Origin of the sequence: Nostoc sp. FACHB-280 (genome assembly GCF_014697615.1) — a bacterium.
GTDB lineage: Bacteria > Cyanobacteriota > Cyanobacteriia > Cyanobacteriales > Nostocaceae > Nostoc_B.
This window is the reverse complement of sequence record NZ_JACJSD010000013.1, coordinates 1-57,671: the sequence shown is the minus strand read 5'-3', so window position 1 is coordinate 57,671 and position 57,671 is coordinate 1. Positions and strand designations below refer to the sequence as shown.

At 40.3% G+C, this 57,671-nt stretch carries 57 protein-coding genes and 3 pseudogenes (1 of these 60 running past the window's edge); 37 read left to right on the top strand and 23 right to left on the bottom strand.

Going from position 1 to position 57,671, the window contains the following annotated elements:
* Window positions 1–203: the beginning of an exodeoxyribonuclease III gene (gene xth, locus H6G75_RS11915; protein WP_190980148.1), read on the bottom strand. The gene continues 580 nt to the left of window position 1, outside the view; the window shows 203 of its 783 coding nt (coding positions 1–203); it begins with the start codon at window positions 201–203; its stop codon lies beyond the left edge, outside the window.
* 893 nt (window positions 204–1,096) lie between these two features.
* On the opposite strand from xth, the gene H6G75_RS11910 reads away from it, so the two are divergent.
* Window positions 1,097–1,282 (top strand): hypothetical protein, encoded by a 186-nt coding sequence (locus H6G75_RS11910; RefSeq protein ID WP_083468729.1) that lies wholly within the window; start codon window positions 1,097–1,099, stop codon window positions 1,280–1,282.
* Window positions 1,283–1,408: 126 nt separating this feature from the next.
* Here H6G75_RS11910 and H6G75_RS11905 read toward each other — a convergent pair whose 3' ends face one another.
* Window positions 1,409–1,573, bottom strand: coding sequence for a hypothetical protein (locus tag H6G75_RS11905; RefSeq protein ID WP_190980147.1), 165 nt, complete (start codon window positions 1,571–1,573; stop codon window positions 1,409–1,411).
* A gap of 374 nt (window positions 1,574–1,947) precedes the next feature.
* Here H6G75_RS11905 and H6G75_RS11900 point away from each other — a divergent pair, with 374 nt between their 5' ends.
* Window positions 1,948–3,900 carry a protein phosphatase 2C domain-containing protein gene (locus tag H6G75_RS11900; RefSeq protein WP_190980247.1) on the top strand — a complete coding sequence of 651 codons (1,953 nt, stop codon included), beginning with the start codon at window positions 1,948–1,950 and terminating at the stop codon, window positions 3,898–3,900.
* 458 nt (window positions 3,901–4,358) lie between these two features.
* On the top strand, window positions 4,359–4,631 hold the full coding sequence (locus H6G75_RS11895; protein WP_190980146.1) for a ferredoxin-thioredoxin reductase variable chain: 273 nt from the start codon (window positions 4,359–4,361) through the stop codon (window positions 4,629–4,631).
* A gap of 6 nt (window positions 4,632–4,637) precedes the next feature.
* On the opposite strand, the gene H6G75_RS11890 is transcribed toward H6G75_RS11895, so the two are convergent.
* The 4 genes from H6G75_RS11890 to H6G75_RS11875 form a co-directional block, all read right to left on the bottom strand.
* A complete protein-coding gene (locus tag H6G75_RS11890; protein ID WP_190980145.1) occupies window positions 4,638–4,862 on the bottom strand; it encodes a hypothetical protein in 225 nt (74 codons plus the stop codon).
* Between the two features lie 56 nt (window positions 4,863–4,918).
* Window positions 4,919–5,710, bottom strand: a complete 792-nt coding sequence (locus tag H6G75_RS11885) for a YdcF family protein (RefSeq protein WP_190980144.1) — start codon at window positions 5,708–5,710, stop codon at window positions 4,919–4,921.
* 330 nt (window positions 5,711–6,040) lie between these two features.
* On the bottom strand, window positions 6,041–6,580 hold the full coding sequence (locus H6G75_RS11880) for a DOMON-like domain-containing protein (RefSeq protein WP_190980143.1): 540 nt from the start codon (window positions 6,578–6,580) through the stop codon (window positions 6,041–6,043).
* Entirely contained in the window at window positions 6,577–7,695 is a 1,119-nt protein-coding gene (locus H6G75_RS11875; protein WP_190980142.1) for a phosphotransferase enzyme family protein, read from the bottom strand. Before H6G75_RS11875 ends, H6G75_RS11880 begins: the two co-directional genes overlap by 4 nt.
* A 394-nt stretch (window positions 7,696–8,089) precedes the next feature.
* On the opposite strand from H6G75_RS11875, the gene H6G75_RS11870 reads away from it, so the two are divergent.
* From H6G75_RS11870 to H6G75_RS11815, 12 genes and pseudogenes are all read left to right on the top strand, one after another.
* Window positions 8,090–8,269 carry a hypothetical protein gene (locus H6G75_RS11870; protein ID WP_190588699.1) on the top strand — a complete coding sequence of 60 codons (180 nt, stop codon included), beginning with the start codon at window positions 8,090–8,092 and terminating at the stop codon, window positions 8,267–8,269.
* A 354-nt stretch (window positions 8,270–8,623) separates the two neighbouring features.
* Window positions 8,624–10,012 (top strand): carotenoid oxygenase family protein, encoded by a 1,389-nt coding sequence (locus tag H6G75_RS11865; RefSeq protein WP_190980141.1) that lies wholly within the window; start codon window positions 8,624–8,626, stop codon window positions 10,010–10,012.
* Between the two features lie 248 nt (window positions 10,013–10,260).
* On the top strand, window positions 10,261–11,364 hold the full coding sequence (locus tag H6G75_RS11860) for a precorrin-8X methylmutase (RefSeq protein WP_190980140.1): 1,104 nt from the start codon (window positions 10,261–10,263) through the stop codon (window positions 11,362–11,364).
* A 436-nt stretch (window positions 11,365–11,800) separates the two neighbouring features.
* Complete coding sequence (locus H6G75_RS11855) at window positions 11,801–15,112, top strand: DUF4912 domain-containing protein (RefSeq protein WP_190980139.1); 3,312 nt, start codon at window positions 11,801–11,803, stop codon at window positions 15,110–15,112.
* Window positions 15,113–15,323: 211 nt separating this feature from the next.
* Entirely contained in the window at window positions 15,324–15,530 is a 207-nt protein-coding gene (locus H6G75_RS11850) for a hypothetical protein (protein WP_190980138.1), read from the top strand.
* 80 nt (window positions 15,531–15,610) lie between these two features.
* Window positions 15,611–16,015, top strand: a pseudogene (locus H6G75_RS11845) (transposase); the annotation flags it as partial.
* 117 nt (window positions 16,016–16,132) lie between these two features.
* Window positions 16,133–16,396: pseudogene (locus tag H6G75_RS11840) on the top strand (IS630 family transposase); the annotation flags it as partial.
* A gap of 209 nt (window positions 16,397–16,605) precedes the next feature.
* Window positions 16,606–16,962, top strand: a complete 357-nt coding sequence (locus H6G75_RS11835; protein WP_190980137.1) for a hypothetical protein — start codon at window positions 16,606–16,608, stop codon at window positions 16,960–16,962.
* 370 nt (window positions 16,963–17,332) lie between these two features.
* Window positions 17,333–18,856, top strand: coding sequence for a pyruvate kinase (locus H6G75_RS11830; protein ID WP_190980136.1), 1,524 nt, complete (start codon window positions 17,333–17,335; stop codon window positions 18,854–18,856).
* Window positions 18,857–19,153: 297 nt separating this feature from the next.
* Complete coding sequence (locus H6G75_RS11825) at window positions 19,154–19,807, top strand: single-stranded DNA-binding protein (protein ID WP_190980135.1); 654 nt, start codon at window positions 19,154–19,156, stop codon at window positions 19,805–19,807.
* Window positions 19,808–20,335: 528 nt separating this feature from the next.
* Window positions 20,336–22,060, top strand: coding sequence for a group II intron reverse transcriptase/maturase (gene ltrA / locus H6G75_RS11820; protein ID WP_190980134.1), 1,725 nt, complete (start codon window positions 20,336–20,338; stop codon window positions 22,058–22,060).
* Window positions 22,061–22,370: 310 nt separating this feature from the next.
* Window positions 22,371–24,257: an ABC transporter ATP-binding protein gene (locus tag H6G75_RS11815; protein ID WP_190980133.1), complete on the top strand. Its 1,887-nt coding sequence runs from the start codon at window positions 22,371–22,373 to the stop codon at window positions 24,255–24,257.
* Window positions 24,258–24,434: 177 nt separating this feature from the next.
* On the opposite strand, the gene H6G75_RS11810 is transcribed toward H6G75_RS11815, so the two are convergent.
* The 3 genes from H6G75_RS11810 to H6G75_RS11800 all read right to left on the bottom strand — a co-directional run bounded on the left by H6G75_RS11810 (window position 24,435) and on the right by H6G75_RS11800 (window position 26,609).
* On the bottom strand, window positions 24,435–25,169 hold the full coding sequence (locus tag H6G75_RS11810) for a HEAT repeat domain-containing protein (RefSeq protein WP_190980132.1): 735 nt from the start codon (window positions 25,167–25,169) through the stop codon (window positions 24,435–24,437).
* 54 nt (window positions 25,170–25,223) lie between these two features.
* A complete protein-coding gene (locus H6G75_RS11805) occupies window positions 25,224–25,850 on the bottom strand; it encodes a Uma2 family endonuclease (protein WP_190980131.1) in 627 nt (208 codons plus the stop codon).
* Between the two features lie 252 nt (window positions 25,851–26,102).
* Window positions 26,103–26,609 (bottom strand): DUF411 domain-containing protein, encoded by a 507-nt coding sequence (locus tag H6G75_RS11800; RefSeq protein WP_190980130.1) that lies wholly within the window; start codon window positions 26,607–26,609, stop codon window positions 26,103–26,105.
* Window positions 26,610–27,130: 521 nt separating this feature from the next.
* Between H6G75_RS11800 and H6G75_RS11795 the strand changes: the two genes are divergently transcribed.
* The 7 genes from H6G75_RS11795 to H6G75_RS11765 all read left to right on the top strand — a co-directional run bounded on the left by H6G75_RS11795 (window position 27,131) and on the right by H6G75_RS11765 (window position 35,980).
* The gene (locus H6G75_RS11795; protein ID WP_190980129.1) at window positions 27,131–28,333 is read left to right on the top strand and encodes an AAA family ATPase; all 1,203 of its coding nucleotides are present in this window, start codon (window positions 27,131–27,133) and stop codon (window positions 28,331–28,333) included.
* A 171-nt stretch (window positions 28,334–28,504) separates the two neighbouring features.
* Window positions 28,505–29,470: a threo-3-hydroxy-L-aspartate ammonia-lyase gene (locus tag H6G75_RS11790; RefSeq protein ID WP_190980128.1), complete on the top strand. Its 966-nt coding sequence runs from the start codon at window positions 28,505–28,507 to the stop codon at window positions 29,468–29,470.
* A gap of 85 nt (window positions 29,471–29,555) precedes the next feature.
* Window positions 29,556–31,046 (top strand): DUF1800 domain-containing protein, encoded by a 1,491-nt coding sequence (locus H6G75_RS11785; RefSeq protein WP_190980127.1) that lies wholly within the window; start codon window positions 29,556–29,558, stop codon window positions 31,044–31,046.
* A 59-nt stretch (window positions 31,047–31,105) separates the two neighbouring features.
* On the top strand, window positions 31,106–32,332 hold the full coding sequence (locus tag H6G75_RS11780) for a DUF1501 domain-containing protein (protein WP_190980126.1): 1,227 nt from the start codon (window positions 31,106–31,108) through the stop codon (window positions 32,330–32,332).
* A 218-nt stretch (window positions 32,333–32,550) separates the two neighbouring features.
* On the top strand, window positions 32,551–33,849 hold the full coding sequence (locus H6G75_RS11775; RefSeq protein ID WP_190980125.1) for an amino acid permease: 1,299 nt from the start codon (window positions 32,551–32,553) through the stop codon (window positions 33,847–33,849).
* Between the two features lie 222 nt (window positions 33,850–34,071).
* The gene (locus H6G75_RS11770; RefSeq protein ID WP_190980124.1) at window positions 34,072–34,557 is read left to right on the top strand and encodes an RNA 2'-phosphotransferase; all 486 of its coding nucleotides are present in this window, start codon (window positions 34,072–34,074) and stop codon (window positions 34,555–34,557) included.
* 16 nt (window positions 34,558–34,573) lie between these two features.
* Entirely contained in the window at window positions 34,574–35,980 is a 1,407-nt protein-coding gene (locus tag H6G75_RS11765; protein WP_190980123.1) for a tyrosine-type recombinase/integrase, read from the top strand.
* Between the two features lie 82 nt (window positions 35,981–36,062).
* Here H6G75_RS11765 and H6G75_RS11760 read toward each other — a convergent pair whose 3' ends face one another.
* The 8 genes from H6G75_RS11760 to H6G75_RS11725 all read right to left on the bottom strand — a co-directional run bounded on the left by H6G75_RS11760 (window position 36,063) and on the right by H6G75_RS11725 (window position 42,085).
* The gene (locus H6G75_RS11760) at window positions 36,063–36,323 is read right to left on the bottom strand and encodes a hypothetical protein (RefSeq protein WP_190980122.1); all 261 of its coding nucleotides are present in this window, start codon (window positions 36,321–36,323) and stop codon (window positions 36,063–36,065) included.
* 484 nt (window positions 36,324–36,807) lie between these two features.
* Window positions 36,808–37,224 carry a hypothetical protein gene (locus H6G75_RS11755; protein WP_190980121.1) on the bottom strand — a complete coding sequence of 139 codons (417 nt, stop codon included), beginning with the start codon at window positions 37,222–37,224 and terminating at the stop codon, window positions 36,808–36,810.
* 2 nt (window positions 37,225–37,226) lie between these two features.
* The gene (locus H6G75_RS11750) at window positions 37,227–39,509 is read right to left on the bottom strand and encodes a hypothetical protein (RefSeq protein WP_190980120.1); all 2,283 of its coding nucleotides are present in this window, start codon (window positions 39,507–39,509) and stop codon (window positions 37,227–37,229) included.
* Window positions 39,506–39,868: a hypothetical protein gene (locus H6G75_RS11745; protein WP_190980119.1), complete on the bottom strand. Its 363-nt coding sequence runs from the start codon at window positions 39,866–39,868 to the stop codon at window positions 39,506–39,508. Before H6G75_RS11745 ends, H6G75_RS11750 begins: the two co-directional genes overlap by 4 nt.
* Window positions 39,869–39,932: 64 nt before the next feature.
* Window positions 39,933–40,514, bottom strand: a complete 582-nt coding sequence (locus H6G75_RS11740) for a hypothetical protein (RefSeq protein ID WP_190980118.1) — start codon at window positions 40,512–40,514, stop codon at window positions 39,933–39,935.
* Complete coding sequence (locus H6G75_RS11735) at window positions 40,504–40,956, bottom strand: hypothetical protein (protein WP_190980117.1); 453 nt, start codon at window positions 40,954–40,956, stop codon at window positions 40,504–40,506. The genes H6G75_RS11740 and H6G75_RS11735 overlap by 11 nt, the downstream gene beginning before the upstream one ends.
* Window positions 40,956–41,732, bottom strand: a complete 777-nt coding sequence (locus H6G75_RS11730) for a hypothetical protein (protein ID WP_190980116.1) — start codon at window positions 41,730–41,732, stop codon at window positions 40,956–40,958. The genes H6G75_RS11735 and H6G75_RS11730 overlap by 1 nt, the downstream gene beginning before the upstream one ends.
* Window positions 41,733–41,752: 20 nt before the next feature.
* Complete coding sequence (locus H6G75_RS11725) at window positions 41,753–42,085, bottom strand: hypothetical protein (protein ID WP_190980115.1); 333 nt, start codon at window positions 42,083–42,085, stop codon at window positions 41,753–41,755.
* A 116-nt stretch (window positions 42,086–42,201) separates the two neighbouring features.
* Between H6G75_RS11725 and H6G75_RS11720 the strand changes: the two genes are divergently transcribed.
* The 9 genes from H6G75_RS11720 (at window position 42,202) to H6G75_RS11680 (ending at window position 46,701) form a co-directional block, all read left to right on the top strand.
* The gene (locus H6G75_RS11720; RefSeq protein ID WP_190980114.1) at window positions 42,202–42,954 is read left to right on the top strand and encodes a hypothetical protein; all 753 of its coding nucleotides are present in this window, start codon (window positions 42,202–42,204) and stop codon (window positions 42,952–42,954) included.
* Window positions 42,955–43,053: 99 nt separating this feature from the next.
* Window positions 43,054–43,644, top strand: coding sequence for a hypothetical protein (locus H6G75_RS11715; RefSeq protein WP_190980113.1), 591 nt, complete (start codon window positions 43,054–43,056; stop codon window positions 43,642–43,644).
* 2 nt (window positions 43,645–43,646) lie between these two features.
* The gene (locus tag H6G75_RS11710) at window positions 43,647–43,877 is read left to right on the top strand and encodes a hypothetical protein (RefSeq protein WP_190980112.1); all 231 of its coding nucleotides are present in this window, start codon (window positions 43,647–43,649) and stop codon (window positions 43,875–43,877) included.
* Window positions 43,862–44,029: a hypothetical protein gene (locus tag H6G75_RS11705; RefSeq protein WP_190980111.1), complete on the top strand. Its 168-nt coding sequence runs from the start codon at window positions 43,862–43,864 to the stop codon at window positions 44,027–44,029. The genes H6G75_RS11710 and H6G75_RS11705 overlap by 16 nt, the downstream gene beginning before the upstream one ends.
* A 501-nt stretch (window positions 44,030–44,530) precedes the next feature.
* On the top strand, window positions 44,531–44,797 hold the full coding sequence (locus H6G75_RS11700) for a hypothetical protein (protein ID WP_190980110.1): 267 nt from the start codon (window positions 44,531–44,533) through the stop codon (window positions 44,795–44,797).
* A 76-nt stretch (window positions 44,798–44,873) separates the two neighbouring features.
* Window positions 44,874–45,164, top strand: coding sequence for a hypothetical protein (locus tag H6G75_RS11695; RefSeq protein ID WP_190980109.1), 291 nt, complete (start codon window positions 44,874–44,876; stop codon window positions 45,162–45,164).
* A complete protein-coding gene (locus H6G75_RS11690) occupies window positions 45,127–45,603 on the top strand; it encodes a hypothetical protein (protein WP_190980108.1) in 477 nt (158 codons plus the stop codon). Before H6G75_RS11695 ends, H6G75_RS11690 begins: the two co-directional genes overlap by 38 nt.
* Entirely contained in the window at window positions 45,600–46,043 is a 444-nt protein-coding gene (locus H6G75_RS11685) for a DUF4326 domain-containing protein (protein WP_190980107.1), read from the top strand. Before H6G75_RS11690 ends, H6G75_RS11685 begins: the two co-directional genes overlap by 4 nt.
* Window positions 46,036–46,701, top strand: a complete 666-nt coding sequence (locus H6G75_RS11680; RefSeq protein WP_190980106.1) for a hypothetical protein — start codon at window positions 46,036–46,038, stop codon at window positions 46,699–46,701. Before H6G75_RS11685 ends, H6G75_RS11680 begins: the two co-directional genes overlap by 8 nt.
* On the opposite strand, the gene H6G75_RS11675 is transcribed toward H6G75_RS11680, so the two are convergent.
* Window positions 46,698–47,126: a hypothetical protein gene (locus tag H6G75_RS11675; RefSeq protein ID WP_190980105.1), complete on the bottom strand. Its 429-nt coding sequence runs from the start codon at window positions 47,124–47,126 to the stop codon at window positions 46,698–46,700. The genes H6G75_RS11680 and H6G75_RS11675 overlap by 4 nt on opposite strands.
* A gap of 503 nt (window positions 47,127–47,629) precedes the next feature.
* Here H6G75_RS11675 and crtA point away from each other — a divergent pair.
* Genes crtA through H6G75_RS11660 form a run of 3 tightly spaced genes read left to right on the top strand, consistent with a single transcriptional unit; the run spans window position 47,630 to window position 49,437 of the window.
* Window positions 47,630–48,508 (top strand): cyanoexosortase A, encoded by an 879-nt coding sequence (gene crtA, locus H6G75_RS11670; RefSeq protein WP_190980104.1) that lies wholly within the window; start codon window positions 47,630–47,632, stop codon window positions 48,506–48,508.
* The gene (locus tag H6G75_RS11665; RefSeq protein ID WP_190980103.1) at window positions 48,508–48,702 is read left to right on the top strand and encodes a hypothetical protein; all 195 of its coding nucleotides are present in this window, start codon (window positions 48,508–48,510) and stop codon (window positions 48,700–48,702) included. Before crtA ends, H6G75_RS11665 begins: the two co-directional genes overlap by 1 nt.
* Window positions 48,703–48,717: 15 nt before the next feature.
* On the top strand, window positions 48,718–49,437 hold the full coding sequence (locus tag H6G75_RS11660) for an HpsJ family protein (protein WP_190980102.1): 720 nt from the start codon (window positions 48,718–48,720) through the stop codon (window positions 49,435–49,437).
* A 121-nt stretch (window positions 49,438–49,558) separates the two neighbouring features.
* On the opposite strand, the gene rpe is transcribed toward H6G75_RS11660, so the two are convergent.
* Window positions 49,559–50,266: a ribulose-phosphate 3-epimerase gene (rpe, locus tag H6G75_RS11655; protein ID WP_062288635.1), complete on the bottom strand. Its 708-nt coding sequence runs from the start codon at window positions 50,264–50,266 to the stop codon at window positions 49,559–49,561.
* A 207-nt stretch (window positions 50,267–50,473) separates the two neighbouring features.
* Here rpe and H6G75_RS11650 point away from each other — a divergent pair, with 207 nt between their 5' ends.
* A complete protein-coding gene (locus H6G75_RS11650; RefSeq protein WP_190980101.1) occupies window positions 50,474–52,069 on the top strand; it encodes a S8 family serine peptidase in 1,596 nt (531 codons plus the stop codon).
* A gap of 92 nt (window positions 52,070–52,161) precedes the next feature.
* On the opposite strand, the gene H6G75_RS11645 is transcribed toward H6G75_RS11650, so the two are convergent.
* Window positions 52,162–53,097 carry an AraC family transcriptional regulator gene (locus tag H6G75_RS11645; protein ID WP_190980100.1) on the bottom strand — a complete coding sequence of 312 codons (936 nt, stop codon included), beginning with the start codon at window positions 53,095–53,097 and terminating at the stop codon, window positions 52,162–52,164.
* 214 nt (window positions 53,098–53,311) lie between these two features.
* Here H6G75_RS11645 and H6G75_RS11640 point away from each other — a divergent pair, with 214 nt between their 5' ends.
* Together H6G75_RS11640 and H6G75_RS11635 are read left to right on the top strand one after the other, a co-directional pair.
* Complete coding sequence (locus tag H6G75_RS11640) at window positions 53,312–54,046, top strand: SDR family oxidoreductase (protein WP_190980099.1); 735 nt, start codon at window positions 53,312–53,314, stop codon at window positions 54,044–54,046.
* Between the two features lie 331 nt (window positions 54,047–54,377).
* Window positions 54,378–55,358: an aldo/keto reductase gene (locus H6G75_RS11635; protein WP_190980098.1), complete on the top strand. Its 981-nt coding sequence runs from the start codon at window positions 54,378–54,380 to the stop codon at window positions 55,356–55,358.
* Between the two features lie 46 nt (window positions 55,359–55,404).
* On the opposite strand, the gene mnmE is transcribed toward H6G75_RS11635, so the two are convergent.
* The 3 genes and pseudogenes from mnmE to H6G75_RS11620 form a co-directional block, all read right to left on the bottom strand.
* Window positions 55,405–56,799 carry a tRNA uridine-5-carboxymethylaminomethyl(34) synthesis GTPase MnmE gene (gene mnmE / locus H6G75_RS11630; protein ID WP_190980097.1) on the bottom strand — a complete coding sequence of 465 codons (1,395 nt, stop codon included), beginning with the start codon at window positions 56,797–56,799 and terminating at the stop codon, window positions 55,405–55,407.
* A gap of 51 nt (window positions 56,800–56,850) precedes the next feature.
* Window positions 56,851–57,513 carry a class I SAM-dependent methyltransferase gene (locus tag H6G75_RS11625; RefSeq protein WP_190980096.1) on the bottom strand — a complete coding sequence of 221 codons (663 nt, stop codon included), beginning with the start codon at window positions 57,511–57,513 and terminating at the stop codon, window positions 56,851–56,853.
* Window positions 57,514–57,563: 50 nt separating this feature from the next.
* Window positions 57,564–57,671, bottom strand: a pseudogene (locus H6G75_RS11620) (IS630 family transposase); the annotation flags it as partial.

Genomic DNA, 57,671 nt, shown 5'->3' with positions numbered 1-57,671 from the left:
ATGAGAGCAACACCGTTATAAGCTTTTTGTCCTGAGATGTGGAGATGATAACCTAATTCGACAAAAGGCGATCGCGGGAAATCGGCATCTATGACTTTTGTTTCTTGCAAACAAAGCACATCCACAGGATTCTCACTTAACCAATGGATCACCTGTTCTAGCCGAGTGCGAATTGAATTAACATTCCAAGTTACAATTTTCATTTAGTTATTTATCGAAATTAATGCCTAATATTCGCAGTTAACAAAATTTTAGTATTATTTAATCTTTATGTTAATGATCCTCGTAACTGCCGATTTTTAAACAGATTGTTCCTCTGAGAAAATTGATCCCGTATGGGATTTTTAGTATTTATAGCTACAAAATCTAGGTTTTTGTAAGTTCCGCTACAAAATATTCTGCCTAATTCTGATTCTCAAGGTAGATGAAAATCAAGGAAGGTGAGCTATATTTTAAAGGTGTAGACACCTAGTGACTACAACCTGTAAATAGTCTTAAATTTAGCGGTAGACAGAGACGTTATTGTTAACTATTGTTGCACTCTTGCAAGCCAGTCAAGTTAATTGAAATCTTAAAAGAGTCAGTAAAAATGCTTTGTCTTCGAGAAAAGATTTTAATAATCTTTATAGTAAGACTTTCTGTCAGTCCGAACCAAAACAACTTATGAAAATCGCTCAGGTAGCCCCCTTATAGGAACGATTTCCGCCTCCAAATTATGGAGAATTGGGATATTATCTTTAGCGAGTTTGGTTACAACTTCCAGTGTGCATACTCTGCACGGCAATTTTACAAAGGATAACGTTAACGTCTAAAGTCACAACCACAAGCAAGCTTACATCATTAGTAACACTCAACGGCAATTTAACTTAAATTATCTTGCCACAGTTGATAACGGAATTTTGCTTGCAGATGATCCGTTGATGCCACAAAATTGAGCGTTACTTAAATGCTTGATAGCTACGAAACAGCCTACAAAAAAATTATAAAAAATCGCATCAACCTCAATGGTTACATCAATACCGCTCAAATGCGGCAATAATTTACAACCTTTTTACCTGCATTTAACATCAATCTTATTTTTAAGGAGGACATTGGAATGAGTATGCGAGCCAACACTTGCCCGTGTTGCGGTGGTTCCCTACTGCGTCATGTCCGTCATGGTGAACTATATTGGTTTTGCCTGTCGTGCCGACAAGAAGTACCACTGTTAACAATTAATCGCCTAAATAATGGAGAAACCCGGAATACAGGAGTGTTGACTCAGCCAAAGATCAACACTTAAGTCTTGTCCCTCAAGATAATTGTTTAAGGCTGGGTTTAGGGGTGTACTTAATTCAAAACCCTTACATCCCCATACCCCAATACGTTTCAGTTAAGGTAATGAGAGTTGATTTCTCAATTTTCTGCTCTACCTATCAGACAATGAGCAAGATTTGGGGATTCTCCACGCCACATGCTTCAAGTCGGCAAAGCCGACGACAGTCGCCTCAAGTCGGGAAACCCGCCCACGGCGCTGTCTCCCCAACGCAGTGGCTCCCCAAGCCCCCGATTGGGTGACGGTTGCGTCCCCCAAACCCCCTCCAAAATCATTTGTTCGTTTTTTGTTGAATTATCGTTTGCTGGTTTTTTGTAATTTAGTTTTCTTAACTGAAACGTATTGCCCCATACTCCTTATCAACAGATGATTGTTGTACGTCAGTTCTGTTTCAATTGGTATTGTTTTCAATTTATAGATATTGCCCACCCTACCGTTGTTGAGCATGGTATAAGCTAGGGTGGGCATTTGCTTATATCCTATTTTTACGTTATGGTATGGCTCACCCTACAGTTATTGAGCATGGTATAAGGTGGGGTGGGCAATGTCATTAATTTGCTCGTATCCTAATTTTTACGTTGTGGCATTACCCACCCTACGGTTATTGAGAATGGTGCAAAATATCATATATGATAATTTCTACTCAACGAGTAATTTATTGTCTAAATCCAACGTGCGATCGCCCAATTAACCCCCTTGAAGAACACATCTGTAATAATTGTCAAACTCCCTTAGTTCACCGTTACCTCTGGGCGACTGGGAATTTAGCGGCTAATATCTCACCAGGAACGCAAGTTGCAGAGCGATATGAGATTATTCAACCGCAAATCTGGCTAGATACACAACCAGGACTACCACCAGAAACATTACAAGATTTACCTCAAGCAGTTATTCCTTATTTAAAACTGTATCAACAGCACTTACATCTGCCCCAAGTTTATGGCTTTGTTGCTGCTGGGGAAGATGCAGAAGACATCCTGTTGTTAGAAAATGCGCCCATAGATGCAACAGGTAACTTATACCCCACCATCACCGATGCTTGGGAACAAGCCACAGCCGTGAGACAGGTTTATTGGTTATGGCAAATTCTCCAACTTTGGCAACCTTTAGTAGAACAAAAGGTTGAGCAAAGTTTACTCATTAGCGATAATTTGCGCGTTCAAGGCTGGTGTGTGCGTCTTGTAGAACTTTATCCAACCCCAGGCGAGGCAAAACTCAGCTTAGGTGATTTAGCTCAGTCTTGGCAACCTTGGATAGCATTGGCACAGCCACAAGTAGCTGAATCATTACAGAATATAGTTGAGCAGATGTGCGATCGCACAGTCAATTTAGAAAATATCACCAGTCAACTGAATACGCTCTTACTTTCAGCCGCCGGCGAACTACCACTCAGCCTGCAAGTAGCCGGTACAACCGATATCGGCACAGAACCCACCCAAAACGAAGACACTTGCTACCCCAACACCAATGAACCCTACGATTCCCTCATCCCGCGCTTATCAATGGTTTGTGATGGGATTGGTGGGCATCAAGGCGGTGAAGTTGCCAGCCAAATGGCAGTACAATCTTTAAAATTGCAAATCCGTGCCTTATTAACAGAAGTAAGTGAACAAATTGAACCTGTAGCACCCAAATTACTGCAAGAACAGCTAGAAGCCAGCTTGCGGGTAGTGAATAATTTAATTTGTTCCCGGAACGATGAACAAAAACGCCAAGGTAGAGAACGCATGGCGACAACCTTGGTGATGGCGCTGCAATTACCCCAACCAATAGTAACAACTTCAGGATGGCGATCGGACAATGCCCATGAACTTTATTTAGCCAACATTGGTGATAGCCGCGCTTACTGGATAACTCGTAATTACTGTCAATTACTCACAGTCGATGATGATGTGGCTTGGCGAGAAGTCCGCTACGGGCGGAGTTTGTATCGACAAGCACTCCAGAGATTAGATGCAACGGCTTTGACTCAAGCATTGGGTACAAAAGAAGCAGACTTTTTGCGAGTGACAATTCAAAGATTCATCATCGATGAAGAAGGTTTATTACTACTGTGTTCTGATGGTTTCAGTGATAACGATTGGGTAGAACATTCTTGGCAAGATTTTGCCATACCTGTGTTATCTGGTGAACTTTCCCTAACAGAAGCTGTAGAAAATTTAATTCATCTGGCCAATCAAAAAAATGGTCATGATAATACATCAGTGGTTCTTACTCTTTGTCGGCTTTCTAAAGAATACTTAGTACCAGTCACTTCATCAGCGCCACAAGTGGAAGTAGAGATTCTGGAAACAGAAATCCCAGAACTCGAAGAACCTGAACCAACTTTGACAGAAAGTTCCCAAGCCTTATTAGATTTAGACTTGACAGCAGAACCAGTACCTGAACCAATTCCCGCACCAGTCAAGAAACCTCGTCGGCGGAAAAAGTCTGTTGGAGTAAGGGGAAGATTCTTCGCTTTGCTGGTAGTTGGCGGTACAACTCTGGGATTATTAGCTTGGTGCTTACTCAGTCCCCAAACATTTCAGCAAGCTTGTCAAAAATTACCTCAACCAATACAGTCCATTTGTCCACAAAATAAGTAAGCAAAACCTTGACAGTGTTTATTGATGAAGATGCAACTTATCAGTAGTTGTAGAAACTTTGTATACAATGTCTCTACAACTAGGTATCAATGTCAACAACTCACTTTCGTGCCTAAATCTAATGACTGCCAAGCACAGCATATAGGAACGAAATAGCCATTTGATGTAGAATTGGAACTGTTGTTAAAGCGCACAGAAAAGGTAAAACGGGTCTTTCTTAGCCTGTTAGCTGAAAAATCCTCAAAAAGTGCTATTGAGACACCCATAAGCGTCGACAAGTGCAATGAGGAAAAAAGCAGTGAGACATTTGTCGCTGGTTAACTATGAGCCAAGCCTGCACTGTCAGGCTTTGTTTGTGTAAAAGTTCAAAACGCTCTATTTTAAGCGTTTATCTTGATGAGAAGCGAAAAATAACTGGTTTAGACGGTTGGTTTTTCACTCAGTAAGTTCGATGAGGGATGGCTGTGGAGATGATTGTGGAACCGCAAAAGCTAGGTGTAAATGCTCTTATGAAAGTTGGCGATCGCGTCCGTGTAGTTAAATCGGTATTAGTGTACCATCATCCTGAACATCGCTCTCAAGCTTTTGACCTTGAAGGCTCAGAAGGCGAAGTTGTGGATATTGTGACTCAATGGCAAGGTAGACCTGTTAGTGCTAACTTGCCTGTATTAGTTCAATTTAGTAAAAAATTTAAAGCCCACTTGCGCGAAAACGAGTTAGAAATTATCTAAAATTTTTCAAAAGCGGCGAAGGAACCACCGAAAAATGTTGAGTTCGCCGCGCATTTTTTTGAGTTCTTGGCGGTGACTTTCTGCTATAGCGTTATACCATTCACAATGACGCTGAAACTCTAAGCGTTGCTGAACTTCGTAATAAAATTCATGGGTGGTTTGGTAAGCACTAAAATCTTCCGCAACTCCAGGTTTTGGAGCAGGAATAATATGAGGTAGTTCTTGGCGCATGATTTGTGTAATAGGTGACAGGTAACAGGTGACAGGTGACAGGTGACAGGTGACAGCTAAATCCAACCACGTAAGCGATAGATAAAACTACCAATATATTCTTTCAAAGCACTAGTAAATTGATGTAAGTTATCTGTGTCGGGTAATAAATTTAGCAAGGCAGCTTTAGGTGTGCTAACAAGTTCTTGTAGTTCGCCTTGAGTTACGAGAAAGTCTGTTGGCGCGGGGATAGCATTAATACCTTGACGCTGGAAGATTTTGAGCGATCGCGGCATGTGCATAGCCGAAGTTACTAGTAATATTTTTTTAATACCACGAGATTGCAAAATTTGTTTGACATTTACAGCATTTTGATAGGTGTTAAGAGAACTTGGTTCCTCAATAATTGCTGATGCTGGGATGCCAATTGATGTCAAAATACTAGCCATATCTGTTGATTCTGCTTCACCGCTACCACGCCAATCAATGCGACCACCACTGAGAATAATGAAAGGCGCTTTGTTTTGCCGATATAACTGTGCTGCATAAATTACGCGATCTCCTTGTTCACTCAAATCAACTCCTGGTCTTGGGAAAAAAGCTGATTTAGTCGCGCCACCCAAAACAACGATTGCTTCTGCATTTGGCATTTCCTGAGACGGTATATTTTGCCATTCTAGCGATCGCACCAGTGCCTTAGCCACCCAAGCATTACTACAAAATAGCAATAAAATTAACGCTAAGGCGATCGCACCTGTGGCTATACGCGGTTTTTTCCTGATTGTAATCAAAGCTACTACCAAACTGATACTCGCCAATCCCAAGGGATAAAAAAATAGTGGTAGCAACTTGGAAAGGTATAAAAACATATAGGTTTTAAAGGTTATGGGTGATAGGTTACAGGTTACAGGTGATAGGTGATAGAAAATTTCTAGTTCTATTTTTCTTTTTACACCCCTAAACCCTTACTCTCTTACACCCATAAATAAAAAGCGATCGCAGTTCCGTGGTAGCGATCGCTTTAATATATAGCCTATAAAACCCTGAACAAAGTAATCGATTACTAAGATTGTATTTTTCCTGGTTGCATTACGTCTGCTGGGTTAACCCCCTGATGGGTTAGACCCCTCATAGCATCTTTAATATTGGGAATTCTTGCTGTGTCTAGGTTCTGTCTATCCATCTGTGGCAATTTTGATTTACAAGCGAATTAAAAAACTATCCCGCAAGTGAAAATCAGCTTCATCACCTTTATGCGCTAACGCCCAATAAGACACTTGATGATTTTTTTGTTTAACCACAGTCGTGATTGCTACATCAATGTCTTGGTTGGATGCCACAATTTTAACCAAGTCTACATCTAAATGCAGGGTAAAAATCTCTGCTTGATGGTCAATATGAAATGGCAAAGTTGTCAAAGCTGTTTCCGTTTCCATTCCTTGACGATAACCTGTAAAGCGATACAAATTCCAGTGTCCAGATGGGGAAAGGTTAAATTCCCAATAGCATTCTGAGTCTTGGATTCCTACAAAAAACTCAAAACAGGTATCTTCCCAGAGTCCATCTTTGCGGGTGGGCGTATCTGACGGTGGCGCAATCATAATATCTGTTAAATTACCGATTAAGCTGTAGGTAATCATTAGTTGATGATCATTGCGGGCAATATTACCAATAATTTGGACATTCGGTAGCAAATTGTCAGATTTAAAAGGTTGCAAAGTAAATTTTTGCGCGTTCATTTCATATCCTGAATAATCTGGCGAATTTGGGTTTCTTGGGATTCGATACTTTCGGTTAGCTTAAACTGCACGATCGCCCTTGCTAAGTTATGTTCTGGATGCTTGACTTTAAAATAAACATTCCCGGCTAAGTAATCGGTAAAAAACCGCAATCCCAATTCAAAAGTAATCAAGCGAATGCCATCGTACATATAGGCGTAATCATTTTCTGTCAAAAACGCCTTAGCTACCGCCAGATAACCTTGTAAAATTCCCGCGCATAAGTCAGTGTCAAAATAAACACTATCCCAATCGTCGGTTTCTTCGCCAACTGGATTGCAACCAGAGCGCAAACAGTCACCAATATCATAATGTATTAGCCCTGGCTTGACGGTATCCAAGTCAATTACACTGGCAGCTTTGTTGGTTGATGTATCAAACAAGACGTTGTTAATTTTAGGATCACCGTGCATCAAGCGTAATGGTAGTAGGCCTTGAACTTTAGCATCTTCTAGGATATGTGCAGAAGTGGTGCGATCGCTCACAAACTGCAAGCCATAATTTACTTCCGGCGATGATTTTGGGCTAATATTGGCTAAAACTTCTTGATAATGACGTAGATAAAGCGGTGTAATGTGGAAACCTGCCAGCGTATCAGCTAATTTTTCTGGTGGTAAATCGCTAATCAAATTATGAAACATCCCCAAGCCATAGCCAATTTCCTGGGCATATTCAATATTTGGCATCCTATCAAAAGACTGTGAGTTTTGAATAAAGCTAATCGCTCGCCAAAAATCACCCTCCGCATCAATGTAATAATCTTGAGCATCCTGAGTTGACAACACCCGTGGTACTTCCCAGCGACGGTTGAGGGGTGTACATTGCAAACGTTGATAAACATGATCGCTAAAAATCCGCATATTCTGCATAATCAGCTGCGGCTGGCGAAATACTTGGGTGTTGATACGCTGTAAAACAACATGTTCTGGGGTTGCACTATCGAGAGTCACTAAAAAAGTGTCATTAATATTTCCACTGCCAAATGCTGTGACACTCTTAACCTTACCTTGAAGTACAAACTGCTCGGCAATGCCAACTAACTTCTCGACGCTTTGCTGACTGATAACTGTTGCCATATTGATTTTTCACTACTCCCCACGCAAATGCACAAAAGCAATAGCAGACATGGTAACTCAAGTGTTGGTTTCAGGATATATAAATGTGTTGCGAGGATGGCAAACAGTCAGAATTTCTCTGATAAACAGACACCTATATCCGATACGAACTCAGTACAACCGCCAGTCACAGCAGTCAGAACCAAGCAGTATTAAGCTTTAGGAACTTTTAAAATTATCTTAAGTCTAACGAACTGGACAGAAAACTTTACGTAAAATTCCGCAATTGTCACCAGGACAATTGAAGACTTATCATGTCATCTTTAACTAGAAAATCAGTAAGTGGTAGTTTTTAGTAAAAATTTCCACTGCTGCTATAAAGCGATCGCTTATATATATTTCCTTTGTTCCTCTTATGGCAGAAAAACACACCAAGATTAAATTTCCTCTTTGGCAATATCTCAACCAGCCCTTATTTAGCCGTGATCATCAACTAGAATTAAATCCCCAACGCTTTGCCCATAGCTGGCGGATTGATTTGCTCAAAAGATGCTGGCATAGAGAATGCGATGCTAAAGGGCCTCAACAATCATAAGTTTAAATATTAAGTAAATATTTGAAGCGTAGATATTTACTACAACTATCAACGCTTGGCAAGTTATCAATATTGCATGAGGTTACATTTGTAGGTTTTATTTAGATATATCTACTTTTGTCAACAATCTATTAATTTTTGTAGGGTGCGTTAACACTGTTAGCGCACCCTATTCGCTGACTAGCCTCTTCTGGGAGTGTGGGAAGAGAGGGGAGTGTGGGGGGAAAGATTTCTTCACCATCCTCCCACCCCTCCCAAACCTCCCACACCTCACCTGTTCCCTACTAGGATTGCTATATTGTCATCATTAGATTAAGTACTATTGCAAATTCACAGAGTTTTGTAGACAACATCATGACCACAACAGCAGTAAATCCTTATCTTGATGGCAATTTTGCACCAATTTCAGCAGAAATTACGGCAGAAAACCTGCAAGTAATTGGTGAACTACCACCAGAACTATCAGGGATGTTTGTGCGAAATGGCCCTAACCCACAATATTCACCTCTTGGTCAATATCACTGGTTTGATGGAGATGGAATGCTGCACGGTGTCAGAATTAGTGGCGGTAAAGCGGTTTATCGCAACCGTTATGTGCAGACGCAAAAATGGCAAACAGAACATGAAGCGGGTAAAGCAATATTTACTGGGTTGCTAGAACCACCACAAACAGATGCGCCGACAATATCGAGAAATACCGCCAATACTGCTTTAGTGTGGCATAGTGGTCAGTTGTTAGCAGTGTGGGAAGCTGGTGCGCCTCATGCAATTCAAGTACCTGAGTTAAAGACAATTGGCGAACAAACATATAATGACAAACTTGTTTCACCGTTTACGGCACACCCAAAGGTAGATCCAATTACGGGTGAAATGGTGTTTTTTGGCTATTCATTTACGCCGCCATATTTGCAATACGGCATAGTTTCCGCCACCGGGGAGTTGTTATTCACTGTACCGATTGAAATTCCTGAACCTGTGATGATGCACGACTTTGCCATTACAGAAGACTATACAATTTTTATGGATTTACCCTTGACCTTCAATCCAGCAAGGATACAGCAGGGAAAACCCATGATCATGTTTGAGTGCGATCGCCCCAGTCGTTTTGGCATTCTCCCACGTCACGGTGATAACAGCAAGATTCAATGGTTTGAAAGTCCCGCTTGCTATGTGTTTCATACCCTCAACGCCTATCAGCAAGGTGATGAAGTCGTCTTAATCGCCTGTCGAATGAGTTCTACTTCTGTGTTGGGTGTTAATGGCGTTGATGATCCTGATGGGAATATTCCCCGACTCCATCAATGGCGGTTTAACCTCAAGACTGGCGCTGTGTCTGAGTCCAGATTAGATGACATAGCTGGGGAATTTCCCCGCGTCAACGAAAACTTGTTGGGGCGACAAACTCGCTATGGCTACGTGAATAAAAGCGCCCCTACACCTGTGCCTTTATTCGACGGTGTAATTAAATATGATTTTGATCATGGTACATCCCAAATTCATGAATTTGGGCAAGGGCGTTATGGTGGTGAGTCTGTATTTGCACCGCGTCCTCACGCCACGGCTGAAGATGATGGCTGGTTAATGACTTTTGTCCACGATGAGACAGCCAATACTTCAGAATTATTGGTGATGAATGCTCAAGATATTACTGGTGAACCTGTAGCACGAGTGCTAATTCCCCAACGTGTACCTTATGGGTTTCATGCTGCTTGGGTGACTGAGAAACAGTTACAAGGGTTTTAGTTAATTGCACGAGATCCCCGACTTCTCCAAAGAAGTCGGGGATCTGACTATTCTTACTTATGAAATTAAATTTATCTAGGACTTACGCAAAAACCTCTCAAACTCCTATTTCTCCGTGAACTCTGCGTCTCTGTGGTACCCTGCGGGAAGCCGCTTGCGCGTCTACGATTTCCCGTAGCCTGTGAGTAAGTCTTGTTATCTCGTCTACACCTCAAAATAATAGTATGTGGTTAGCTTGGCTGTGATGTATGAATAATTGTTCTTTAACAATCAAAGAACTAACGGAAGCGGTTGGTGGTGGCATTACGCCGCGTATGGTACGACATTACCATCAATTAGGTTTGTTGCCGCAACCAGTCAGATCGCCGAGTAACTATCGTCTTTACACAGAACAAGATGTCATCCGGCTGCAAAGAATTGTGGCGCTGAAGCAACAAGGGTTCCAACTCAACCACATCCGCCACATTTTGGAGATGGAACCAGAAACCGAAACTCTGACAGCACAATTACAACAACAGTATCGGGCGATTATGCAGCAAATTGCCCAATTGCGACAAACTGCCTCAGCCTTAGAAGGATTATTAGGACGCGATCGCCATTGTCAAATTATGCAGGCGGAAGTCCTAGCCCAACTAAAATTGTTAGAAGTCGAAACCCAAATAGGATTAGGCGGCTTAGAACAACTTTGGAGTGGTTTAGATGCCCAGGTACACACCCACTCAGAAGCATTTGCTGAATCTCTACAACGTTTGTTACCTGATTTATCTGACCGTTCTGAAATTGAACAACACCTAATTTCACAGTTGGTTTTAGCCTGTGGCGATGTGAGTTTAGCATCTTTTGTGAGAGTCAGTGCTGGAGCGATCGCCGCTAGTCGTCACGCCTTATCAGCCAATTGTGAGATTTTTGTTGATATTCCTACCGTTGCCGCCGCTTTAGATCAAACAAGATTAGCTCATTTGGGTTGTCGCATCACAACTTTAATTAATAACCCCCACATCACCACCGCCACAGAAGCCGAACAGGAATTTTGGCAACATCAAGAATGGCAAGAAAAATTATTACAAGTCTCTCAAGGTAGCATTGTAGTTATTGGTTATGCACCCTCTGTATTATTAGCAGCCTGCACAGCCATCAAAGCACAAAAAATTCTACCCGCCCTAATAATTGGAATGCCCATCGGCTTTAGCCATGCACCCGCCGCCAAACGCCAAATTATCCAACAAGCAATTCCCACAATCACCACAGAAGGCACTTTAGGCGGTGGTTTACTAGCAGCCACAGCCCTCAATGCCTTGGTTGAGTCACTCATTGAAAAGCCGAATTGTCACTGTTATTTATCAGGAGGCTAGAGACTTGGGTGTAAAAATACTATACCCACACTTAACACCTCAATTTCATACATCAATCTCAGGTGTGTATATTTTTATGAAAAAAACCTAGGCTAATTAGGCATAAATGTGTTAGTTACATCGACATCTCTCGTAGTATCCAAGTTGGTTAGGACATCGGTAAATTTAAACGACAGTAACAAACTTTTAACTCTGTCACCTATCACCTGTAACCTCTAACCTGTCACCTATTTGCTGCTGAATGGTTTAAAAAAGCTAAACAAAGCATGAAGAATAGTAAAAGTCAAGATAAAGTAAAACACAGTATAGATTCGGACACATAAGTCACACATTTTTCAAAGAAACTTGACACCAGATGTATAATTAGCGCGTCTCCTCTTGGATCAAAAAATCACATTGAGGACTGGCTGTTTTCTGTACCTGGGATTAGGAGCTTATGGGGCAACAACAAAAACAAGATAGTGCGATCGTCAACCTGGTATTATCGTTAGCTTTAGCTACATCTCCGATGGCAGCGACTTGGCTTGTGTCGGCACCAGTGTTGGCACAATCTGCCACTGACACTCCCTCATTTTCACTGCCCAAAACAGTGGAAAATGGATCTACAGTGCGTGTTGATGGCTCTAGTACCTTGGCACTGGTGAATCAAAACATGAAGGCAAGTTTTGAGAAACAGTTTGCTGGTACAAAGGTAGAAGTTGCTAACAACGGTACAGAAGCAGCGATTAAAGCTGTATTGGAAGGACAAGCGGATATTGCAGCTATTGGGCGTGGTTTAACTCCTGAAGAAAAAGCCCAAGGTTTAGAGCAAGTCCGGTTACACCGCGAAAAAATTGCCATTATTGTTGGTGAAGAAAATCCCTTTAAAGGCAGTTTGACTGATAGACAATTTGCCAGAATTTTCCGGGGTAAAAGTATTACTGATTGGTCACAGTTGGGCGGGCCAGCAGGCAAAATCAGAGTTATTGATCGTCCAGATAGTAGTGATACACGTCAATCACTCAACAATTACCCAGTCTTTAAAGCAGCAAAATTCTCTACAGGAGATACAGCTACCAAATTAACGGAAGATAATACCGCCGAAATTGTCAAACAACTGGGCAAAGATGGCATTAGTTACGCCAGAGTTAATCAAATCAGTAAGTTACCTGGAGTGCGGGTACTGCATTTACATCAAGCTTTACCCAATGATCCAAAATATCCTTTTTCTCAACCTTTAGTTTACGTTTATAAAAAGAATCCTAACCCTGCTGTCGCAGGTTTTCTCGGCTTTGCTTTAGCAAAACCAGGAAAACAAGCGATAGAGACAGCGAGAACAGAAGAAGCAGCAGCGATCGCTAAAGGTGAATCTCCTACCCTACTGTTGGCTGTCAATCCCCAATCGGCACCAGCCGCCACACCGCAAGCTAGTACTGCTCCGTTTACGACACCAGTACCAATCGCCACTACAGCCCCCACCGCAGCAGCCACAGGGGAACCGCAACCATTAGCTTCCACTGCCCCAGCTACTACAGGTGAACAACCACCACAGCCTGCTACTGCCCCAGCCGCTACAGCTGAACAGCAAACCCCTGCACCTGCCGCGAATAATCCTATCACCCAAGGACAAATACCACTGTGGTGGTTAGTGCTACCCATAGCGGTAATTGCAGGCTTGCTATTGTGGATGATTAGAACCAGTCCCTCAAGTCCCCCAGAAGCAGAAGACACACCACCCCCAACCCCGCAACCACCTGCACCAGAGATCGCCGCAGCCACTGAACCAACAGCAATTAGCGAACCGCCAGAAGTTGCCCCCACTAATTGGGCTAACGGTAATGGGTATCACAATGGTGCAAAAGTCCTGGAAGGCACGATCGCAGCTTCCGCCACAGATACTGCTTTAGCTGTAGGTACAGGGGCGGCGCTCGGTTCCATTATTGTTGGCAAAGACTCCAACAATCATCACAGCCCAGACAATAATGACGATCTCAGCATCTCACCTTGGGATATGGAAGCACCAGCCGCAGTTGTGAATACTGCCTATCCACCAATTTTAGATAGGTCAACCACAGTCAATTCCGAATCATCAACCATATCTGACGAGCCAGAGGCCACAGTCGAAACGACTCCAGAACCATTAGAAGTCAGTCCCACAGAAACAGAGATCAATGCAACTATTGACTTGCCAGAAATTACCGAAAACTCGACAGATGAAGATGATTGGGATTTTGACCTCACGGAAAATCTGCCCACAACAGACTCGCAAATAGACCCAGAAATCGAGAAATTGAATTTCGTCGCAGATGCCGCAGAACCTGAGCCAGAAGCAACAGAGGAGTTAATTGTGACTAATTCAGAAAGTTTTCCAGGTGCAGGGATAGGAGATTGGTCGGGGATAAATCCACCAGCAGCAACACCGCAAACACCAGCCATTAGCGCCACGGAAATTTTAGCGATCGCTGATCCCTATAGTAAAGTGGTTCTCATCCCCAAAACCCATGATTTAGCCGAGGTGACTTGGGACATTTCCCCCACTGCTCAACAAATGCTGCAAAATGCCGGACAATCCCAATTTATTTTGCGGCTGTATGATGTCACCAATATTGATATGAGCTATCAACAGCCCCACTTGGTGCAGCAATATGAATGTGATATCCACACCTCTGGCGGCTCGGTGGCGATTCCTGAAACTGAGCGCGATTATATAGCAGCTATTGGTTATGGCAATGTAGATGATCGCTGGGTGACATTGGCTCATTCTGATATTGCCCGTGTCTTTGACAGTCCCCATGTCACTAATAAAGCTGCCAATGTGGTGTTAGTTGATGAAACCAGCAGCGTGAGTTTGATACCACGCACACACCAATTAGCTGAGGTTTCTTGGCACATTTCCGACACCAGCAAACAAATGTTGCAAAATGGCGGCATTTTCCAATTAGCTGTGCGGCTGTATGATGTTACCAATATTGATATGAGCTATCAACAGCCACAATTAGTCCAGCAATCCGAATTTGACTTCGCCACCTCCAATACTTCTGTGGGTATCCCCACACCTGATCATGATTACATTGCAGAAATTGGCTATTCTATTGTTGGCGATCGTTGGGTAAGTATTGCACGTTCTTCAATTGTGCGCGTCTTCAGCCCTCTGTTTACCGAAGATGTACATCCCGCAATTAAAGAGCAAACATCCCCCTCACCCATCGACAGCAGTAGTATTAGTCTGACTCCACGCACTCCTAAATGGGCCTATGCGGCTTGGGAACTTTCCGAAACCCGCAAACAAATGCTGCAAAATGCTGGTATTTTACAATTAGCACTACGGCTTTATGATGCGACTGATATTGATATGAGTTATCAGCCGCCCCAATTAATTCAGCAGTATGAATGCGAAGAAATCACCCATGACCGTTATGTGGCAATTCCCACCAGCGATCGCGATTATCTCATCGAACTTGGCTATGCTACAGAAACCGAAGGTTGGGTAACAATTGCTCGTTCCCAAGCGGTTCGCATCTTCAGCCGTCCCCAACGCGATTTCTGGTTTGTCGCCGATGCCGAGTTAATTATTCACGGTGCAACAGAACCCAATGCAACTGTGAATATTGCGGGGAATCCCATCGCGCTCAAACCCGATGGTACATTTCACCTCCGCGTTCCCTTCTCAGAAAACTTGATTGACTACATCATGACTGCTGTGGCGGCTGATGGCGAAAAATCCAAGACAATTCACAAAAAGTTCTCCCAAGAACTACCAGAAGCATAGTTGTTGATGACAGAGAATCAGGAACAGTCAATTATGTCTGTTCCTGATTCCAAGAAATACACTCTCAGAATGAGTGGATTAATTGATTCTGATTTCAGAATTTTGAATTATTTAATACTTAATACGGAATTTTCATCTTGAGGTAGATACTTTGGTGAAAACTATTGTTTAAAATTCCCTGTTGAGAATTATTTGATTTCAGGAAATTGCTTTGATTAATAATCTTCACAACTGCTTTCGAGATTTCAAGAAAAGAAGAGTCGAACCAGGACAACTACAACAGCTTGTAGAAGAATTTTTTGCAGAATCTACTCCCAACACCACATATTTAATTTTAATTATTGGTTCTTGTGCGATCGCTACATTTGGTTTACTCTCTAACAGCACGGCTGTAATTATTGGGGCAATGAGGGTTTAACTACTCAACCATTATTAGAAAAATTGCATCTTTTAGGTTCGCAACCATTACGCCAACAATACATGGAAGCAATTGCGCGTCCAGATGCTCGTGAGGTGAGAAAAGCTTTGGCAGTGAAACTGGTTTATCAAGGCTACAAGTATGAGGAAATTCAAACAATTTTAGATGTCTCTGTCGGTTCAATAACAAGCTGGAAGCAGGCTTATAAGGAATATGAAATTTGCTGATTGCGCTTAAATTATGAAGGTAGAAACAGTTACCTGAGCGATGAACAACAACAAGAAGTATTAAATTGGTTGCAGACTAAGGAGATTTGGGAGCTTGGAGAACAGGAGTACAAATTGGCTTTTGAATATGATGTCATCTACGAATCGAAACGGAGTGATTATGATTTATTTGATGCGGCGGGAATTAGTTGGAAAAAAACTACTGGCTTGAACCCAAAGGCTGACAAAGAGGCTGTAGCTGCAAAAAAAACAGTCTTGTTATACCATTTCACGAAATTACTGATAGAAATCGCTTCCTCTGCAACTCTGCTTCTGGTCGCCGAGCGAAGTCGAGGCGCTACTTGCATATCCGTATCATTTTTAAAGTGAAATGGTATTACATTGTTGGCAAGCAATAGAGAGGAGATAGAAGCCCGAAGACTGAGAGTATTACTAATAGATGAGTGCCATCTATTATGGGGAGACATAACTGGTTATGTCTGGGGTAAAACAGACCAAGAAATAGCAATTGGCATTGTTAACGAACGAGAGAAACAGACATACTACGGTGCGGTTGATTATCTGGATGGCAAGTTACTTATTAAAGCTTATAATGCTGGTAAATCAAACAATACGATACTTAATTTAGTGAATTTAATCTTAATACTTATTTGAAATTAAAATTCATAACTATAAATTGGATGACAGATAAATTTTATTTTGCGAGTAAATTATCGAAAGTATTGACAGAAAATTTACGCATTAAATAAAATAGTGACAGATGTGGATTATATCTAATAGCAAAACTTCCGAAAATTATTTGCTGAAATAATAACAGCAAGCACAACAAAAGAATTGGGATAAAACTTATGAAAGCTCAAATTATTGCTGCCTTAACAGTTTTTGCAGCCATTGTCAGCTTAGAAAGCCCGGTTCACGCTCAGTCATTACCAGCTTCCAATACCAGCGAGGAAAACTACAAAGTAACTAGTGATTCTCTAGAAGGAATTGGGACAAGAACTGCCGAAAATGACTTCATGAAATTCTTTGAAGGAAGAGAAATAAACCGCACTTCCAACAATAATCAAACAAATAAATCACCTGCTGACGGACTGCGTTTTAATCGAGCGATCGCACTTCCTGATAACCCTATTTTTTTACAACCTGCGGCTCAATCTACAGATGGTAATAATGGGTTAGAACTACAGTTAGATTTAGGTAGTTAGCCAAGGAAATAGGAAATGGTTGTGAATGAAATCATAATTGTGATTTCCTATACAAATTACATTGACAGATGACAGAGATAAAACTTATTCTCTGATGTTCTAAGCACTTTGCTTACTGCTATAACAGACATCTTGATAGTAGAGATATAGCAATGCTACGTCTCTACTATTAAATTTTTAGTGGGAACTTCAAAAATAGTCCATCCTCACAAAATCCTCAAATTATCCTCCTATAAGTATGCGTATGAAATTGAATGAGGAGTAAATTTATTTACCATGTTCTAGCTGACACAACAGGTAATAGCTTGATAACTACTCCTCATCTTTCCTCTGAGTTCGCTACACAATACATACAGGAGAAAAGAACTTTATGTTATTGACTGAGTTCCCAACAGAAGATTCAGCATTAGAGTTATCAGATTCGCAAATATTATTAGCTACGTTGCGAGAATTACGGCAGTCAGTGTATGAAGAAGGGCAAGAAATTTTTAGTCGATGGCGATCGCGCATTCAAAGACCAGCTTTTATTGATAGTAGTTTAAATTTGGCTTATTATCTAGCACTCAGACGACATGATTTGCGTCCCTTACAAGCCGCTTTAATGCCTTGGGGTTTGTCGTCGTTGGGACGAATTGAGGCAAGAGTTTTAGCCAATTTAGACGCTGTGATTGCAACTTTAGCAGCAGTTTGTCACGAAACCTTGAATGCTCAAATTAGCCAGCCACCCCTAGAAGCATTCTTTGAAGGCGATCGCTTATTAAAAATACACACTCAAGAGCTATTCGGCAATACTTCTCAGCAACGCCGAGTCAAAATTATGGTGACATTACCAACAGAAGCAGCGACTAATTATGAGTTGGTAAAGAATCTGGTGCAACAAGGTACAGACTGTGTACGAATTAACTGCGCTCATGATACCCCAACCGAATGGTCAGCCATGATTACTCATGTGCGTTTAGCAGAAGCCGAAATAAAATGTACTTGTAAAGTCTTCATGGATTTGAGTGGGCCAAAAATCCGCATTCAATCTGCCATTGCGCCCCAAGCAAAACAACGAATTTATCCTGGTGAATGCTTGTGGTTGAAGCGAGATTTACCAACAATTACTGATTCTCACTGTTTCCAAATTAACTGCACCTTACCCCAAGTAGTAGATAGATTAGAAGTTGGCGCACCTGTATGGATTGATGATGGGCATATTGGCGCTATTGTCGAAGCTATTACACCAGAAGGCGCATTATTGCGAATTACTCACGCCCATCCCAAAGGTGAAAAGTTGCGTCCCGATAAAGGCATTAACTTTCCCAATACTGACTTAAATCTCATTCCCCTCACCGAGAAAGATAAACAAGATTTAGATTTTATCGCTGCTAACGCCAATGATGTTGATATTATTGGCTATTCTTTTGTGCAGAAACCAGAAGATATCGCCACTTTGCAGCAAGAATTAGCAATGAGATTACCAAATTCTACTCGCATACCTGCGATCGTTGCCAAGATAGAAACACCCACAGCTGTCATTAACCTTCCCGAATTAATTGTCCAAGCCGCAGGTAAACAAGCATTTGGAATTATGATTGCCAGAGGTGATTTAGCTGTGGAAATTGGTTATCAACGTCTAGCAGAAATTCAAGAAGAAATTCTCTGGCTATGTGAAGCGGCTCATATACCAGTAATTTGGGCAACTCAAGTCTTAGAAAACCTAGTGAAAAATGGTCTACCATCACGCGCAGAAATGACCGACGCAGCCATGTCCGAACGGGCAGAATGTGTCATGTTAAATAAAGGCCCTTATATTGTCGAAGCAGTGGCAATTTTAGACGATGTGCTAACCAGAATGGAAGCTCATCAAACGAAGAAAACGCCGCAATTACGAGCTTTACATTCTTGGTAATTAAGTAGTTTTTGGTCGTGTGCAGCACAAAGTTATGGGTTTTTACGCAGCAAATCTCCTAATCTAGATGCTCTGTGTGAATATAATAGTATTTTTTCTAGCTTAGTGGTACAATTATACTACTCATGCAGAAATCAATGCTCGTTTTAGTCAGGCGAAGGTAGCCAGTAGTTTTATGACTAGTGTGCAATGCCATCGCTTGGCTTTTATGCTAGAAATAACGCACAATAGGAAGTTTATAAGTTAATTCATAATTACGAATTAAAGATTAGGAGTTATTGAGATTAGGAGGATGTGATGAACAGTTGCGTTTTAATGGCAGATATTATTCAAGAGCCACAATTACGCTACACAGCAGATAATTTGGCAGTTACAGAAATGCTAGTACAGTTTTCTAATTCCCAGCGCCCGGAAGATCCGCCAGCAACATTAAAAGTTGTCAGTTGGGGAAATTTAGCTACAGAAGTGCAGCAAAATTATCATCAAGGCGATCGCGTTATTATAGAAGGCCGTTTAGGGATGATCACATTTGAGCGTCGTCCCGAAGGTTTTAAAGAAAAACGTGCTGAACTGACAGTACAACGCATTCATCCTGTAGGCCAAGGTTTCGTTACTACTTCATCAGTCCCAGAAACCTACTCACAACCAGCAACTTCAGCTGCAACATATACTCAAGCTGAGGTTCCCAGTTATGATTCACCGCGTCCCGCACCTGCACCCGCTACCAGCAATGTGAGTGTTGCGCCGCCAGTCAAAACCCCTGAACCAGTATATCAACCCAGCAATTTTGAGCGCAGCTATACGCCACCAGCAGAAGAACCAGATCCAGATGATATTCCGTTCGTGCGATCCGTTGACTCCAAAACTGTGAGTTATGGGCTGCTCGATTTCATAGAAATCGATGCCCAATGCCCACAGGTGGGAGTCAACCATAATTTTAAGTTCATCTAAAAACTTAAAGTGGCTAACTTACTCTCAATGATGGTGAAATTCCATCCCCGAAAGCATCTCGGTGAAAGCGTGACCCACATCGGGTAGATTGACAACCTATCTGGTGCGGTGCATGGGTCAAAAGGTGGTAACTGGTAGCCTAAACTGGAACCCCATCAAGCAAAGCTAAGTATGGTTACGCAAGAAACCTACGTGATAACAGTCGTTATGTCAAAGTAGCCAAAAGGCTGATAGGCTACGCCCAAAACGGGTAAGGTGAAAGGTTTAATAGCGTGAAAGGGCTATTATTGATGCTCCATAAATAACCCGGCTGAAAGTAGGAACCTAAACTTAGCGTCATATTGAGAGTAGGAACGGAGTAACCCCTGGATGTACTCTTGGGTAGCTCAATATTCAAGTAGGAAGTCATCCGTATGTCTCTAGGGGAAAGATTTACACAGAAGCTAACGCCAGTAGGAAAGCTATTGGATATGCTGACAGTGTAGCGGCTATCTGGAAGATGGAGTTTCAAGTAGTGGTAAACAAGTCATGAGCCTTAATTGGTATGAATGGAAAACAATTCCTTGGAGAGAAATCGAAAAGAATGTTTTCAAGCTACAAAAGAGAATCTATCAAGCCTCTAGCAGTGGCAACGTCAAGCTAGTTCACAAACTACAACGTTTGCTTTTTAAATCTAGGTCTGCAAAGTTGTTAGCAGTCAGGCGAGTGACCCAGGATAACAGAGGTAAGAAAACAGCAGGAGTAGACGGAAAAATTGTCCTAACAGATACAGAAAGATTAGAACTTGCTTTCAATCTAAACCTGGACAATAAACCCCAACCTACCCGTAGGATTTGGATTCCCAAACCTGGAAAAGCTGAAAAACGACCGCTAGGAATTCCGACCATTCACGATAGGGCTACTCAAGCTTTGGTGAAAATGGCAATGGAACCTGAATGGGAAAGCAAGTTTGAAAGCAACAGTTATGGGTTCAGACCGGGACGCTCCTGTCATGATGCAATTGAAGCAATATTTTGTGGAATATCGCAACAGCCAAAATACGTGCTGGATGCTGACATTGCCCAATGCTTCGATAAAATCAATCACCAAGCATTACTGGAAAAACTCAATACCAGTGCAACGCTGCGTAGGCAGATTAAGTCATGGCTAAAAGCGGGTGTAATTGATAAACACACATTCCAAAGAACTCCAGAGGGTACGCCACAAGGAGGAGTAATATCTCCACTTCTAGCTAATATAGCCCTGTATGGATTAGAGGAGCAAATAAAAGTTCAAATGCTACCATATCTTCCCAAAGATAATGGAGGAGGCAGAAGAATTAAACTGCAAAGTTTATCAATTATTCGATATGCTGATGACTTCGTAATCATGCACAAAGATATTGAAGTTGTTAATCGATGCAAAGAATTGATTCAATCATGGCTAACCAATATGGGGTTAGAACTTAAGGACTCCAAAACTAGGATTTGTCATACTCTTGATGAATTCAATGGAGAAAAGCCAGGATTTGATTTTCTAGGGTTTAATATTCGGCAATATCGAGTAGGAAAACACCACACTGGAAAATCATCTAATGGTAAACCACTTGGTTTTAAAACCATCATCAAGCCTAGCAAAAAGTCAATCAGAAACCACTACGACACAATCCGAAATTTAGTTCAATCAATGGTTGGGGCAACTCAGGAAGCTATTATTAGAAAACTGAATCCCATCATCAAAGGTTGGTCTAGATACTACAGTACGGTAGTGTCTAGGAAGGCATTTGAAAGACTCAGTGATTTGGTACACAAACTGTTATGGGAATGGGCTAATAAACGCCATCCCCATAAAGGAGATCAATGGATTAAAAGGAAATACTACCGTACTCATGGGAGTTTTAACTGGAGATTCATGACTCATGAAGGAATGTTTCTAATGAGATATTCCGACCACAAAATAACCAGACACACAAAGGTTAAAGGTGAAAAGAGTCCCTATGACGGCGATTATGCCTATTGGGGAACCCGGATGGGAAAACACCCCCTATTACCACCCAGAAAAGCAGACCTGTTAAAAAGGCAGAAAGGCAAATGTGCGAAATGTGGAGGACGCTTTAAGGATGGTGACATTTTGGAAGTACATCATGAGGATAGAAATCACCGAAATAACAAACCCGGTAATGTCCTATTGATACATGGTCACTGTCACGACAAGACCCACCAAGCAAAAGGTATGACTGTCAAACACCAGATATCTGAGGAGCCGGATGAGTAGAAATGCTCAAGTCCGGTTCTGGAGACGAGTATAAGTAGTGATACTTATGCTTAGTTTAATTAAGCAGGAGTTACGTAAAAATATCGTCGTTGAGAATGGGTGTAAGGGTTTGACTCACTTACACCCTTAATTTTTTGTAATGCAGCGTAAGTCACCAATCTATGAATACGGGGAAAGCATATTTATGTTAAGCCTGACGGGTTATGTGTGACATCAAGCTAAAATGAGCAAAAACTTCAGATTGCCAGCATAGTATCTCAACAACTGCTAAAATCCAAATAATTTTCTGTGAAATCCATACGCAACTCCTATGAGTGAAACTGTCCTAGAGGTTCGCAATCTCCAAGTTGAATTTTCCAGTGATGACAACAGTCTCAAAGCTGTAGATGGAATTTCTTTTGAATTGCATCGGGGGGAAACTCTAGGAATTGTAGGAGAATCGGGAAGTGGCAAATCTGTTACTTCGCTGGCTGTTATGGGGTTGTTACAAACTCCCGGTAGAGTGAGTGGTGGAGAAATTTGGTTTCGTCAGCAACCAGAAGCCCAGCCGATTAATTTGGTAGAGTTACCGCCAGAACAAATGCAGCTACACCGTGGCGGTGACTTGGCGATGATTTTCCAAGAACCGATGAGTTCGCTGAACCCAGTTTATACGATTGGGTTTCAGCTAACAGAAGCGATTATGCGCCATCAAAATGTTTCGATAACTGAAGCTAGGCAAATTGCGATCGCAGGTTTACAGGAAGTTAAACTTCTGCCTAGCGATGAACTCATCAAACAACAATATCTCGAAACTTGGCCGCAAACTAACCCCCATTCACCCACACCAGATGATTACAAACTGGCACAGTTGGTAAAACAGCACAAAGAAGCCATCTTAGACCGTTACCCACACCAACTTTCCGGCGGACAGTTGCAACGGGTGATGATTGCAATGGCAATTTCTTGTAACCCATTGCTGTTAATTGCAGATGAACCAACCACCGCTTTAGATGTGACAGTGCAAGCCACAATTATTGATTTGTTGGGAGAATTGCAACAAACCCGTGAGATGGCGTTGATTTTCATCACCCACGACTTGGGATTAATCTCGGAAATTGCCGATAAAGTGGCGGTGATGTACAAAGGTAAAATTGTAGAATATGGTGCAGCCGCAGATATTTTTAGTAATCCACAACATCCATATACTAAAGGATTAGTCGCTTGTCGCCCCACCCTTAACCGTCGTCCGCACAAACTACTGACCGTTGCAGATTATATGAGTGTGGAGGAAACAGCTAACGGAAATTTATTAATTCAGGCGAAAGAACCACCACAGCCACCAGAAGTCACAGCCGAAGAAATTAATACTCGCTTGATAAATCTGGAAGAAAAACCACCTTTATTGCAAATCCGCAATTTGAAAGTTGGTTTCCCGGTGCGGGGTGTGTTTGGTGGGACAAAACGCTACAACATGGCGGTTAATGATGTTTCTTTTGATGTCAAACCAGGGGAAACTTTAGGGTTAGTGGGTGAGTCTGGTTGCGGGAAAACGACTCTCGGTCGGACTTTGTTGCGATTAATTGAACCGATAAGTGGTGAGATTATTTTTGATGGTCAGAATATCACCAAGTTGAAGGGTGAAGCATTGCAGAGACTCCGCAGGGAAATGCAAATTGTCTTTCAAAACCCCTTTAGCGCCCTTGACCCCCGGATAAAAGTTGGTGACGCAATTATGGAACCGTTGTTAATTCACGCTGTGGGTAAAACAGTAAAACAACGGCGCGACAGAGTAGCAGAATTATTAGAAAGGGTGGGGTTGAGTCCTGATGCAATGAACCGCTATCCCCATCAGTTTTCCGGTGGTCAGCGTCAACGGATTTGTATTGCCCGTTCTTTAGCATTAAATCCGAGATTTATTATTTGTGATGAATCAGTTTCGGCGCTAGATGTATCGGTACAAGCGCAAGTATTGAATTTGTTGAAAGAATTACAAGATGAATTTCAACTAACTTATATCTTTATTTCCCATGATTTGAGTGTAGTGAAATTTATGAGCGATCGCATTTTAGTCATGAATCGCGGTCAAATTGTTGAACAAGGCACAGCCGAAAGCATCTACCGTGAACCAAAGCAAGCATATACACAAAAATTAATTGCTTCCATTCCTACAGGTAGCCCAGAACGCATACGCAGTCGGCAAGTAGGAACTATGTAATTACAGCCATGATTCTAGGTGTAGGTTGGATGGAGGAACGGAACCCAACAGAGTCTTGAGAATGTTGGGTTACGCTATCGCTACACTCAACCTACTATTCTCTTAACTGAGTTGTGAAAAAGTATTCTTTTTATCGAACCGCAAAGGGCGCAAAGGACACAAAGAAAGAGAAAAAATCTACGTCAGTTTTGTTGATGTTTCAGGTTCACGCAGTGGTGGTTCGCCTCCATTCATCAAAGTGATTGAATCTTCAGCTTCTTCACCCACTGACCACCACCCTGGTACGATTGTTTTATCATTCTGCGCCAATATTTGCAGCTTGGGTAATGTCTCCTGAATTTTGATAGCACCCGCAGCAAAACATGACCAAAATCTCACTTCAGCTTCAGCATCATCTAACCCTTGAATAATCACATTCACGGCTTGCTGATATAGATTTGCTGGTAATTCCTGAGAGAGTTTATTACCAATTCCTTCTAATGCTTGCGCCCTGATAAAAGCAGTTTCAGATTTGTTAGCGGCTATTTCTGTTAATACATTAATCACTTCTTGATTGACTTCGCAATTTGATAGAAACGCCAGCGCATACACCACACTATTTCGCTGTATAGGATCAGAACTAGTGGATAAAATCGACAATAAAGATTTCAGGTGTTTTTCAGTCGCAATTAAACTCAGAGATGTTGCAGCCTGCATCCATAATTCAGAACTTTGACTAGATAAAATACTGATTAAAACATCAGCATCTTGATCATTACCCATTTTTCCTAGTAACCAACAAGCTGTTTGTGCTTGTTCAATATCAAGGGTATCAATCCAATTGTCACTGCGGGAAGCAAAACCGAGGCTTTCAAGTATTTCAATTTCACCCGCCGCTTCTGGAAATTGATGCTTGACTTCTTGAAGATTCATATAGGATTTAGATGTGATTTTGAAAAGATAACCGAAATATTTTTATGATAAATTTTATCTCCCAGCCCTCAATATTTGTACGGCTGTTAGTTTTAAGTCTGGAAATGTTAGAGAAACGATGGTTTGATTTCCTCGAAACTGCTGAATTTCATATTCTTCATTTACTAGGGTACAAATAGATAAGGTTGGTTGTTTGGGTTTACCAATGTGTCGAGTACCACCTAAACCTGCGTAGTCTGCAATCCAATATTCAGGAATGCCTAAAACTGCGTAATCTTCAAGCTTACGGGCATAATCATTTTGCCAGTTGCTACTCACAACTTCTGCGACAAATTTTAGCGAACTACCCAGGGTTAAAATTGATTGATCAGACCAAAGTGGTTCTTGAGTAAGTTGATTGCGATCGACGACTGCAACATCAGGACGAAATGCTGTCATACCTGTGTTGTGAGGGCGTAATAGTCCTCGTTGCAGAACAAACCAAGGTAAGTTTTTTGCATCGATTTGGACACATATCTTGGTGGTAATGAAGGCTGCAACTTCTTCATGTAAGCCTGTTGGTTCCAAGTCGAATACTTCTCCATCAATCAGTTCATAGCGGTTGTTGTCGCCATAGTGGGCGAGAAATTCGTCAAAGCTGAGTGGTTGCTGTTGGGTGAGTTGGTTGATTGCGATGGTCATACCAATTACAAGATATTTCTTGAGTGATCATCATCAAGAACAATTAAGAATTTCAGTGTTGCTAATAAGTGTAATAATTTTTTTCTCACGCAGAGGCAAGGCAGCGCGTTGGGTGGGTTTCCCGACTTGAAGCGACTGCCGTGCAAAGGCGCAAAGAGTAAGAGTTTTAAACGTGAAATCATAAAATTTCACCCCGCATTTATGCAACGCCAAAATTTCTTGTTCCTATTCCCTATTTTCACTACAAGTTTTTTAATAAGATTCATATCTATTAAATACTTGTACATCACCGTTTTTATTAAATGCAATCACAGAAAATGGCTGTTTAGTGTCTCCCATTTCCATTCCTGGTGTGCCTACAGGCATGGCTGGAACTGCTAAACCTGCAAGTTGGGGTTTTTGCTTGAGAAAACGCTTGATGTCATCGGCGGGAACATGACCTTCCATGACATAGCCGTCAATAATTGCGGTGTGACATGAGGCAAATTTTGAGGGTAGGTTGTATTTTTGTTTAATTGCTTCTATTTCGTCGGTTTTGATATCTTGCTTGATTTTAAAACCATGTTTTTTTACGTGTTCTAACCAATCTCCACAGCAGCTACAGCTAGGACTACGATAAACTATGATTTCTTGCTTACCGGAGTAAGATTCTGTTTCGTTGTCCCAAATACTAGCTGCGATCGCAGATGCCGAATTACTCGTTATGCTAACTACAGCAATAATGATTATGCTTAGGCAGATATGTAGGATTTTACTCATAATTTCTGATACCTCTTTTTAATAAGTTCCAACAACGGCAGCTTTTTGCTTAGTGGTACTTTGTCTATCATACAGTTAGCATCAACTGGCTCTAAGCCTCAAGTTATACCAAGTTACAGTCCGATTTGTAGAGATGTGGTCTAAAAGTGGGAATACTGGTTGTACAAGTTACTTAATATTCAAAAGTGAAAATACCTTGACGACTATTTATATTACATTGTAACATAAGCATATCTTGTATCTACCTGATTACCATAAAAAACTGACTATACTTGTAGTATGTAGTTATCGCCCCTGTTAATTCAGCACAATTTTAAGTCTTGTATAACTTTGATGAGAAAAGTTAAGTTAAGTAATTTTTATTTACCTGGATATACACATAGCATTCTTGAATGAGTTGTAAATAATAAATTGATTTCCGAATCTCCACCCTCTACTGACTATTTTCTACCTTTACAAGTAGGTGAGAAATCAAATAAGGCTGCTATAGTTGAGCAAACATTTTTACAAGAAGTAAAAATATGGAATTTGATTATTTTAGTGGTAACGAAAGCACATCCAATAACAATAAACAGCAAAACTTACTCACTAGTGGTTGGCGACCATTACAAAGAGATATAGATTGGGAATTTTTATGGCAACTGGCGCAGAATGATAGTAAGGAATTTGCCCAAAAAACTTTTAATTTAGCTAGTACATTCAGTGAAGTTTTGGGGAGAAATAATTTTACTTGGTGGGCAAACTTATTTGCTGTAGCCTCAGAAAACACTCGTTATGAAGTTGAGAAGTTTTGGAATTATATTACACCAGATCCCCAATCACCAGACCATCGTTATAAAGATGTTTTGAGTACAGAAACCCCGATATTACAATTTGTTAGTCGTAACAGTATACCTATTGATTATGTTTTGAATCGCTTACAGGAAATTACTGTTATCAGAGTCTTACAAATATTAGGTAGACCCACGATAATTACTCAGTATTACTCTGAGAGAGATTTTTATTTCCCTGTGGAGAAGTTTGTCAGTTGGGAACGGTTGGATGTGATCAATACTGTCAATGCTTATTGGGAAAATTATGATCTTTGGCTGCAAATTGAACCTTACGATCGCGGCAGACGGCAGTATACTTTAATGTCTAAAGATTTAGCGCCATTAGTTAACAAAGCCACTTACGATTTAGCGGTGATGTTAAGTGGCTATCAAAGTCGTGTGGGTAAGGTTCACAGTCAATTCCCCATTCGGACATTTCCCGCCGATATTCAAAGCTTTACCGATAGTTTACAGCAAGCGGTTCTGAATCAAAATCAGTTAGCGGTGGTGGTACATGGGGAACCGGGTACAGGTAAAACTGCTTGGACTCAAGCCGTAGCCAAAGAAATTCTCATGCCTTTGGGGTTTGTGATATTTATTTTGGATCATGATGCGATCGCTAATTTTGTCCCGCCAACTTACTTAGAACGGATTTGTATTATCATTAACGAGGCTGATAATTTAGCGCAGAATCGTGCTTCGGAAATTGCCCAATCTAACAACAAAACCGAACATATTTTGAGTTTGTTGGATGGCACTTTATACCAAAGCGTCATTGATGAATCTGGGCTGCAAATGAAGCAGAGGTTAGTAGTATTGATGACTTGCAACACTACAGAAAGATTAGACCCAGCTATGTTACGCAAAGGACGGGTGGATTTGATTGCAGAATTTACTCAGAAGTTTGTATAAGTTGAGTGTGGTGGGCGTTTAGGGAAGGGGGATGAGGGAGACAAGGGGGACAAGGGGGACAAGGAGGACAAGGGGGAGTATTGACTAAGTACTCAGCGAGAAGTTGCGTGCGGGGGTTCCCCCCGTTGAGCAAACTTCGGTGACTCAGCACTTTCAACTTTAATCATCACAATGTCACAGCATTACTCTGTCACTGTAGACGATGTAAAAGCAGCACAGGCGCGACTGGCGGGGGTTGTGCATCAGACTCCGGTGCTGACTTCGAGAATGGTAAACGATCGCACCCAAAATGAAGTATTTTTTAAATGTGAAAATTTTCAACGCACAGGTGCATTTAAATTTCGGGGTGCTTATAACGCTTTAGTGCAGTTGTCAGAAATTCAAAAACAGCAGGGTGTAATTACATTTTCCTCTGGAAACCATGCCCAAGCGATCGCTCTGGCGGGAAAGTTATTACATATTCCCACCACTATTGTTATGCCTGACGATGCGCCGGAAGTGAAGCAACAAGCCACCCGCAGTTATGGTGCAGAGGTGATTTTATACAATCGCCACGAAACTGACCGCGAAGAATTAGCCAAAACCTTAGCCAGCGATCGCCATCTTACCTTGATTCCGCCTTACGATCATCCCCACGTCATCGCCGGACAAGGAACCACAGCTTTAGAACTCATTCAAGAAGTTGGGCAATTAGATTATTTATTAGTTTGTTGTGGCGGTGGTGGCTTAATATCAGGATGCGCGATCGCTACAAAAGCTCTATTACCTACCTGTAAAGTGATTGGTGTCGAACCAGAACTAGCTGATGATGCAACTCGTTCCTTTCACAGTAAAACTCTGCAAACTGTAATTAATCCACCGACAATTGCTGATGGTGTGAGGACTCCCAGCTTAGGTAAATTAACTTTTCCCCTAGTGCTGAATTACGTCGATGATATGGTGACAGTTTCTGAAACTGCCATTATTAACAGTATGTTTTTCCTTTGGGAACGCCTGAAAATTGTCGTTGAACCCACCGGTGCATTAGCCGCAGCCGCCTTACTCAGCAATGTGCTGTCAGTAAAAGATGCAAAAATAGGTGTAATTATCAGTGGTGGTAATGTAGATTTAGCAAAGGTAGCTAAATTTATCCAGTAATTCACTGAGGAGATTTTGAACTTTTTTTCTTGTTTGCCAGTCAAATAACGATGTGTTCGCCAACTGAGCAAGGATAACTCAAGTTATGACAGTCAAACCCAGATATTTGGTATTGTTGCTGTTCATCTTGTTGGTAGGAAGTGACCCCATCTATGCAGCTAATAAGCCTGTTGACCCAAAAATATTACACCTAATTAATCGGTTGAGTTTTGGGGCGAAACCTGGAGAGATTCAAAAAGTCGAGTCTGTAGGTGTAGAGCGTTATATTAAAGCCCAACTTGCACCCAATTCTATATCAGAACCACCCAGCCTTACCCGCCAGCTTTCGCAACTAGAAACACTCAATTTAAATACGGTCGAACTTAGAAACTATCTTAAGGTTCCACCACAAGCAACCCCAGAAGAAAAGAAAGCTTTGCAAAGAAGAGGCGGCAAAATTTTACAAGAAGCCGTGAAAGCGCGGTTACTACGAGCCACTAGCAGTAACCGCCAACTGCAAGAAGTGATGGTGGACTTTTGGTATAACCATTTCAATGTTTATTCTGGTAAAGGAAACGCTCGCTACTGGGTGGGAGCGTATGAACAAGAAGCAATCAGACCTTATGCTTTAGGGCGATTTCGGGATTTACTCGGAGCCACAGCCCATCATCCCGCAATGCTAGTTTATTTAGATAACTCGCAAAACAAAGCTAGTCGTCGTCCTGGTGCTACGCCACGGGTAAACGAAAACTACGCGCGAGAATTGATGGAACTGCATACTTTGGGTGCAGATGGTGGTTATACGCAACAAGATGTGATTGCTTTAGCGAGAATTTTTACAGGTTGGGGAATAGCACGTCCAGGTCAACAGACAAATGGCAAGTCGCTATTTTACTTTGACCCCAAGTTTCATGATCCCAGTGATAAAGTTTTTTTAGGACACACTATTAAAGCTAGTGGTCAAGCGGAAGGCGAACAAGCTTTAGATATCTTGGCGCAAAGTCCAGCAACAGCCCATCATATTAGTTATCAATTGGCTCAGTATTTTGTGAGCGATCGCCCACCTGCTAGTTTAGTTGATCGTCTGACACAACGCTTCCGTAATACTGATGGCAATATTCGCGCCGTTTTAGAAACTTTATTTCAAAGCCCAGAATTTTGGGATAAAAAATATTTCAACGCTAAATTTAAAACCCCACTTCAATATACTGTCTCCGCAGTCCGGGCTACAGGCCTAGAGGTGAACAACACCATACCTCTGTCTCGTAACCTGGAACAGTTAGAAATGCCTGTGTACGGTTGCCGCACTCCAGACGGGTACAAAAATACACAAGATGTCTGGTTGAATCCCGAAGCAATGAACCGTCGCCTGAGTTTTGCCACTGCGCTAGGTAGTGGTCGCTTACCACTGCTAGGTACAGCCAATAATCAACCCAAAAATAAAAGCATTAACCGCGTTCAACCCCTGGATGTTACGCAGCTAATTAACACCTTGGGTAACTCTCTATCACCCAAAACCCAAAGTGCGATCGCTGCTAGTCCTCCAGAACTCAAAGCCGCATTAGTCTTGGGTAGCCCAGAATTTATGCGTCGTTAGCCCCGACTCGTACTTCGACTTCGCTCAGTGAACAGCACTCAGCACTTTAGATTACCAATATGAAAAGACGTGATTTTCTAATTCAAGCAGGATTGTTTTCGACAACTGCGATCGCTTCTGTGAGTTGTAATACTTGGGTAGTGCATTCTGCTACCAAGAAAAGCGATCGCCAGCGTTTGATTGTGATTTTTATGCGTGGTGGTGCAGATGGGTTAAATATTGTCGTACCTTATGCAGAGCCAGCATACTATCAAGCCCGACCAAAAATCGCCCTTGCCAAACCCGGACAAGAACACGGTGTTTTAGATTTAGATGGACACTTTGGTTTACATCCAGCCCTAGCCCCATTAATGCCTTTCTGGCAACAAGGAAATTTAGCCTTTGTTCATGCTGCGGGTTCCCCTGATCCCTCGCGTTCCCATTTTGACGCGCAGTTTTATATGGAAATTGGCATTCCTGGAAACCAAAGAGTGAGCGAAGGTTGGATGAATCGCTTAATGGGTGCTATCTCCAATAAAACACCCATCCAAGCAGTGAGTGTTGGTACAACCAAACCACGCATTTTAAATGGTCAAATGCCAGTTGCTAATTTAGCCTCCGGGAGAAATGCTAACAAACCAATTGCCATAGATAGACCACGAGTAAGTGCAGCATTTGACCGATTGTATGGTGGTGATGATGCCCTCAGTCAAACTTATCATCAAGGACGTGTTGCCCGTGAAGCCTTAATGACAGACTTAGCCCAAGAAATGAAAATGGCGAATAATGGCGCACCCCTACCCGATGGCTTTGCGGGTGATGCTCAACGATTAGGTAAACTCATGGCTAAAGATCCGAGAATTGAATTAGGGTTTATGGCCTTGGGTGGTTGGGATACCCATGTTAATCAAGGTAGCGATCGCGGTTATTTAGCCAGAGGCTTAGGCAGTTTAGGCAAAGGATTAGCCGCCTTAGCTCAAAGTTTAGGCCCGGTTTATCAAAACACAGTCATATTAGTCATGTCAGAATTTGGCAGGACATTACGCGAAAATGGCAACGGCGGCACAGATCATGGCCACGGCAATGTTATGTGGGTTTTAGGCGGTAAAGTCCGTGGTGGTAAAGTTTACGGTGAATGGCCTGGTTTAGAAACAGCCCAACTTTATGAAAAACGAGACTTGGCTGTTACCACCGATTTTCGAGATGTAATTTCTGATGTCTTAGCACAACATCTATCTGTAAACGACAACCAACTAAGTAAAGTCTTCCCCAGTTATACACCCAAGCAAAAAATTGCTTTGTTGTAGGAGGTTAGAGGTTACAGGTGAGAGGTTAGAGGTTACAGGTTACAGGTTATAGGTTACAGCATTAAAAGCTTTGTCTCCCTTGTCCCCCTTGTCCTCCTTGTCTACCTTGTCCCCCTCATCCCTACCAAACAAGTCTCATTAATCACATTTTTTAACCAAATACTGATTACCAAAAGTCTCTGCTAAGATAATTGGTTACATAACTTAACATCTTTTCTATGACCACAATTAAGACGGCTTTCCAGACACATCAACAAGAAGTCACGCGCTTGTTTTCGCATGTGCAGGTTGAGGGTAACAAACTAACTCATCAACCGGGGAGTGTTCTGGGAAGCACCGCCTTAGTTGCAGGTACAACCGTAGGCGCGGGAATTTTGGCGTTACCTGCGGTGACATTACCTTCTGGTGTGATTCCTTCTACAGTCTTGTTAATTGGTGTCTGGCTATATACTTTAGTTTCTGGTTTATTAATTGCCGAAGTTAGTGTTAATACCATGCGTTCGGCTGGTCGTCCCAGTGTGGGCTTAATGGCAATGATTAAAAACACCCTGGGAACTACGGGAGCAGGGATAGCTGGTGTGGCATATATGTTACAGCACTATGCTTTGTTGGTAGCTTATGTTACTCAAGGTGGTGAGATTTTGATGTCTGCGGTTTCTCATCTTTGGGGTGGAGAAAATTATTTACCTAGCTGGGTGGGAACAGCAGCGTTTACATTGCTGTTTGGCAGCATTATGTACTTAGGACGGGAAAAATTCATTGAAAAATTGAATAACTTCTTGGTGGGAATTGTGATTGTGTCTTTTTTGGGACTCTTTTTATTAGGAGTTACCCAAGTCCAAGGTGTACATTTTCGGTTTCAAAACTGGAGTGCATTGGGGACGGCTGTACCAGTCATGTTAGTTGCCTTGTTTTACCATAACGTTGTGCCGGTGGTGGTAACGCAGTTAGAAGGAGATAGTCGTAAAGTTCGCCAGTCAATTATTGTTGGTTCAGCAATTCCTTTGGTGATGTTTTTAGCTTGGAATGCTGTGATTTTGGGTAGTGTCAGTCCAGAGACGATTCATAGTACAACTATTTTCGACCCCATCCAAGTACTGCGGGCTGGTGGCGGTGGAGAATTATTAGGAGTGTTGGTATCTATTTTTTCAGAATTTGCGATCGCCACATCCTTTATTGGATTTGTTTACGGTTTGCTAGACTTCTTCCAAGATATTTTTGCCAAGACACAAACCAACTCCACCAGCCGCTTACCCTTATATTCCCTGGTGTTACTACCACCCCTTGGTTTAGGTGCAATTAACCCCAGCATTTTCTTCACCGCTTTAGATTTTGCTGGTACTTTTAGCATCTCAATTTTAGGTGGTATTATTCCCGCATTAGCCACATGGAAACAACGTCAACAACTGCAATATACAAATCAGTTTGTTCCTGGCGGTAAGCTGACACTGATTTTAATGATAGGAATTGCAGTAGTTATGATACTAAAAGAAATTCTGGCGATGGCAAATTTCTAAGTGCTGTACACTTCGACTACTTCGGCTGCGCTCAGTACAAATTCGCTCAGTGTACGTGCTGAGTTAACGATTCTTAGGACTTACGCAAAAACCCTCTCGAATCCTCTTAACTTCGTGTCCTACCCTGCGGGAAGCCGCTATCGCGTCTATGCGCCCTTTGCGGTTGTTTCTTCATGATTCTACGTCAGTCCTGATTCTACTTCTAACCCTGCCCCCTGCTATATGAATACTCCCCGCCTAGTCAAAATTAGTAAATTCTTAAGCAAATATCTCCGCCACCAGCCAGAATCTTTAGGTATTAAACTTGCGCCTGGTGGTTGGGTTGCAGTGGAGGAACTTTTAGCCGCTTGTGCTAAACATAAGTTTCCTATTACTCGCCAGGAATTAACAGCAGTAGTCGCCACTAACGATAAACAACGCTTTAGTTTTGACTCTACTGGTACTTTAATTCGCGCCAACCAAGGACACAGCGTAGAAGTTGATTTACAATTACTACCTGCTGTCCCGCCTGATGTGCTGTATCACGGTACTGGACACAAAGCTGTTGAGTCTATTTTGCAAACTGGACTCAATAAAATGTCTCGCCACCATGTCCACTTATCACAGGATATAACTACAGCCACAACTGTCGGTGCAAGACATGGTAAACCCGTAGTAGTATGCAATGCTTATATACCAAATATTGTAAGATTGAGCATGAACATTTGAGCATCTATTGAGCATTATGGTAAATAGCAGTAAAACACCGACTGGTAAGACCAAGAAAGGTCAGGTAACGGTAAGACCAGATAGCGGAAGTATCAAGGCTTGCTTTCCCCGTACTTACTTTGCAGATGGTAAACAAGTCAAGCTAGGTACTGGGATTAATCCTGACGACTGGGAAGCTACAGCGACTAAGTTACAACGACGGCTACAGCTAGAACTTGAGGAGGGAAAGCTATCAACGGCTGAGGGGATATTCAACCTTGGACGTTATCAGGAGATTCTCGAAGAATACGGGTTAAGAGCAAAACTGAGGGTTGTAAAAGGCGGTTTACCATCTGATAATCAGATACCGCCCAAACCTGAATTATCACTGATGGAAGTCTGGGATATGTATTGTGAGTACAGAAAACCAGGATTGAGAGAGAGTACGTATAAAAATACGTACCAAATGGTATACAAAAATTTTCTTGAAGCAGCGATTAAAGCCACTAACTCAGAAGATGCTTTAAAAATCAGAAATTGGCTAATTGAAAATAGAAGCTGTGAAACTGTCAAAAAATTATTAGTCAATCTCTCAAAAGCGTATCGATTGGGAATGAAAAATAAATTACTATCTCACAACCCGTATGAAGGTATGGCAGAAGAGATACAAAGATTAGGCGCACAAGGTAAAACGCAAGAGGAAATAGAAACAGATGATGATGTACTTGACCAATCAAAAGCCTATACATGGGAAGAAGCGCAGATAATACTTGATTATGTGGAAAATAGACCCGCGCTTTCTCATTGGTTTAGTTTCCTCAAATTCAAATTTCTCACAGGATGTAGAACGGGTGAAGCGATAGCACTTAGATGGTTTAACGTTGAATGGGATAAAGAAAGAATAATAATCGCATGGACGCACGATGGAGCAACTAAAAAGTTTTATCCACTTAAAAATGACAGGTCTTATAAAGGAGAGGAAAAACGTAAGTTTCCAATGCCGAAAGACGGTGAATTGTGGAACTTATTAAAATCGATTCCAAAAAAAGAACCTCATGATGTAGTTTTTGAAAGTAAAACAGGAAAAATAATAGACAGAGATGTTTTCAGTCTCGCATGGAGAGGGCATGATAAAAAGAAATGCAAAGGAATAATACCGCCATTAATAGAACAAGGTAAACTCACTAAATACCTATCTCCATACAACACACGACACACGTTTATTACTCATGCAATTTTCGATTTAGGAATTGATGAGAAGATAGTTAGTAAATGGTGTGGTCATACCATCGACGTAAGCAATAAACACTATCAAGATGTAGCGATATTCGCTGAGAGAGTTAATCCAGAAGTGAAACAACAATCAGAGTTAGATTTACTCAAGGAACAGTTACGACAGCAACAGGAATTGATTAATAAGCTGTTAGCTGAGAAAGACAAGTAAGCACAACTAAATCAAAAATAAAAACCACTTAGAAATTTAATCTAAGTGGTTATTTTTTCTACAACATTGCAAATGTCTATATCTATTGTATTCGATGAAATTCAATATAAAACTCTCTACCTAAATCAAAGTATTCTGCTGCTGCAAACCAATTAAAATTTAATTCTATTTTTCCCTGTAAATCAATATTAAAGCTATCAGGTGGTAACAAGTCAATCTTAATTGCTTTATCTTTAGGTACTAAAATCACTGATTGTTTAGTAAATCCTTGGTGAAAAGAAAGCGTATCAACTTTAAACCGTATTTTCGGTAATTCATCCAGACTAATTAAAGGAATATCCATAATCAAACCAAAAAAACACCCATCTGTTTTAATGGGTGCTGTTATCCATCGTCTACACCAAGTAACAACAAGTTAGGAAGCTTTAGAAAAGTCAATATAGTACTCTGTTCCAGTCTTGAAAAATGTTTGAGCTTCTGGATTCTCAAGCCTCATCTCAAGTAAACCTGATGGAGTCATAGCCCAGAACTTACTATTTTCCTCACTTCCTCCCATCACAGGCTGTAATCTAACCTCTGTCGCTGGTGAATGAGCGAAAGTTGTAATTGAGTCTACGTAGAATTTAGCTCTCATTTTTTATTTCTCTAACGGTTAATTCAGTATAGCTATATATTTTTTATGTCTCTATTCTCTAAATTACTTGGACTAGTAGTTGGAGTAAATAAAAAACACCTATTTTTTTAGGTGTTAAATCTGTATATTCGCTTCTCCTTAAAATTACTCCAAGTATTACTCCAAGTATTACTCCAACTAATTTTAAATACTCCTATGTTTTAAAAGATTGCTCTTTCTGCAAATAGGTTTCTATATCTTCAATTTCCCTCTCAAGCCGTTGTGTTTTATGGTCAATCTTCTCATTTAATTGCCCTAAAATCATCTGTACGGTATCCTTTCTATTTTCATAGTCCTGCAAATGAACATCGAAACGTTTATCGAGCAACAAAACATCCTTGTGTATTTCTCTAACTGTGTCAGATATCGTTGCAGTTTTATTCAAGTCCTCTCTTAAATCTCTAATCTCATTCGCTATAGAATTGAATTTACTTACTGCTTTGATAGCTACTCCTACAATCATTGACATACTAACAATAATTCCGAGAAAAATACTGGTAGATTCTAAGGTTATCGTCATCCCTTGAGGGTTAGCAGAATTAGCGGCTATCAATATCTTTGTGTCTTTCATGATTAATCTTCAGACTTTTGAGTGTGTTCTTTAGTTACATTCTGATTAACTTTAGCCGCTTCTTTCTCACCATTAATCAGTGCTGTTACTGCTTTTTCACTATCATCTTTAGCTTTAAAAAATTCATCTCTCTGATTTTTCAATTCATTGAAATTTTCACCGATAGAAACCATTTCACCAGTTATCGCACTGAACGCTGAAACAGTTTCCTCTGCATTGTTTAAGCCTTCTATGATATTGTCCCACTTCTTCTGATAAGCAGTTTTAGAAGTAGTGTTTTCAGACATATTCGGAAAAGCATTCTCAAATATTGCACCACCTTTTTTAAGTGCATTCCCAATTTTACCCGTGTTATTAGCTGTTAATTCTGCGATACTCCTAGCACTATCAAACATCCCTTGCACTTGGTAAAACATATTAGTCGTAGCTTGATACATTCTGTTAGCTGCATTCCATGATTTTTTAGCGTTGTTGTAATTGTCTTCACCAAAAATAGTTTTGAAAAAGTTTTCAGTCCATTCTGAAACTAAACCACCAAAACCGACTTCTTCACCCTTCTCATTCTTCCACTTAAAACCTGCAAGTTGAGCAATGTTATCAATTCCACTAAATAAAGTTTCGCCTACACTTCTGCTTAACATTGCTGCATTGTGCATAGTAGTTATCAGAGTCAAAATGTTGATGACTCTATCAATTTGTAATAACTGCCATAATCTACCGAACGTACCAGATAAACCATCAGGAAGTTGAACACCTAATTTATTGTTAATGGTATTCAACATTTCTAATTGAGCAGTATTAGCACCTGTGTTAATCGCATCTAATATATTGCCTGTATTTTGATTGGTGTTGCCATTTACATTGTTAACAGCATCATCAATGGCTTTTTTACCACAACCTGTTTTAAGACTGTTGCACATTGCTTTACCAGTTGCAGTCTCTATTTGAGGAATTGTTGGGATAGATGGTTTTAAATTGTCAGCTACTCTTGCAGGAATTAAGGGAATTAAATTAAGTATAGAATTTAATTTTGGTATAGCTTCTTGATTCACTTTCTCTTGTTCCTTAATTTGCTTGCCGATTTTATCCAAATCAGTTTTAATTCTGGTATTGTCCTTTTCTAGCTGTGTGATTTTCTCAGTGTTTGACTGCGTAATTTTAGTATTGCTAGATAAAGTTACCTTTGTCTTTTTATTCCAAAATTCATTATTCTGTTTTTGAATTTCTTGCTGCCACTGTTGAGCTTTAAATTCAAACGATTGCTCATAAGTCTTGCGTAGACTGGCGTTAGTGGCTTCTATGTCTTTGCGTGAAATACCGTTTTGTTGAATTGTATTTATTTGTTGGGTAATTTTTTTCTGTTCCACTTCTACAGGCTGTAGTTTACCATTCACTAATTTGATGGTAAACTCTTTAAGTTCAGCGATTTTAGTATCTATAGTTTTAGGTAGTCCCTGAACTGTTTTGAATCCAGTTTGTAAATCAGAAATTATCTTTGCTTGCACCGAAATTTTTTCATTAGCTGATTTAATTTGATTGTCAGTGTTTTTAAGGTTTGATTGAATCTCACTAACAGTTTTTGTAATTTTCTCCTGAAAACCAGAACCGATATTTTTCAATGCCTTGTCAAACTCAGATTTTAAAGATTTGAAATTACTATTTTGTTCATTAATCTGAGTTTCTAATTTTTTTCTCCCTTCCCTGGTTTCGTAGAGAGCATCGTTAGCTTGTTTCTTAGCCGCGTCTACTTTCTCTTCTACTTTTTTTCTACCCTCTCTCACTTCATAAGTAATATCATTCTGGAATTTTTTAAATTCTTCTCCTTGTTTTTGCAATGTTTTTATTTGAATTGAATTGTTAATAGTACGTGTAAAACTATCCTGTAAATCTGCCTCAGTTCTGCGTTGTGTTTCAAGATTTATTTCTTGAATACCTTCATTTGATTTAATAAGCCAAGTTGTTGCACCAGCATTTAGTACTGCAAGAAAATTGCTAAATCTACTACCCAAACTAGGATTGATTTTTTTAAATGCACCTTGTTGCAATAAATCAGTAATTTTTTTTGCATTAGTAGCGGCTGTATTTGCTTTTTTTGCAAGGTCATTTGCTACAGACGCGGTTTTTGATGTTTTTGTTAGTCCGTTTTTAATAGCTGAAATTTGGCTTTTTAATGCCCTACTTTGAGTAATATCTTTTAATCCATCAGCATATTTTTTAAATTCTGATGCTAGGTCTGTCGCTTCTTTTAATTGCTTTAAGGCTTGCGTTGTTGCTGGAAATGTCATCTTAAAAAATTCCTTACGGCTGTAACTAATTTAGTAATTCCTAACAAATATTGCTCTACACTACTGCAATACGTCTCTAGTTTGCCTACCCTTTTACTTAAATTATTTAATGTTTTATCATCCGGCTGTCCCTGTTTTAATTTTTTTAAATCATTTACATCATTAGCCAATCGATTGATTCTACTTTTAATGTCAGAATCGGTATTCTTTAACTCACCAATCTTTGAATTTAAATCATTTACGCTTGATTGCAAACCTGAGATTTTGTTTTCTAAAACACCAAACCTAGAATTTAATTTATTTATTGCTTCATTTAGTCGGGCTAGTGCTGCATCAATATCTTTGCATTGTTCAGCCATTTTTTATTTTTAATACTTTACTTATTTGATTAACAGTCGATACAGTTATTTAGTTTCACTCGGTTTATTTTCCCTTTACTTTGTTTGCTAAATTATTAATTTTCTCTGCTGTACTTTTGCAAGATACACAACAGTATCCAGGGTAGCCATTGTGTTTACATTTAATGTGTCCGGGTGGACATTCGTCATCACAAACAATAGTCACCTCTGGTTGTTCGCCTGGAAAAAACTTTTTAAAAATTCTCCCGGTTTTATCAAATACCTCAACCAAGTATCCGTTCCCTAAACAGCTACCATTAAAAGCAACTGTCATGTTTACTACTTGGTCAGGATAATATTTAGCACTAATAACAGCGTCATCTGCATATAAAACAAAAGCTGGATAGTTGCCACTACCCGTCACACCTCCATCCTGCGGTGTTTTCACATAAATATTTTTATTTGGATTGATACGGAAAATTTCTATTCCTGAGCTTCCATCAGGTAAATAATTTGTGAGTTTATATTCACAAACTATATCTTCTCCTTGTGCATCTAAAGAAGATTCATTTGTGTAAGTCATCCCAGGATATTTACTTTCAATTTTTGTTTCTTTTCCTTTATGTTTAATAATCGCTGTTGCTTTACTACTGTCATCACAAGCCATAATTATCAGGGTTAATTACTAAAGGTTCATCGAGTTCTATCTGTGCTGGTGTAGCTGGGTAAAATAGTTGAATTAAAATTGTGTGCGTTATTTTGTTTTGATTGATGTAAGTATCAAAAATACTAATTAGAATAACGTCTGTATATTCGTCATTAATACCAATTAATCTACTAATCAAAGCTATTAACAAACTTTCGGCTGTATTATTAATTGATGGAGTTAAGCCAACTAAATCACTTTTTTTGATATATAAATATTCTTCGTTTTGTGTTGCATTGTTTCCAAAATAGAGTGCTAGAGAACTAGAGCGACTAATTAAACTTTCTGAACTCCATAAAACAGCATTTGTAAAAGCTGTAACGATATCAAATATTGAGGGAGATAAATAAAATTGAGAATTTAGTAAAGTATCTCCCTGATAAAAATTACCTCCTAAATACATTACGTTGTCCTTACAGCGAAACCACCGGAAGCATTATTTAAAATCGTAAATATTTGTGTTGTTCCGTTTGGTTGAATAGTGTCATAACGAGACGAACCGGAAGCACAGACACACGCTATATCATCAGACGTTTTACCAGCTATACCAGTGTTAGAGCTACTCGCTAAAAGTAAACCTGTAATTACATCTCTTTTGTTAGTTTGTGGATTTGCAGTAGCTAGGAAAGTACTTGTCAAAATTAAGAATTGATAGTTTTCATTTGAATAAGGATTAATTGAGGTGCTTTTCCATGTACTCAAAGTTGTAGCAGTCGGATAAAAACCCCAATTCCATAGATTTAAGTCCCACCAACTAGGTCTAATAGCAGGAATAAGGGAACCTATCATTACAACTACACTACCTTGTACTGCTATGACTAATTTGAGTTCATCACCTGCACTAAAAGCAGTAAAACTAATACTAGAACCAGTTGCAAAAGCACTAAAAGTAGTAACAGCACTCCCACCTGTACCTGTGTGAGTTGTTGCATTCCAGGTGCTAAAAATCTGTGTTGCAACTACAAGAGCAGAACTAATTGAAATTACAAAATAATTCTTGCCGTAGGTTTTAGAAGTGTCATTGACAACTTCATAAACTAATATTCTGTTTGTGCTGGTGTAGTCATCATAAAGAGTACTAAACCCAGCATTAATCATTGCTGTTTTGATGGCTGCTACTAAATTCGTTTGAGTAATAGTAGCAGCTAGATTTGTTGTCGTTCTAGCTGCAATCACCATAGTAGAAAAACCTGTGTAGTTTAGTAATCGTCTGGGTCAATAGTAAGAGTAGGTGCTAACTTGTCTATTTCTATCGCTATTGAATCTCTGATATACGTTGTGTTGTCTCTTGAAACAAAACTAGGTGTACTGGCAGTAGAAATTGAAACGCTTTGATTTATATTATTTGCTTGATTTGTGTCATTTAAGTAACTCTGAGCAAGTAAAATTATTGCAACAAATAAAGACTCTGCGCTATTACTTCCTGATGCTGTTAATCCTACGGTAGCTAAAGCAGATTTGCTAATTGTTAGCGTACTTGCGTCCTGTGTTGCGCCTGTACCAAAAACATTAGTTAAAGTTGGTTCAGCCATAAGTCAAAAAATCAAATTAATGGTTAAAGTAAGTATAACGTATTATTTTATACTTGCAAGTCATGACTAACCCACCGAATGACGTTGAATTATTGCAACAGTTCTGCTTGAGATTCATGAATAAAGAAGTAAAAGAACATTTCAAAGATTTAGACAATATAGCTGATGATTCTTTAGACCTCACGAACTCAAGACACGTTGCAAAAAGAGTATGTATTCATAAAGATAATGACCCGATAACGCTTACCGTAGCGAGAATGTTAGCGTTTTTCTTCGCCTGTGAATCCTTTCAAGCTCAACCCATTTATGGGATACCTGTAACTACTTTCCATGAGAGTAATTACCTTAAACCTCAAGTGTCATTGCACTTTATTGAAAAACAGTCAGAAGCTAATACAGCGAATAGACGACCAGTACAAGCAATGGTGAGCTATAGAATCGTTGATGAAAATCTCAGTCAGTCAGAGGTGAATGCTTTAGCTTTGAAAATCAAAAATGATTTTGCTACACCTAAACTTCATTTCAAAAAAGGTAGGACTAAGTTTAGCTACCGAGATAAAACTAAAGGTTATGAATTTATACTCGCTTGTTTTGATGAAAATAACGCGGAGAAAGTGATTAAGGCTGTACTTGGACTAAATAACCACACCTATGATGAGGAATTGCTAACTGATACGGAAAGCAGGAAGAATTGGAACGTTACAGGGACTCAAACGATATTAGGAAAAACGTACAAGAAGCAAGTAAAACGCCCGATAGCTGATGTGTATTTTTCACACGCTGAATTGAAAATCGAGGGACTACCTAAACCGAGAATCCTATGTGATACCACTGGGCGATTCCCTGAAGCTTTACAAAAAACTTATTGAGGGAAATTCTAGGAAAAACCATAAGGTTTTCGCAGAAATAAAACATCAAATTTAGGGTTTATCGTTGGTGAAACAGTCTAAAACACAAAGGTAAAAGACATGGGATTATATAGAGGTAGAAAATCTTTGCAGAGAGCTTTATTGTTACTGCAAACCACTGGCGCTACTACCACAGATTTACCAGAACCTCCCAATGGTACTAAATTGCATGAATACTGGGAACTTGCAACAGGTAAGAAAAAGTTAACTTATACACGTTCAGCTAGTTCTAAACCAGGTAAAAAAGTTGGGGCTAAGATTCACCCATTCAGTATTGATGTACCTGCTACTAACCCAGTTGCGACACTGGTTAAATATAGTAATCGCGCACAAGGCGTAATCAGTACACATATCGGTGCAGCAAGTGACTTAAATCATATAACTGCCGACGGAACAGATTCAATTACTCGTAGGGGTTTCAAAGCTGCAACCATCACTGTATTTAATCCGACTGGAACTGAAACAGCTACTACTAGTAAGGTGCTGGGCGGTAGTTACAAGAAACGTGAAGGTGCTAGTTACACTTTCCCATTTGGTAGTAACGCAACTAACACCATTGCTTATGCTGAAGTGAGAGCAGATTTGTTAAGTAAAGCTCTCGCTAAAAATGGTGATGCCAGTGTAACTTTTAATCCAGAGGTGCTGAAGTAATCATGATTCTTGACCCCTATAACGTATTAGCTGTAAGCATAAATACAAGGGGTCTTTCTCCTTGTATTGAAGAATGCCGGGAAATCATCAGACAGGTAAGCACTGTAGAAGGACTCATTGAATTATTTCTGAATGCTGAGATTGAAGCTGAAGAATACCTTGATGGTGTCGATGATGCGGGTGTAGACATGGATGATTACGTAGAGGGTATATCTCTATGGCTACCGTCGTAGATGATTTGGGAGTTTGGTCACAGTTGGGAACCATCACACCTGATAACCTCTGGCGATTGTTTTCAGTTCCTACCACTAGTGAAATTTTCAGAATCACTACCAATATCCTGAACGCTGAAGACTGGGAGAAGAAATTTAGAAGCGGTGGTTAATCAGATTTCGTTACCCCACTGGTGATTACTCCAGCGTTACATACATCAGGGTGAATGATGGTGAATCGATAATCAGAGAAATACCCATACCTCAGAAATTTAAAGATGAGGGCTTAGTTCTCAGAGATGCAGGAGTGATTTTTTCTCATCCGAAAAAAGATAAATACTCGTTAGCGTCTTTTGCAAGGTGGAGTGTGAAGCTGGAAGGGTTAATTTAGGTAACACATATTACATAAACAAAACAGAGGAAGCTTTTTAGCTTCCTCTGTCGTTATTTGTATTTAAAAGTGTTATATAGTGTACCAGAATATTATTCATACTTTCTGTGTATAAGCTTTCCCCTATTCCAAAAAAATAAAAAATTTAGATTTTAACGCAAAATAATTGTTTTTCTACGAAGAAAAAATAATATGAATGAATATTACAAAAGTCCGGTTATATCTTGCCGTTTTTTTTTAGAGTAAGTTAGTTTATCTCCATCCACTACACGGAGTAAAAATTGTGGTAAAAAACGTAAAAAATACAGCGAGAGATAGGGTAGTTTCCCTTATTCGTCATGCAGCGTTAGAATTGTCAACTTTGGCTAATGAAGTTGAACAACTAGAAGAACTAGACAAAGCTGCTAAAAGTTTAAATAAATTTCCAGCAATACTTGATTTAATTAAAAAAGCTTGCTGGGAATTGCAAAATAATGCTGTTGACAAGGTTCTCGACCTCTTATCGAAAGCTACAGACGAATCTGCTCAAGCTATGCTTGACGCTGAATAAGTTAAATAATTTCTATTAAGTTGAAATTACTTGGAGTATTAGTTGGAGTATTACTCCAAGTAAAAAAGGATGAAAGATGACAGAGAACCAAATACACTGGACTAAAATTTTTGGTAATCCCTTTAAATATGCGCTTCATCCCTTGATGCTGACGAAGGAAGGGTACAAATTAAAGACAACTACACCCCTGAAGGGAGAGAGTAAAAAAGAAAAATTTCCCGTTGAGATTGTTTTTGATGAAAGTTACGCGGTTGAGAAAATAGCGAGGGTTTTAGAACAGTTACAACCACGTAATTACAATGAATGGCAAGGAATTGTGAGCAAAGCTTATGCCTGTTGGAACGAAAAGAAAAAACAGCAAAATTAATGCTAAACCGTTTTGGTTTAACTCAAAAACTGGTCAAAGCATCCCAGCAGGAACAGCATTAACAGCGACACAGAAAAAAGACTTAGAGTATTTTGACAGCGTTCTCGAATTTCAAATCTACGGGAAGCTATGCAGAAAATACAATCCATCTTTTGTTAGAAGACAGCATGAGATTTTAGTGCTACCTGAAAATGATTACTTTCCTGAATTGACTTGGAAGGTTGATTTTACTGTGTTCACACCTCAAGGATTGCTGTTATTCGAGGGTAAAGGGCGATGGATTCTACACGATAACTTCGCTCTAGGAGATTTCCGTAAACTGTTAAGACTGCTGCAATTAATACATCCTGACTACTTTAATTACTTACAGATAGTCAGCGAGGAAGCCTGGAAACTACCAGGAACTAGCATCAATGCAATCGCCTTAAAGGATTTATGAGCATACACATCTTAAAAATGACTCCTATATTGTGGAGTCTCGGAGGGCTTGAGTATGTGGGAAGAACGAAATACGCTCTTAATCTCGGTAATCCTTGGAGCCATAAAGTAAACACTCAAGCTAGATATTTAGTTGATACACCAGGGGAAGCATTGTATAGATATCGTGAATGGCTGAATAATAAATTGATACGGAATTGGACAACAGGTTGCAGGTATACAGGTTTAGAACTCTGGGAACAACAGTATTTAGCGCGAGTGATTCAATTAGCGACTGATATCAATTCTGGTTACGTTCACAGCTTGGGGTGTTGGTGTATCAACGTTGAAAATTATTTACCCGTTCCAGACGGTTTAGAGAAATGTCACGCGGAGATTCTCTATAAGGGATGTCTGCAATTAATTGAACACTTCAGTAAGGAAGAAAAAATCAATGCCTAGACAATTTTGGTTTATGGCTCCCAAAGAGGGTACAAAGTACGCGTCTGTGGGTTGTTCTGATTGGTCGGATGCTTACTCAAAATTGGAGTTTGCAGAGTTAGCATTCTGTCAAGATGATGACTTTTATCACGTTTACGCTTACGCTACGAAGTTTACCGAAATTCAAGACTTCAATGATAAAAAGTGGAAATTTGAACCCTATCACATCAAATTTAAGGTAGCTAAAAGGGACTATCAGAAAGAGGACAAGGATAAAAACAAGGTTGAAGTTAAGCAATCAAGGCTTGAGAAATGGATTTGTCATCTATTCACTGGACTGGTTGAAGGTGCGGTTTACTCAGGTTTCATCAATCTGCAAGATGATTTGTATTGTGATTTATTCGTTACGGGTAAGGATATCGATGGTAAAGATATTGACCCGATGGTATTAACTCAAATGCAGAAAATGTCTGTGGGGTTAACTCTAGTTGAATCACCTACTCATATACTTGCTGAAGATTTGAAAGTTCCACAAGGCAAAGGTGCATACTTTGGTGAAGCCGTAGTTTTTGCGGTGGATGCAGCGACTATGTATCAGGCGGGTTACATCTTCTACTGTTCTGACAATGGTGTGTGGTTAGTAGATGCTGTGCCGCCAGAATATCTCCGCCAGCTTTAAAATCTACTACTAGGGAAGAAGAGTAAATCTACGGCTTCACCAATAAATAAACCTGTTCCCGCCAGGAATGTTAACACCCGAAATGACTCTTTTTTGTCGAAGCCGGCAAAACGCATTTCTAAATCTGCTAACAATGTAGTTGCGATCGGTATTAAAAACAAACTAAACAATACTGACCAAGTTGCCACTAAAGCTACTGATGCACCTAAAGTTAAAATCACAATTAACATTTTAGAACCAAAAGCCGTTAACTCTTCCAGCCAAGTATTACTTCTACGGACAACAGCTATAGCTACAGCCGCAATAAAAGCTCCCACTAACCAAACAATGTGATGTACTGCCAAATACCATCCCAGTAAGGCATAAGCTAACCACAATAGTACAAGGGGCAGCATCGGAATCTTATGCACAAATCCCGCATTCATAATTACTGAATAATAAAAATTTAAAACTTACTAATTTAAATTCTAATCAGAAATTGATGACAGCAATTTCTTGTCCATAGTACTTAATAGTTTGTAAATATCTCATACAAAAACTCAAGACTAGAAAACATCAAAACATACATGTTGATGCTTGCAATATTCTACTAATTGTGCATCTCAAAAACCGGAAAAATACTTTTATCCTAACTCTCAATATAAAGTATAAAAATACACTTTATTTATGATTGCTAGAAAATAAGTTTACACAAAATTTACGTAATTCATCAACTAATAATGATATCTAAATCCTGTGAATAAGGCATTTATCACTGCTTTGAGAGGAAAATGAGTAACTTGTGAACTTAAAGATTTAATAAAAATTTATAAAAAAGTTTGATTATATTTACTTAAGTAGTATTCTAAGATACTATGCTTGTTAAAAAAATTACTAAAAAATTTTGATCACAAATTAATAGTCATCATTCATTTAATCTAAAAAGTACATGAAAGCAACTCGCATTTTTCACCAACCACTCACCAACCCTCAACTGTGGTTATTAGGAATAGGCGGAGGTTTAGTTGCAACACTTTTAACGATAATTTGGAAAGCAGATGATGATTCTCATTTGGGAATGACAGTTTTAGCGTTATTCGCTGTCTTCTCACTATTAGGAGATAAAAAACATAAACTGAAACTAGAAAGTGATGTTATTTCTAGTGTTTTAGGCACAGTTTTAATCGGCGTTGTACTTTGGTATAGTACACACTTTCCACCTGGAAAATTATTTGCAGTTTATACTCACGTAGCGCCTTTCGTAGCAGCGTTAGGACTGAGTTTACTAGCTTCTGGTTGGCAGGGATTAAAGCAATATTGGCAAGAATTAGTAATTATTTTTTTTGCTGGTGTTCCGAAAGTATTAATCTTTGCATTATTAGATATTAAACCCTTATCTATTTTGACAGCTAAACTCTCTACATTAATGCTTTGGTATGCTGGGTTTGAAGTAGCTCTCCAAGATGTCTATATAAATTTACCCACAGGTGGCATTAAAGTAGCAGAAAATTGCGCTGGTATAGAGTGGATATGCCATCTTTTAGGATTAGCTGTAATTGGTTTATTAATGTTTCCTCCAGAACGTAAAAAAAGAATATTTGTGCCGATAGTGGCTGTAATTATTGCTTTTATTGTGAATGCAGTCAGAGTGGCGATTTTAGCCGTTATGGCAGCGAATCAAAATCAGAATTCGTTTAAGTTTTGGCATGTTGGAGACGGTTCTTTAATATTTGGGGTGATTACAGTCATACTTTTTGGTATATTTTACTGGTTCTTACTCAATCAAGCAGAAGCTAAGAAAAAGAGTATTACAAGGTCTGAAAGCTAATGGAGATTTGGAGTAAACTGCGGATTTTATTATTAGCTGTCACTCTAGGCTGTGTGGTTGTAGTTTTCTTGAATGCTATCCAAAAGCAGTCATTCAAAAAGCCGAAATTGGAGGAAATTAGAAGCGAAGTCTACATTGATGAACTTCAGAAAACAGAAATTACAAGTCAAAGTGAGATTTTTCTTGTTACATAACATTTGTTAGAAATTATGACTAAATCAAACACTGATAAATTGATTCCTGTAATTCAAGAGTTGCAGGAATTTGCGTTTAACCAAGTAGGCTCAATGACAATTTTACGAGTCCTTGGTTATGGATTATTGTTATTAGCGTTATTCGATATAGTGGAAACTTTTGTGCCGCCCAGCTTTATGAATCCTGTTTGGGAATTTCAGACTTTTGGTGCATTAGTTGAAAGAATACCAGTAACTTTAATTGGTTTAGGGTTAGTATTTTTTGGTGAGTTAAATGCTAGAGCTAAGTGGGAGTTTTTTACTGTCAGATTACTATCTTGGTTAAGTTTGTTATTAGCAATAATATTTATTTTACTTATCCCTATTGGTATTAGTAATACTGTCCGATTAAGTAAACAAAGTTATAATCAAATTAACAACTTATCTCAGCAACAAATAACTCAAGCTGAACAAGTTGAACAGCGATTGAGCCAAGCTAAACCAGAGCAAATCGAAAGTTTTCTGAAAAGTCAAGGTCGTTCTGTAGATGCAAGTAATCCCCAAGAATTAAAAACAAAAGTTTTGTCTGAGGTTTCTCAAGCTAAAGAGAGAATCAAACTACAAGCACAAGCTAATCAATCGACTCAGCGATTAAACTTACTGAAAAATTCTGTGAAATGGAATCTTGGGGCTTTAGTTTCAGCTGCTTTATTTTTCATCTTTTGGAAAACTACAAGTTGGGCGAGAAGTCGGTAACAGGTGACAGGTAACAGGTGACAGTTAAGAATCGGTGTGATGGTTTTGAAGGTGAAGCAAAAAAATAGGGTAGACAAATATTATGTCCACCCTATTTCAATTAATGCAAAAGTTTATACAATTACACTTTTGCTAATTCTGGTGTGGGGCGTTTGCTGTTGCGGATATTGGTGATTGCTTCCGCATAATCTTTGGCGTTGAATACAGCAGAACCAGCCACAATTGCGTTAGCGCCTGCTTCTAAAACTTGCCAGGTGTTGTTGGCTTTGAGTCCGCCATCAACTTCAATCCAGGGGTTGAGTCCGCGTTCGTCGCACATCTGACGCAGTTTTCTAATTTTTGGTAATACACCAGGAATGAAGCTTTGACCACCGAAACCGGGGTTAACACTCATGATGAGTACTAAGTCACAAAGTTCTAGTACGTACTCAATAAATTCTAAGGGTGTGGAAGGATTGAGTACTACCCCTGCTTGTTTACCAAGTTCTTTGATTTGACCGAGTGTGCGGTGTAAGTGTGGGGAAGCATTATGTTCAGCGTGTACAGAGATAATATCTGCACCTGCTTTAGCAAAACCTTCGACATATTTTTCTGGTTCCACAATCATCAAGTGGACATCCAGAGGCTTTGTAGTAACTGGACGAATTGCCTCCACAACCAGAGGGCCTATCGTAATATTAGGTACAAAACGACCGTCCATTACATCAACATGAATCCAATCTGCTCCAGCTGCGTCTACTGCACGAATTTCGTCACCCAGACGGCTAAAATCGGCTGATAGGATAGATGGAGCAATCACAATGGGCTTTTCAGATCGGTTTTGGGTCATGGCTAGTGGGTTTTTAAGCGTCCTCGTCTGTAAGCATTGTAACAAAATGCTGTAACAAAATATTGAGTAATTCTCACCAATTTAATTTTGCTTTGTCAGGAAATGGTGAGGGAGGGGATCAGAAAGATAAGGGGGATAAGGGGTAAAGAAGAAGAACTATTGACCATTGACAGATGACTAATGACTATTGAGCATTGACTAATAACTATGAACAAAAAACTAAATTGGCTAATTTGGGGTTTGAGTGCTTCTTGTTTGAGTGTGCCTGTAATGGCTTCAGGTTTACAAACATCTTCATCTTTAGGAACAAATGGTATTGATGCTTTAAAACTACATCAGCCTCCTTACAATTTAATCGGTCGCAAGATAGCCATTGGTCAAGTAGAAATCGGTCGTCCGGGAATGTTTGGGTGGGATAAAGCGGTCTCGAAAAATCGGACTGTATCTTTGGCGGCGGTTTTTTTACGCAATGGCCCTGCGAAATCAAATACGGGTGTTGACCCCCATGCTTATAATGTAGCTGGGGTAATGGTGAGTACAGATAAGGCTTTACCAGGGGTAGCACCAGGAGCGAGGCTGTATTCTTCGGCTGTAGGATCTACGAAAAATATGGGTCAGCCAGAAGAGTGCATATCAGCACAGCACATAGCACTACAAAATGGTGGCGATGTCCGCGCGATTAACTTTAGCTTTGGCGAACCCCTTAACCGTGATCCACGACCGGATGCTGTTCTAGATGGGAATGCTTTGTTAACAATGTGCATTGATTGGTCGAGCCGGGTTCACGATGTTTTGTATGCGATCGCCGGCAATCAAGGTAAAGGGGGTATTCCGATTCCTACAGATAATTTTAATGGAGTTAACGTGGCTTTTTCATCCCGACGGGGTGGGATTTTTAATAAAGTAGATGTTTCTAACCTGGCGGGGTTGAATCAGGGCGTGAGTGGTAGGTTAGCCGGAAGAGAGTTTAATGCTGATGGTCGTCGTGCTATTAGTATAGTTGCGCCGGGGAGTAATATCCCTTTGCTGAATCCTGACGGCAAACTTAATAAAGCGACAGGTACAAGTTTTGCTGCGCCTCATGTTACAGCAACTGTAGCGTTGTTACAGGAATTTGGCGATCGCCAACTGCGAACCAAAAAACCTAACTGGAGTGTTGACAGTCGTCGTCATCAAGTGATGAAAGCAGTTTTACTCAACTCCGCCGATAAAGTCCAAGACAGTGGTAACGGCTTACGTTTGGGAATGACGCGGACACTCATCGATAAACAAAATCAAAATTGGTTAGAGTCTGATGCTTACCAAGACCCAAAAATTCCTTTAGATGCTCAAATGGGGACTGGTCATTTAAATGCGTTTCGGGCTTATCAACAGTTTAGTGGAGGTCAGTGGGAACCGACGAAAGCTGTTTCCGCCATCGGTTGGGATTATCGCCAAGTCACGGCGGGAAATGCGGTTGATTATCAGTTAACTAAGCCGTTGAAGCAAGGGAGTTTTGTTTCGATTACACTGGCTTGGGATAGATTAGTTGAGTTGAGCGATCGCAATCAAAACCAGATGTTTGATATTGGCGAAAGTTTTAGCGATAAAGGTTTGAATAATCTTGACCTATATCTAGTCAAGGCTGATGCGAAAAACTCTGAAACTGCTGCTGTTTGTTCTTCCATTAGTCCAATTGATAGTGTAGAACATATTTTTTGTCCTGTGCCGGCAAATGGTAATTACAAAATCCGTGTGCAGTTTCGCCAACAAGTCAACCTTCCCACTCAACCGTATGCTTTGGCTTGGTGGACAGTGAATTGAGGTGTGAAGGGAAGAGGTTACAGGTTATAGGAAAAGAAAGTCTGTCATTAATCCTGTTTAATTACTTAGTAGAGACGTTGTATACAACGTCTCTACTGTTTCCCGCCTGCTATCCGTGAACGTAAACGTTCCACATCTTTAACTGGTGGCGCACCAAACATCCGGGAATATTCACGGCTGAATTGTGATGGACTTTCATAGCCGACTTGATAAGCCGCATTTGTCGCGGCGGAGTTTTCAACAAGCATCAGACGACGTGCTTCTAAGAGTCTTAATTGCTTTTGATATTGCAGTGGACTCATGGAAGTAACTTTCTTGAAATGGTGATGGAAAGACGAAACCGACATACTCGCCTGTTCTGCTAAATCTTCGATTCGCATTGGTTTGGTATATTCAGTTTTGATCAGTTTAATCACCTCAGCAATGCGCTGCATATTACTACCAGATGTGGCTATTTGGCGTACAGCTTCGCCTTGTTCACCCATTAATAGCCTGTAATAAATTTCTCGTATCATCATTGGCGCGAGGATGGGAATATCTTGAGGCGTATCTAAAAGCTTTGTGAGTCTGATGGCGCAATCAAGTAAAGATGCTGAAGCATTACTGATGAACAAACCTCTGACAGAGTGTTCTTTTTTAGTGATATTTGGTTTAGTTTGGGTAATAATTTCACAGAGTTGAACTGGATCTAAATTCAGCTTGAATCCTAAATAGGGTTTATCTGGTGTTGCTTCTACAACAAATCCATTAATAGGCAAATCAACGGAGACAACCAGATATTGACCTTCGCCATAAAAATAGCTTTCTTCACCCAGCAACGCCTTTTTTTTACCCTGAAGCACGATCGCTAAAATTGGTTGATAAACAGCGCAGATTGCTTTTGGTGACGGTTCCCGCATAAATTCCATCTGAGAAATCGCTGTTTTGTGAGTCCCGTTTCCTTTAGCGGTGGTGTGCTTTTCTATTAATGCTGCTAGTTGTTGACATTCATCGATAACTGGAGTTTGCGTCAGCAGTTCCATCGCCATAATAATTTCCCATTCCCCTGCACTAACTCATTATATGAGTAAAGCTTTGGAGGATTAGGCAAGGAATTGCGATCTTTGTGCATTTCAACATCTTAGTATTGCCAATATTATGAACATATACAAAAGGGCAGGAGAAATAATTAGGCAAGTAAGTAGATGCCCAAAAAATCAAGCCTCCCAAGATATATGTCTTTGAACACCAGGGAAAATTATTATGTCCAACGTGGAAAATAAAGTTATTGCCATTACTGGTGCTAGTAGTGGAATTGGAGAAGCGACTGCTAAATTATTGGCAAAACACGGTGCAAAAGTTGTTTTAGGCGCAAGAAGAACTGAAAAGCTAGAAAAAATTGTTGCAGAGATTCACTCCTCTGGCGGTCAAGCAGAATTCAAAGCGGTAGATGTCACCAGTCGCCAAGATGTGAAAGCGTTTATTGACTTTGCAGTGGAAAAGTTTGGGCGAATTGATGTTATTTATAACAATGCAGGTATTATGCCTTTGTCGCGGATTAACGACTTGAAAATTGACGAATGGGAAAACATGATTAACGTCAATATTCATGGCGTATTGAATGGAATTGCAGCTGGTTTACCGATTATGGAAGCCCAAGGTAGTGGTCAGTTTATTAATACTGCTTCCATCGCGGCTCATGCGGTATTTCCTACAGCTGCGGTTTACTGCGCGACAAAATATGCTGTGTGGGCGATATCGGAAGGATTGCGCCAGGAATCAAACAATATCCGCGTCACGACAATTTCTCCCGGTGTAGTTGAGACTGAACTTGGTTCTGATATTAGTCAAGAGTCAGGCAAAGATGCGTTAAAAGCATTCCGCAAAGTTTCACTGCAACCAGATGCGATCGCTCAAGCAGTCTTGTATGCCGTGTCTCAACCAGATTATGTAGATATTAATGAAGTAATTGTTCGACCAACAGCCAGCCCTGTATAATTCCGTTTCACTTTAAATAGCCAGGGATAAATGCAGAGTTTTTTCTTTTATTTCTGTTACTTTCCAAGTAACAGAAGAGGGGTAAATACCTCTAATAATGGATGACTAGATTATAAGGAAAGAGATTATGGTGAAAGATTCTATTTTCTCTTTCCATAGGACTTACGCAAGAACCCTCTCAAATCTTCTTAACTTCGTGTCCTACCCTGCGGGAAGCCGCTATCGCGTCTATGCGCCCTTTGCGGTACCCTGCGGGAAGCCGCTTGCGCGTCTACGTTTTTTCATGATTTTGCGTAAGTCCTGTTTCCAATTATTGACTAGGAGATTGTTAATGAAAACTAGAAAGCTAGGAAAACAAGGGTTAGAAATTTCAACTATCGGACTTGGTTGTATGGGAATGTCTGAGTTCTATAGTGGTCGTGATGAAAATGAGGCGATCGCCACAATTCATCGAGCATTGGAACTAGGTGTTAATTTTCTTGATACTGCTGATATGTATGGGCCTTTTACTAATGAGAAATTAGTAGGGAGAGCAATTAAAGGTTTCCGGGATCAAGTAGTTTTAGCAACCAAATTTGGCAATGTCCGCACTGAAGATGGTGGTTGGAAAGGAGTTAGTGGCAGACCAGAATATGTCCATCAAGCCTGTGATGCTTCGCTACAACGCTTAGGAGTTGAAGTGATTGACCTCTATTATCAACATCGGGTAGATCCAACCGTACCTATTGAAGATACTGTAGGCGCAATGGCAGAGTTAGTGCAGCAAGGAAAAGTGCGTTATTTAGGACTTTCGGAGGCTGCCCCTGCCACGATTCGGCGGGCTGCGGCAGTTCACCCCATTACTGCGCTACAAACAGAATATTCTCTTTGGAGTCGAGAACCAGAGGATGAAATTTTGCCGACTGTGCGAGAATTAGGAATCGGGTTTGTTGCCTATAGCCCACTAGGAAGAGGGTTTTTATCAGGTGCAATTACTAGTCCTGATGATCTTGCACCTGACGACTATCGCAGACATTCTCCTCGCTTTCAAGGTGAGAATTTTTCTAAAAATCTGCAATTAGTAGAACAAGTCAAGGTAATTGCTACCAAAAAAGGGGTAACTCCTAGTCAGCTTGCACTAGCATGGCTTTTAGCTCAAGGAGAAGATATTGTCCCCATTCCGGGTACAAAACGCCGTACTTATTTGGAGGAAAATGTTGCAGCTACCGAAATTACCCTGACTGAACAAGAGTTAAATCAACTTGAAACTGTTGCACCCAAAAATGTGGCAGCAGGTGAGCGATACTCTGATATGAGTAGCGTTAACCGTTGATCTCTCTGAGTGCTAGAGTTTTTCAGATTTTACTTTTGATGAGTGATCATTTCCCAATACAAAAGCGGCTAAAAATTCGATCTAAAACCGACTCGGTAACTTCTTCGCCTGTAATTTCTCCTAATGCTTGAATTGCACCACGTAAATCAATTGTCCAAAAGTCGAGGGGTAATTGTTGATCAATTGTGGCTTGTACTTGTTCTAAAGAAATTTTAGCTTGGGTTAAAGCTGCCGCTTGTCTTTGATTAATTGCTAAATCCATATCAGCCGCTTGCAGTTTACCGAGTTGAACTTTTTCTAAAATCGCCGTTTCTAAATCATCAATTCCGCGATTTTGTGAGGCGGCGGTGAGGATTTGAGATTGAATATTGAGAATTTTAGATTGTAGAAGTTGGCTTGTAGTTTCATCAACTAAATCAACTTTATTAATGACTAAAATTAGGGGACGGTCTTGTACTTGGGCGTAAATTTCTTGGTCGCCTTCAGTCCAACCTGCACTTGCATCGATGGTGAACAACACTAAATCGGCAGCATTAGCAGCACGCCGCGATCGCTCTACGCCGATTTTTTCAACTTGGTCGGCGGTTTCTCGAATGCCTGCGGTGTCTAGCACTTGTACTGGAATGCCACCCACTACTAATTGTGATTCCACTACATCGCGGGTTGTGCCGGGTAAATCGGTGACAATGGCGCGATCGCTCCGACTCCAAGCGTTCAACAAGCTGGATTTACCCACATTCGGACGACCGACAATTGCCACTTTTAACCCTGTACGTAACAGTTCGCCTTTATCTCTAGTTGTTAATAAATGAGTAATTTCTGCGGCAATTTTTTCTATTGCTGATATTATGCCTTTATCATCCAACGGGGGTAAGTCTTCTTCAAAGTCGATTCGTGCTTCAATTTCTGCCAAAATATCCAAACAGTTGGCGCGTAACTGGCGGATGGGATGAGCTAACTTTCCTTGTAAACCAGCTAAGGCAGTTTGGGCGGCTTGGGGAGACTTCGCCCCGACTAAATCTGCAATACTTTCGGCTTGGGTTAAATCGAGTCTGCCATTTAAAAATGCCCGTAAGGTAAATTCTCCTGGCTGTGCTAATCTTGCGCCATTTTCCAGACATAATTGCAAAACCTGTTGGACAGCAATAATTCCACCATGACAATGAAATTCCACCACATCTTCGCGGGTGTAAGAACGCGGTGCTTTCATGACTAGTAGTAAAGCTTCATCCACAAGTTTTTGCGTTTGGGGATGGCGGATGTAACCGTAAAGGATGCGGTGACTTTCCCAAACTTGCTTTCCTGGGGCGTGAAATAATGTTTGGGCAATGGCCATTGCTTGGGAACCAGAGACGCGCACAATACTAACACTACCTTGTTGGGGGACAACAGCAGTAGCGATCGCGGCGATGGTTCCGGTGGTGGCAAATATTTCGGGCATTTTTTATTTATCTCACGCAGAGGCGCAGAGGCGCAAAGGTCTTTTTGAGATTTAATTCTTAAGTGCCAAGGTTAAGCCGTCGGCAATTGGAATTAAACTGAGGGTGATGCGGGAATCTTGGTGGAGTTTTTGGTTGAAAGCGCGGATTTTTTTAGTGCGATTGTCTTGAACTTCGGGTTCTGCAACTCTACCCGACCATAAAACATTATCAATGGCAATCAATCCACCCGGACGGACTAGTTGTAGCGATCGCTCATAGTAATTATCATAGTTACTTTTGTCAGCATCGATGAAGGCAAAATCAAAGGTTTCGGCTTCACCATCTGCTAATAAACGGTCTAAAGTTTCCAGTGCTGGGGCGAGATGTAAGTCTATTTTCTCGACGACTCCGGCTTGTTGCCAATAACGACGAGCGATCGCAGTAAACTCTTCACTAATATCACAAGCTACGATTTTGCCTGTTTTTGGTAGTGCTAATGCCACAGCCAAAGTGCTATAGCCTGTAAACACACCAATTTCTAAAGTTTTCTGCGCTCCCATTAACTTTACCAGCAAAGACATCAATTGCCCTTGTTCTGGTGCAATTTGCATTCTTCCCATTGGATGTTGCGCTGTTTCTTGGCGTAATTGCCTTAATACTTCTGGTTCCTGCACAGAAACAGATAGCAAATATTCATATAAATTTTCTTCTAAACCCAATGTTTTAGTAGTCATCAAGATAAAAGTTGTTGTACTTGACAATACATATAGCAATCCTAAGTGATTTATGAGAAAACACCATAATTATAAAGTTTTGAGAAGTCAAAAAGTTGACCATGTACCGCCAGATGAAATAATTCTTTGACTACAGTAAACGAATGACAGAAAAAATA

Coding starts and splice junctions, on each gene's coding strand:
- H6G75_RS11825 (WP_190980135.1), top strand. CDS start 19,154: ATGAACAGTTGCGTTTTAATGGCAGATATTATTCAAGAGCCACAATTA.
- H6G75_RS11685 (WP_190980107.1), top strand. CDS start 45,600: ATGAGCATACACATCTTAAAAATGACTCCTATATTGTGGAGTCTCGGA.
- H6G75_RS11640 (WP_190980099.1), top strand. CDS start 53,312: ATGTCCAACGTGGAAAATAAAGTTATTGCCATTACTGGTGCTAGTAGT.
- H6G75_RS11635 (WP_190980098.1), top strand. CDS start 54,378: ATGAAAACTAGAAAGCTAGGAAAACAAGGGTTAGAAATTTCAACTATC.
- H6G75_RS11755 (WP_190980121.1), bottom strand. CDS start 37,224: ATGAAAGACACAAAGATATTGATAGCCGCTAATTCTGCTAACCCTCAA.
- H6G75_RS11870 (WP_190588699.1), top strand. CDS start 8,090: ATGGCAGAAAAACACACCAAGATTAAATTTCCTCTTTGGCAATATCTC.
- H6G75_RS11890 (WP_190980145.1), bottom strand. CDS start 4,862: ATGCGCCAAGAACTACCTCATATTATTCCTGCTCCAAAACCTGGAGTT.
- H6G75_RS11695 (WP_190980109.1), top strand. CDS start 44,874: ATGACAGAGAACCAAATACACTGGACTAAAATTTTTGGTAATCCCTTT.
- H6G75_RS11875 (WP_190980142.1), bottom strand. CDS start 7,695: ATGGCAACAGTTATCAGTCAGCAAAGCGTCGAGAAGTTAGTTGGCATT.
- mnmE (WP_190980097.1), bottom strand. CDS start 56,799: ATGCCCGAAATATTTGCCACCACCGGAACCATCGCCGCGATCGCTACT.
- H6G75_RS11795 (WP_190980129.1), top strand. CDS start 27,131: ATGGAATTTGATTATTTTAGTGGTAACGAAAGCACATCCAATAACAAT.
- H6G75_RS11740 (WP_190980118.1), bottom strand. CDS start 40,514: ATGGCTTGTGATGACAGTAGTAAAGCAACAGCGATTATTAAACATAAA.
- crtA (WP_190980104.1), top strand. CDS start 47,630: ATGAAAGCAACTCGCATTTTTCACCAACCACTCACCAACCCTCAACTG.
- H6G75_RS11710 (WP_190980112.1), top strand. CDS start 43,647: ATGATTCTTGACCCCTATAACGTATTAGCTGTAAGCATAAATACAAGG.
- H6G75_RS11675 (WP_190980105.1), bottom strand. CDS start 47,126: ATGAATGCGGGATTTGTGCATAAGATTCCGATGCTGCCCCTTGTACTA.
- H6G75_RS11750 (WP_190980120.1), bottom strand. CDS start 39,509: ATGACATTTCCAGCAACAACGCAAGCCTTAAAGCAATTAAAAGAAGCG.
- ltrA (WP_190980134.1), top strand. CDS start 20,336: ATGAGCCTTAATTGGTATGAATGGAAAACAATTCCTTGGAGAGAAATC.
- H6G75_RS11725 (WP_190980115.1), bottom strand. CDS start 42,085: ATGGCTGAACCAACTTTAACTAATGTTTTTGGTACAGGCGCAACACAG.
- H6G75_RS11780 (WP_190980126.1), top strand. CDS start 31,106: ATGAAAAGACGTGATTTTCTAATTCAAGCAGGATTGTTTTCGACAACT.
- H6G75_RS11720 (WP_190980114.1), top strand. CDS start 42,202: ATGAATAAAGAAGTAAAAGAACATTTCAAAGATTTAGACAATATAGCT.
- H6G75_RS11910 (WP_083468729.1), top strand. CDS start 1,097: ATGAGTATGCGAGCCAACACTTGCCCGTGTTGCGGTGGTTCCCTACTG.
- H6G75_RS11660 (WP_190980102.1), top strand. CDS start 48,718: ATGACTAAATCAAACACTGATAAATTGATTCCTGTAATTCAAGAGTTG.
- H6G75_RS11895 (WP_190980146.1), top strand. CDS start 4,359: ATGGCTGTGGAGATGATTGTGGAACCGCAAAAGCTAGGTGTAAATGCT.
- H6G75_RS11650 (WP_190980101.1), top strand. CDS start 50,474: ATGAACAAAAAACTAAATTGGCTAATTTGGGGTTTGAGTGCTTCTTGT.
- H6G75_RS11680 (WP_190980106.1), top strand. CDS start 46,036: ATGCCTAGACAATTTTGGTTTATGGCTCCCAAAGAGGGTACAAAGTAC.
- H6G75_RS11805 (WP_190980131.1), bottom strand. CDS start 25,850: ATGACCATCGCAATCAACCAACTCACCCAACAGCAACCACTCAGCTTT.
- H6G75_RS11705 (WP_190980111.1), top strand. CDS start 43,862: ATGGCTACCGTCGTAGATGATTTGGGAGTTTGGTCACAGTTGGGAACC.
- H6G75_RS11765 (WP_190980123.1), top strand. CDS start 34,574: ATGGTAAATAGCAGTAAAACACCGACTGGTAAGACCAAGAAAGGTCAG.
- H6G75_RS11645 (WP_190980100.1), bottom strand. CDS start 53,097: ATGGCGATGGAACTGCTGACGCAAACTCCAGTTATCGATGAATGTCAA.
- H6G75_RS11625 (WP_190980096.1), bottom strand. CDS start 57,513: ATGACTACTAAAACATTGGGTTTAGAAGAAAATTTATATGAATATTTG.
- H6G75_RS11715 (WP_190980113.1), top strand. CDS start 43,054: ATGGGATTATATAGAGGTAGAAAATCTTTGCAGAGAGCTTTATTGTTA.
- H6G75_RS11815 (WP_190980133.1), top strand. CDS start 22,371: ATGAGTGAAACTGTCCTAGAGGTTCGCAATCTCCAAGTTGAATTTTCC.
- H6G75_RS11860 (WP_190980140.1), top strand. CDS start 10,261: ATGAATAATTGTTCTTTAACAATCAAAGAACTAACGGAAGCGGTTGGT.
- H6G75_RS11885 (WP_190980144.1), bottom strand. CDS start 5,710: ATGTTTTTATACCTTTCCAAGTTGCTACCACTATTTTTTTATCCCTTG.
- H6G75_RS11665 (WP_190980103.1), top strand. CDS start 48,508: ATGGAGATTTGGAGTAAACTGCGGATTTTATTATTAGCTGTCACTCTA.
- H6G75_RS11775 (WP_190980125.1), top strand. CDS start 32,551: ATGACCACAATTAAGACGGCTTTCCAGACACATCAACAAGAAGTCACG.
- H6G75_RS11835 (WP_190980137.1), top strand. CDS start 16,606: ATGAAAGCTCAAATTATTGCTGCCTTAACAGTTTTTGCAGCCATTGTC.
- H6G75_RS11760 (WP_190980122.1), bottom strand. CDS start 36,323: ATGGATATTCCTTTAATTAGTCTGGATGAATTACCGAAAATACGGTTT.
- H6G75_RS11690 (WP_190980108.1), top strand. CDS start 45,127: ATGCCTGTTGGAACGAAAAGAAAAAACAGCAAAATTAATGCTAAACCG.
- H6G75_RS11770 (WP_190980124.1), top strand. CDS start 34,072: ATGAATACTCCCCGCCTAGTCAAAATTAGTAAATTCTTAAGCAAATAT.
- H6G75_RS11880 (WP_190980143.1), bottom strand. CDS start 6,580: ATGAACGCGCAAAAATTTACTTTGCAACCTTTTAAATCTGACAATTTG.
- H6G75_RS11810 (WP_190980132.1), bottom strand. CDS start 25,169: ATGAATCTTCAAGAAGTCAAGCATCAATTTCCAGAAGCGGCGGGTGAA.
- rpe (WP_062288635.1), bottom strand. CDS start 50,266: ATGACCCAAAACCGATCTGAAAAGCCCATTGTGATTGCTCCATCTATC.
- H6G75_RS11735 (WP_190980117.1), bottom strand. CDS start 40,956: ATGTATTTAGGAGGTAATTTTTATCAGGGAGATACTTTACTAAATTCT.
- H6G75_RS11745 (WP_190980119.1), bottom strand. CDS start 39,868: ATGGCTGAACAATGCAAAGATATTGATGCAGCACTAGCCCGACTAAAT.
- H6G75_RS11830 (WP_190980136.1), top strand. CDS start 17,333: ATGTTATTGACTGAGTTCCCAACAGAAGATTCAGCATTAGAGTTATCA.
- H6G75_RS11790 (WP_190980128.1), top strand. CDS start 28,505: ATGTCACAGCATTACTCTGTCACTGTAGACGATGTAAAAGCAGCACAG.
- H6G75_RS11865 (WP_190980141.1), top strand. CDS start 8,624: ATGACCACAACAGCAGTAAATCCTTATCTTGATGGCAATTTTGCACCA.
- H6G75_RS11730 (WP_190980116.1), bottom strand. CDS start 41,732: ATGGTGATTGCAGCTAGAACGACAACAAATCTAGCTGCTACTATTACT.
- H6G75_RS11785 (WP_190980127.1), top strand. CDS start 29,556: ATGACAGTCAAACCCAGATATTTGGTATTGTTGCTGTTCATCTTGTTG.
- H6G75_RS11800 (WP_190980130.1), bottom strand. CDS start 26,609: ATGAGTAAAATCCTACATATCTGCCTAAGCATAATCATTATTGCTGTA.
- H6G75_RS11855 (WP_190980139.1), top strand. CDS start 11,801: ATGGGGCAACAACAAAAACAAGATAGTGCGATCGTCAACCTGGTATTA.